Raw genomic sequence first — 57,671 nt, 5'->3', positions numbered from 1 at the left:
TTTCTGCCGAGACGGCTGGAGCCGCATCGCCGACTACGCGGCTCCAGCACCTGCCCTCTGGGTGTCGAGCGTCCGGCGAGGCGGCTCCCGCGCCTCGCCCAGCGTCCAGAGGGCCTTTCCACGCACCAGGCGAAGGCGATGACGCTTCGCTGCGCGCTCCCCGCGGCCGGGGGAGCGACCCGGGGTAGGGACAGATTCCCACCGCCCCGTGCTCCATGTCCCGCAAACGGGCCGGGGAGTTGCGTCGGTTTGACGCCGCGCGCCGCTGCGCCTGGCCAAGCACTCTCAAGGGTGTGGCCTGCGGGCTTGCAGAAGCAGGGCGGTCATCGTGGGTGGCGGCGGTTGGTGCGGGCGGCGTACCGGGAGTGCCGGTCGGCCCGGCGCTGCGCCACCACGGCACGGCTCGCCTCTATCAGGCGCTGCGCCTTCTCGCCCAGTGCCCAGGAGTGCGCCTGCGCGGCGAGCAGGCGCCCCAGACTCCTCTCCCTGGGCCCCCCTGCCTCACACCGCACTCTCCTTGGCTGTGTCGGCTTCCAGGATGGTACGGATGCGGCGCGGGTTCAGCCAGAGTCGGCAGCGCTTCGGCCAACGGGCGAGGGGTGCCCTATGCCCTTCGTCAAGCGAGGCGAGGCGGTCGGTGTTCGTAGAAGGTGCCGTCGCGGAGCGTCGCGAAGAGCACGCTGATGCGGTGTCGGGCGAGGCGGAGGAGGGCCTGAGTGTGGGTCTTTCCTCTGGCTCGGCAGCGGTCGTAGTAGGTGCGGGAGGTGTGATCGTGCAGGGCCCCGAATGCCGAGAGGAACATGGCTCTCTTGAGCTGCCGGCTGCCGCCTCGTGGGGCGTGTTCGCCGTGGATCGGCGTGCCCGACGACTTCGTGGTCGGGGCGAGGCCGGCGTAGGAGGCAAGGTGTCCTGCGGTGGCGAAGCTGGTGCCGTCGCCGACGGTGACCAGCAGAACGGCAGCGGTCCTGACCGCGACTCCCGGCATCGAGATCAGGACCTGGGAAGAAGGTGCTGTTCCAGCAGGGTGTTGATCTGGGCTTCCAGTGCTCGGCGCTGGTCGTGGACGGCCGCAAGTTAGCGGGCCAGAGACAGGACGACGATGTCGAGCGTCCCCGTTCCCGGAACCCTCACCGTCTGCTCGTTCAGCGCATCGAACACCTCGTCGATCAACCCGACGGCCATGCGCGGGACCCGCCTGCGCCACGTCGCCCTCCGCCTCACCCACTGGGCTACACCGGCGACCTGCCCGCCCCGCTGCGCACCGAGCTCTACCACCAGCCGCGCCACCCTCGTCATGTTTTCCGCGGTCCTGCAAGAGGGCAGCGCCGTATCTGCGTGGGCGGCGCCGAGGGTAGTGCGGGCACGGCTGCCTGTCCGGCCTCGCTTTGCTCTCGGCGGATGGCGGCAAGGGCGCTGGCGCTCCAGAGCGATGGCACTGATTGAGTACGCGGGGCGGGGCGGCCGATGACCGGCAGAGGCAGAGACGGCCGGGGCGGTCCGCCGGCTGTGGGGAACAGGACCTGGAGGTGAACCCGCCCCTTGACCGGCCCAGCCCGTGGTCGTCGGGCTCGATGGCGACACCACCAGGCGCCTCCTTCTGCCCCGTGCCGTCCCGCCGGGCACCGGCCGCATGCTGGTGAGCCCGGCAGATCGTGGAATCGACGCTGACCTCCCACGTGATCAGCCCGGCCGTCACCCTGTCCAGTGCCGACAGCAAGGTGACCGCCGTTCTGGAGGACTACGCGGGCAACGAGGCCGAGACCGTTCTGCGGTAGGGCACCGGTTGAGCCGCGGCAGCGGGGCGCTCCGGCGCCGCAATCTGGCCGGTCGCGCCTTGGCGGACTTCGCCCGCCGGGGTGTGGATCCGCAGCGGTGCGGTGATGGTCGGTCGTGTCACCTTCGGTCCCGCCGACCGCCGCGCCTTGGTCGCCGTACCCCTGGAGGAGCAGGAGTTCCGTCGGTGCACGCTGCAGTTTCAGTGCCGGGCGGACCGTGAACTGCCGCGTACGGCGGACCAGTTCGGGGGCGGGTCGTCGACGCGCTCGGGCAGCGGGCCGTGTGACGGTCGGGAGCAGTGCAGGGGACGCGGTCCTCGATACGGCCCGATGACCCGACGGGAAACGTATGATCACCAGATGTCCGAGATGACGACCGAGAGCGCAACCGGCTGGCTGGCGAGCGACGAGCTCGAGTCCGTGCGGGGCCGTATGCCGATCCTGTACGTAGAGGCTGTCCCGGTACGGGTTGACGATAGTGGCCAGGTCACGCACGTGGGCCTGTTGCTGCGCATCGGCCCCGACGGGACGGTGAGCCGGAGCCTGGTCTCAGGACGCGTGCTCCACCACGAGCAGCTGCGCACCGCGCTCCTGCGCCACCTGGAGAAGGACCTCGGCCCGGTGGCGCTGCCCCGTATCCCGGCCTCACTGCAGCCGGTGACGGTCGCCGAGTACTTCCCGACGCCGGGGGTCACTCCCTTCCACGATCCGCGCCAGCACGCGGTTTCGCTGGTGTACGTGGTCCCGGTCAGCGGCGACTGCGCACCTCGGCAGGACGCTCTCGACCTGGTGTGGTTCACACCCCAGGAGGCGGTGTCCGAAGCGGTGCGGAACGAGATGCAGGGCGGGCGTGGCGTGCTTCTGCGGCAGGTGCTCGCGCATGTCGGGGCCTTGATCTGATCTGGTCGGTGCGCGCCCGTGCAAGCGGGCGCCGGACTGCGGGGAGTTCCCAGATGCGGGTCGCATCATGCCGTACTCGACCAGCTGCCGGTTCAGATCGCCCAGGACGATGCCGGGCTCGACCGTGCAGCGGCGGTTCGCCACGTCTACCGACAGCAGCCGGTGGCAGTACTTTCTCCAGTCCAGTACAACGGCGATGTTGCAGCACTCCCCGCCAGGCTCGTGCCGCCCCGCGGGACAGCAGCGGGGCGCCGTGCTTGCGACTGACCGTCACCGCCTCGACCGCGGCGTTCACTGTGCGCGGGACGACCACGCCGATCGGCACCTGCCGGTAGTTGGAGCCGTCCGTGGAGTACGCGGCGCGGGTGCCCTGATCGAAGCGGACCTCGCCGTCGACCCGGTCGCGCAGATCACTTTCCAGGGCGTGGGCGTCTGTTGGATGCTACGGGCGCCTGACGACGGGAAGAGGCAGATCGACCGGGCCCCCACCGGGTGGCGGGGACTGTGGGGCGACGGCGGGTCGGAGCATGAGGCCAGGCGAACCACCACGAGCACTGCCGACTGTGCGCCGAGGCAACCCAGCAAGCAGTGCAGACCTGCAGACACACGTGCATTCTCCCGCACCCGGCCCACAGCCAGCGCCGAGGCGCGGTAGGCAAGAGCTGGCCAGGCAGAACACGTAGACCACAGCTGCCGCAGCGACCAAGCCGGTGCCAGCGGCGCAGTCGTGACTGCAGGGCATCTCTGGCGTCCAATTCGCCGAGGATGAACGGCCAGTGGCACGTACCCACGAACACCAGTAATCGCTCCGCCTCGCTGCGGCTGCCGGGAGCCGCACCGCCAGATGTCCGGGGCGCACCGGACGGTGAGTGCTTCGAGCTGCGCCTTGATGTCGACGGCGCCTTGGGTGCTGCCCGCGACCAGCAGCCACGGACTGCCTCGCTGACTCGGGTCGGCGACGATCCTAGATCAAAGCCCGCGGCCCCGACCCGCTTCACGGGCCTACCTGCCCCCTTGCGCTCACCCGGCCTGCCGCAACCCCCTACGCATCCTCAGCCTGCACCCGCTTGCCTCTTGACATGTTTTGCATAATGCAAAAGTAAGGAAGGGGAAAGAGTGAGCGACATACGAGGTACCGCGCTGGGCGCCCGTCGGGGCGCGGGCGGCTCAGGTCCGATGATGGTGCTGGCTGTGCTGGTCGGAGCAGGGGCGGGTCTCGGGTCCATCGTCTTCCGCTGGTGCATCCAGATCTTCACCCGCCTGTTCTCGGGCCACGCCGACTACGCGGCCGCACCAGGGAGCGGCAACCCACACCTTCCGTGGCTGGGCCCTTTCTTCGTGCTCCTCGTCCCGGTGGTGGGCGGGCTGCTCTACGGGCCGCTCGTCAACCGGTTCGCCAAGGAGGCGCGCGGGCACGGTGTGCCGGAGGTTATGCTGGCGGTCGCGCAGCGCGGTGGCCGGATCAGCCCTAAGGTCGCCGTCGTCAAGACGCTGGCCTCGGCGCTGACCATCGGCTCGGGTGGCTCCGTGGGGCGGGAGGGGCCGATCGTGCAGATCGGCTCCGCGCTCGGATCCACCCTCGGCCGGCTCGCCAAGCTCACCGAGGACCGGATGAAGCTCCTTGTGGCGTGCGGCGCGGCGGGCGGTATCGCGGCCACCTTCAACGCCCCGCTCGCGGGCGTCATCTTCGCCATGGAACTGATCCTGGCCGCCTTCAGCGTCGAGGCGTTCGGCGCGGCGGTCCTGGCGAGCGTCACGGCAAGCGTGATCGGTCGGGCCGCCTTCGGTGACGTGGCCTTCCTCAGCCTGCCCGCCTTCCACGTCGAGCACCTGGCGCAGTACGGCCTGTTCGCCCTGCTCGGCGTCGTCGCCGGTACGGTCGGGGTCGGTTTCTCCCGTGTCCTCTACGCGACCGAGGACGCCTGCGACTGGGTTTGGCGCGGCCCGGAGTGGCTGCGGCCCGGGGTGGGCGGCCTCGCCCTCGGCGTGGTCCTGCTGGCCCTGCCACAGATGTACGGGGTGGGCTATCCGGTCCTGGAGAACGCCACCGAGGGCAGGTACGCGATCGGCTTCCTGCTGCTGCTCCTGGTCGGCAAGATGGTCGCCACGAGTCTGACCATCGGCATCGGCGGCTCCGGCGGCGTGTTCGCGCCGAGCCTGTTCATCGGGGCGATGCTGGGCGCCGCCTTCGGGGCCGGCGCACACGACCTGCTGCCCGGCACGGCCGGAGCCGTGGGCGCCTACGCGCTGGTCGGTATGGGCGCCGTCTTCGCCGGGGCATCGCGCGCACCGATCACCGCCGTGGTCATCCTTTTCGAGCTGACTGGCGAGTACTCGATCATCCTGCCGTTGATGCTGGCGATCGTGCTGGCCACTGTCGTCAGCCGGGCGCTGACCCGCGACACCATCTACACCCTCAAGCTGCGCCGCCGCGGCATCGATCTGGAGGGCCCGGCGCCGGGCGCCCGCATCGGCGCCGAGACCGTTGCCTCCGTCATGGAACCGCTCCCCGCTCCCCTGCCCGCCTCGCTCCGCCTGACCGCCGCCGCGGACCGGTTGAGCCAGTCCGGGCACGGCGCACTGCCCGTCCACGACCCCTCCGGCGCCTACCTCGGTGTCATCACCGCCCGCGCGGTGGCCGAGGCCCTCGCCGAACAGCCCGACGGCGCGCCGACCGTCGTGGGTGACCTCGCCGAGACGCCTACCCGTGTCACCACCGACCAGCAACTCGCGACCGCTCTGCACGCCTTACTGTCGGCGACGGGCACGGGCCTGCCGGTGCTGGCCGCTGACCGGGGCGAACCAGTCGGGTGGCTCAGCCATCAAGGGGCGCTGCGGGCCCTGCACTCGCCCGAGCCCAACCACGCGCCCGAACCGCTCGTCTCGTAGCCGCGTCGACACAGCGCGGGGCGGCCGCCCGTCGTGTGCGCCAACCACTCCACCTTGAGTGGGAGGACGGTCTCCCCGCGCGCTCGCTCGTTTTTGCGCGCAAGGCATCCCCCGCCGGCCTGGTCAGCACCTGGTGACGACGTCCGATCCGGACGGTCCTCCGGCACAGTCCGGCTGGACGCCCGCATGGCGCCATTTCTTCGCAAGTTCGAGGGCGTAGTCCGCAACCGGAACGAGCGCACCACAGCCAGCGCACAACCGCCCACGAACACGAAGGCGAGAGCGGCCAACCGAAGTTCAGCGGTGCGCGGTTCGTCGGGCGCGGCGACGAGCCGCGCGGGCGCCCGGCCCCGCGGGTCGTAGACCACGGGCAGGGTGGGCCCCGGCAGGGTCGAGGCGGCGCAACCGCGCCATACCTGGACACCCGCCAGTGCCGCCTCAACCTCGGTGAGCGAGCAGACGGCGCGCCTACGACCAGGTGTCGCCTCGATCGAGGCCACCCGCGCCGACTCCACCAGGCCGCGCTGTGGCAGCCTCACCCCGGCCGCGACATCGGTGGCCGCGAGGACCAGACACGCTCCTACCGCGGCGACCAAGGCGATCAGCACCAGGGCAGCGACCGCCAGCACGCCGACTTCGCCGGTGACCAGTCCCCGGAGGCCGCCCCACCTCCCGGCGAGGGGTGCCCCGATGAGCGCGACCGCCGCTGCGGTGTCCGTCGCGAGTCCTTTGGCCGACCACCCCCGAGGGATCCCCACCAATTCGGCGGGGCCCCACAGGACGCTCCGCCGATGTTCTGCGAGGTTCTGCTCGGTCCGAGCTGACACGTGTCGACGCCGTGCCCGCAGTGCGCGCTCCCCTCTGGCTGCTCCCCTGCTTTCCGCTTCTCCCGACTCCGGCGCCCTGATTCTTCTTCAGACGCCGACCGGCACGCAGTGGCCCCGGTCGGACGCCTCGGCCACATTGTCACTGCCGGGAACCGGCAGAGCGAACCCGGCGCTTCGTCACCTCGGGAAAATCCCGTCTCTCACGGCGACCACCACAGAACGGGGCCGCCGCCTCGCCAGCCGATCAGCGGCGAGGAGGTCGCCTCCTCCGCGTTCAGATCCACGTCGGCCAGACGCAAGAACTCGATCACGTCGGCCAGGCACTGGGCGAGCCCGGCCTGTTTGCCGCGCAAGGTGACCCTGCGGCCGTAGCCGTCCGATGCAGCGTGCACCACGCCGGGCGCCGGCGCTTCCCGGCCACCCGGCGGTAACGACCCCAACCCTCCGCAGCCGAGCAAAGGCTGACGAGGCGAAACCCGGAGCGGCACGGGACGCCTTTCGGACACGACACAGTCGTCGCCGACCAGACTTCCCGGCACACCCTCCTGTCCGGGCGGAAGGGATTGGCCGTAAGGGCACGTACTTCTTCCGTCCCGCGCCGCACAGGCCCAGGCACCGCACCCGTCATGAGCATCCTGGCGGGCCAAAACCGACCATGCCGTGCAGCTTCCCGACTACCCCTGCTCACAACCACTCAGGAATGAGAAGCCCCGGTGAGGGTGCGCAGAAGTTGCCGCGCTACCTCGCTCGGGTCGAGACCCGCGGCGAGAACGTAATGGTCGGGGCGTTCGGCGACGGCAGTGGCGCCGAGCTCGTCGAACCAGCGTCGATAGGTGCCGTCCACGTCGGCCACGACTCCACACCCCGGGGACTCACCGATCCCGACCACTGTGATTCCAGAGCTTTGCAGGGTGGCGACGTCCAAGGCGAGCAGGTCGTTCTCCAAAACCAGGAGACGGAATCCACCGCCGACGATGTCATCGAGCAGCCCGACGTGCCGGCCGTCGTCGGCGCGCCCCTGCGGGGCGAGCATACCGCCGTCCGGGCCGTGCAGGCCGGGTCCCAGGCCGGGCAGACGCACGCGGAGCGGCGACTCCAGCGCGTCGCGACGGTCGCGCAATGTCCGGTCCCGCTCATGGGCGAGTTTGTGGTCGGTCAGAGTGTGTTGGCGCCCCAGTTCGATGCTCATGGTGGTCACGGCGCGTACGTGTGGTTCGCGTTCGCTCTGGTAGGTGTCCAGCACGTCGGGGGCGAGCCTGTTGGCCAGTACAAGATCCAGCTTGAATGCGAGGTTCGCCGCGTCGCGTATCCCTGAGCACATGCCCTGGCCCAGGAACGGCGGCATCTGGTGGGCAGCGTCACCGGCCAGCAGAACACGGTTCTCGCGCCAGCGTCGGGCGACCAGGGAGCGGAACGTGTAGGTAGTGATGCGTACGATGTCGGCGTCAGCGGGGGTCAGGTAGGGCGCGACGCGCCGCCATGTCTCCTCCTCGGAGATTTCCCGCTCAAGGTCGGTGCTGTCGAGCGTGAAACAGAACCGTTGGTGTCCCGCTCCCGCGGTGATGATCGTGGTCGGTCCGGCGGGGTCGCCTACCTGCAGAGCCGAAGGCAGACCGAGTTCCTCGGCGGGGCGGTACAGGAGGAAGTCGCACACCAGCCATGGTGCGGTGAAACCGAGGTCGTCCTGTCCGACCCCGAGAGCGTCCCGGACGAAGCTGTTTCCACCGTCGCAGCCCACGACGTAGCGCGCGTGCACCGTGCCGTTCTCGGCCGTGGTGAGGCGGACTCCCGCATCGTTCTGGTCGAGGCCGGTCACCGTGGTGCCGGTCCGAACCTCGACTGCGGGCAGCGCTGCGCAGCATGCGTGCAGCTCTTGCTCGAGGACCGGCTGGTGGAAGGTGAGCAGATCCGGCCAGCCGCTGTCACCGGTGGGCCGGCTCTCCATACTGAGCAGGATCTCGCCGGCGGCATTGCTCCATTGCAACGCCTTCTGTACGTGCAGTGTCGGCCACAGTTTCTCGGCCAGACCGAGACCGGCGAACAGTCGGAGGGTCTCGCCGTCGAAGCTGGCGGCGCGGGGCAAGCCGTAGAGGCCGGGATAGCGTTCCAGCACCGTTACGGAGTGCCCTGCCTGTCCGAGCAGTGCCGCTGTGGTCAGGCCGACCGGTCCGGCGCCCACCACAGCGACGTCGACGAGGGCGTCAGCCGCCGTGTTGCCGGTGAGAGCTGATCCGTCGCCCGATTCGCGTCTGTTCACTCTTTTCTCTTTCGTCGCGAGGAGCGTGCCCGGTCAGGGGACGAGCACGAGCCTGCCGGGTGCATGCCCCGCGAGCCCGGCTTCGTGAGCCTTGGCGGCTTGGGCGAGGGGGAATGTGGCGTCGATGAGGACCCGCAGCGTGCCTGATGCGGCGCGGCGGACAAGATCGTGGCGGGCGGCTTCTCGGATTTCGGTGCCGGCGTCCTGTCCTGGGCCGTAGCCGAGTTCCTTGATTCCGGCCGCGGCGCGGCGCGGAGAGCCGGTGATCGAGGCGATCCGGGAGCGGTCGGCTACGAGCTCCAGTGAAACGTCGAGTGCTTCGTCGGTACCGGCGAAGTCGACGGCTGCGCTGACACCTTGCGGTGCGGCGACTCGGACGCGGCCGGCGAGTCCGGGACCATAGACAACGGGGGTGGCGCCGAGTTCGCGCAGCAGTTCGTGGTTGCGCTCGGCGGCGGTGGCGATCACTGTCGCTCCCCGCGCGGCCGCGAGTTGCACGCCCATCAGGCCGACGCCGCCGGCCGCGCCGTGGACAAGTACGGTGTCGCCGACGGCCACCCCGGCCGCGTACAACGCGTGTGCAGCGGTGGTCCCGGTCAGCATCAGCGATCCCGCCTGTGCCCACCCGAGGCTGGCTGGCTTGGCCAGGAGCGAGGTGGCCGGGGCCGTGACGTAGTCGGCGTAGGCCGCGGTCACGGGGTACACGATGACCTCGTCACCGACGCGCACACCGGTCACCTCTGCGCCGACCTCGGTGACGACACCGGCGCATTCGAGTCCGATTGCCGGCATCGAGGCGGCGATTCCGGCGGCGTCCTTGTGGTCGTCGTCCACCATGTGGAACGCACCGCTGTATAGCTTCCAGTCGATCGGATTGACCCCGGCGGCCCGTACTTCGACGACCACCTCGCCACCGGTCGCCCGGGGGACGGGTGTCTGGGTCACGGTGAGCACCTCGGGTGTCCCATAGGCGGTCGGGCGCACAGTTCTGGGCATGACTTGGACTCCTGATCCTGGCGGGGTGATCGGGCCCGGCCCCATGCGAGGAGGGCCGGCGCGACCGGTTGTCTTCCCGGGAGACCCACGTGGTCCCTGGAACAGTCTCAACTGCCCGGCACGTGATGCCCAGTGCATTATTGGTCAGCAATACTTGCACCAGACGCACGAGCGAGGATGGCTGTGGCGGACGACCTGGATCTCAACCTGCTGCGGGTGTTCGACGCGCTGATGGACACCGGCAGCGTCACTGAGGCCGCTGTGCGACTGCATCTGTCCGCACCGGCGACCAGCAGAGCGCTGGGGCGGCTGCGACGGGCGATGAACGACCCCATCCTTGTCCGTGCCGGGCAAAGCCTTGTCCCGACCCCTTTCGCGCAGCGGTCGGCGTCCCGCGTCAAGGCTCTGCTCGTAGCCGCAGCGGAACTGCAGGCTGACCCCGTCGGCCGTGAACCGCGGTCCTGGCAGCGCACGTTCTCCATCCGGCTCAACGACGCCCTCGTCCCAGTCCTCGCGCCCCGCCTGACCCACCAGGCCACCGCGAAGGCTCCCGGGGTCCGCCTGAGGTTCGTGGCTCAGGAGTCCAAGGAGCCCGACCTCCTGCGCGACGGCTCGATCGATCTCGACATAGGCGTGGCAGGCCCACCGCCCCCGGACATCCACACCTCGATGCTGTTCACCGACTCATTCGTCGCCGTGGTCGCAGCCGACTCCGAGCTGGGGCGCTCGGCGGCCCGGCTCACCCTCGACGAATTGTGCGCCCGTCCGCACATTTCGGCCTCGCGACGTGGTCTCGCCCGGGGACCGCTCGATGACGCCTTGGATCGGCTTGGACGCTCGCGTCACGTTGCGGCGGTCGTCCCCTCCTACGCCGTCGGCGCCCTCATGGTCCTCGAGGACGACTCCATCTGCCTCGTCCCGCACATCACGGCTGCCCACCTGTTGCAACGAGGCGTTCCCCTGCGCTGTCACGCAGTGCCCGTGAGCCTTCCGGCTGCTGACGTCGAAGTCCGCTGGCACCGCCGCGTCAACGAGGATCCCGCCTCGCTGTGGCTCCGCCAGCAGGTGCACGACGCCGTCCACTCAGCTCTTCCGCTGACCTCCCGGCCGTTGTGAACCGAAGCCACCATCCCGTCAAGGCAGCGAGAGGTGGTGACTTCACGTGCCTGATCGCAGGGCTGCACCGAATCCGGCGAGCCGCGCCCGGACACGAACGTAACGGAGCTGACCGATCTCACCATGACGGCGATCCAGGGCGGCATTCGCGTGGCCGTGGTCCGCCGTACACCAAGCCGGGCGCGCCAGCTCGATCAGTCGCCCGGGGACGCCCGACGAAGCCGCGCGACCGCCTGCCCGAGTTCTTTGAACGCCCGCTCCTCGTCCCGCCCGGTGCGTCGTGAGACGTCCAGCACGTGGTTGCGTGCCGCACGGATACGCGTGTAGGCGTCGAAACAGGTCACAACGTCAGCAACCGCCTCGTCCAGCTGTCGAGACTCAGCATGAGACATAGCCCGATTCTCTCTCACCCGGTCCACGGCCAGCACCCAGGGGTGCTCCCTGTATCGGAGCGCCACATGGAACGCGTAGACCATAGCTGCCGCAGTGGCCGGTGAGCCTCGCGTCGCTTCCAGAGTCGGCCTACTGCAGGGACCACCGCTCTCCACCGTCTCCCGACAGGTCAGTGAAACCAATCCGGGGCGGCGGCGGCTCGTCGCCGGTCTCGCGTGTAATGAGTGCTGCGTCACAACGGTACGGGCGGCCTGCACGGTCGCACGGGCCTTCTTGGCCAAACCAGTAAGACACCGTTTCTTTTGGCGGTTCGCGGTCGAGCTGTGCAGGGATACTGCTGTGGTGCTGTTGACGTGGATTGCTGAGGTGGCGGACGAGCCTCTGGTGCTGGAGCCGACTGACCGGCGGGTGGAGTGGGGCCCCAACTCCTGGTCGTTGGGTGCGGCTGACGAGGACAGGAGTTCGTTGTCCGTTGCCGAGGTGGTGGCTGCCTTCGAGCGGACTGCTGCTGCTATCCGGGAACGCATTCGCGATCTGAGTTTTTCCGGGGTGGCGACGTTCTACGTGTGGCACGACAGGCAGGCAGGACAGCTCCGGTGCTCGACCGGTTCTGTGCCCCCGGATGCGTTGCCGTTCAGCGGTACCTATGTGGCTTCCGACGACCTCGGTCCGGTCGTCGAGGGATTTCTGGCCGACAGTGAGCCCAGCTTCATCGCCTGGTCGGACTTGGACGACGCACAGAACCTCTCGGAGCAGACCGCGACCGAGCCAGAGATCAGGCCCTTCGTTGTCTGGGTCAGCAGTGTCGGAGCCTCACGCTGACTGGTGATGCCCGTCCACACGGACGAGTCGGCGGTGACAGATGAGGGCTGCGGCTATGCCGACGAAGGCGAGGAAGTGTTCGGCCTTGCGCTCGTAACGGCGGTGGAGGCGACGGCAGCCGGCGAGCCAGGACACGGTTCTCTCGACGCCCCAGCGGTGTCGGCCGAGCCGCTTCGAGGACTCGATGCCCTTGCGTGCGATGCGGTGGCGGATGCCGCGTTTGCGGAGCCATCGGCGCAGGTGGTTGTAGTCGTAGCCCTTGTCCGCGTGTAGCTTCGCCGGCCTTCGTCGGCGTGGGCCGCGGCGGGAGCGGATCGGCGGGATCCCGCGCACGAGCGGTTCAAGACCAAGGCTGTCGTGCATGTTGGCGCCCGAGATCCCCAGCGAGATCAGCAGTCCGTTCCGGTCGCAGAGCAGGTGGATTTTCGATCCTGGCTTGCCGCGGTCGGTCGGATTCGGTCCGGTCAGTGGCCCCCTTTTGCGGCCCTCAAGCTGACCGAGTCGATGGCGCACCGCGACCAGTCCAGCTCGCCCCGAGCGCCGAGTTCGTCGAGGATGACGCGGTGGAGCCGGGCCCAGACCCGGTCCCGACTCCACTGGGCGAGGCGCCGGTAGACGGTGGGCCAGGCCGGCCCGAACACCGGTGGAAGCTGCCGCCAGGTGCAGCCCGAGGTGGCCACGAAGATGATCGCTGCCAGACATTCACGGTCACCGGCCCGCCGTCTCCCGCCGCCCTGCGGGCGTATGACCTGCGTCGACGGGACCACCCGCCGGAACAGTGAGCCTTTTCCAACCTCACGCTGACGCATGGTGAAGGACAAGGACGGCCTGGACGATCGCTGTGATGCGGTTGGTGCTGCAGCGGAGCTTCCGCAGGAGACGCCAGCCCTGCAGGATGGCCATGGCCTGCTCGCCGAGGCAGCGGACCTTGGCGTGGGTGGTGTTGTGGCGGCGCTTCCACCGCTTCAGGCGCCGGCCTCGAAACGGTACACGGACGGGTCCGCCGGCGCCTTGGTACGCCTTGTCCGCCCAACAGCTGAGCCCGGCTTTGGCGAGGGCTTCGACGATGCCGTGCTGCCTGGCGGCGGTCAGGTCGTGAGTCGAACCGGGCAGAGCCGGAGAGGCCCACAGCAGTCGTCCGAGCGGATCGGTGAGGACCTGCACGTTCATGCCGTGGCGCTTGTGTTTCCCGGAGTAGTAGGGGGTGTCGGCGGCAATGCGATCGATCGGCAGGAGGGTGCCGTCGAGGATGACGAACGCCTTCTCCCGGATCGTCCGCATCGCCTCGGCCAGGGACGGGGCAAGGGCGGCAAGGGCCTCGACGGCTTCCCGTATGTAGCGGTAGGCGGTCGCGATCCCGATACGGAACCCGGCGGCCAGCTGGGCGTAGGTGTCACCGCACCGCAGGTGGGCCAGGGCGAGCAGGGCCTGTCGCGAGGCGGGAAGACGCCGCCACCGCGTCCCGATCTCCCGCCGCCTGGCCGTCAGTCGCTCAGTCAGGAACCGCAAGGTGCGGCTGGACAGATCGATCGAGGACGGGTAGACAAGCACGCGAAGCTCCTGGCAGACACGGGTGATCTTGGTCGAGAACCCGTCTACCAGGAGCTTCGTCGTTGCGCAGGACTGTCCAACTCGCGGTCAGCACCCCCAGCTTGGAAAAGGCTCACTGTCGGCCCCTCGCGCTCCTGCTGACTCCGGTCCACTACGGTGACGGCCCTCAACTCGAGCCCGTGCTGCGGCAGATAGCGGTGCCCCGCATCGGCGTCGGACGACCCCGCTCCAGGTCCGACCACGTCCTAGCCGACAAAACCTACACGTCCCGCAACAACCGCCACTACCTGCGACGACGCGGGACCGCCCATACCACCCCGGAGCGACGTGAACAGCGCAGACACCGGCTCAACCGCGGCTCCCGCGGCGGCCGGCCCACCGGCTTCGACAGCGAGCACTACAAGAAACGCAACACCGTCGAACGTGCCATCAACCGCCTGAAAGGCTTCCGCGCCGTGGCCACCCGCTACGAGAAGCGGGCTTACGTCTACCTCAGCACCGTCACTGTCGCAGCACTCATCATCTGGCTCCGCACATGATCCGAGAAACAGCACCTAGATGTCCCCGGGCGCCCGGCAAGAAGGTTTCCGACGCCGCATGGCCGAGCACAGACGGAGGTTCCACGACAGGTTCTGACCGAGGAAGCGAAGTTCTCCTCCGTCGGCCCCGAGAGGGGCGTGCGAGTTCCGCATCCGACGACGAAGCCGGTACCGAAGAGGTGGCAGGGCGGGCACAGCGGGCAAGGAGACTCAGCGTGGATGAGCGGTGCGAGGAGCAGCTGCGGGCGGACATCTGGGATCTGGTGGACGCTCTGGATGCGTTCGCGGACGAGGTGAAGGACCTGCCGGGCGCAGAACGGTTGGTCCGCGCCGCCGATTTGTACGCGCGGCTGGACCGGCTGCAGGCCCGGGTCATCGATCAGGCCGTCGCTGGGGTTTCGGTGCCCGATTTTCCGCCCGCCCCCGACCCGTGTTGACCCCCTGGCGTGTCCTGACCTGCCATTGAAGCGCAGCATCGCCCCCGACTGGGGCTGCACCCGGCCCGATCCGAGGCTTCCTTCGGGGCGGTCGATGTCGCGGCCGCGGGGCGGCGCGGGAGGAGAAGCATCGCGTGTGCGTGCCGACCTCTGTCTCATGGGGTGGCTGGTCAGGTAGGGTTGACCGGCCATTTCGGTGAAGGAGGACGTGACGTATGCGACGCCTGGAACGCATTGATGACGTCAATGGGCGGAAATGCCCGTCCTGCGCAGCCGTGCTGACAGCACTTGCGGCACGACACGATGTGCTTATGCGCCGCGACCCCGTCTACCTGCAGCAGCCGGGATCCCTGGAGTGCCCAGGCGGTCACGAACTGCCGCGCGAGTGGAAATAGCGGGCACGCCGAAGTGGGCTGGTGCCGCTCTGGTGTTGGGAGGGGCCGTCGGGTCATGTCTGGTGCCGCCCTCGCACGTCAGGGCATGCCGTAGCGGCTCGCCGAGAGGTCGTAGGGGTACGGCAATTACCCATCCGGCGATGTTTCGGCTGTCCGCCCAGTGATGGGGCTTGCGACGCACGGACGCGGTGATCCGGTGACCCTGGTGATGAACCGACGGGCCGGACCGAGCACGACGAGCGGGCTCACTCTCGTGCTCGGTCCGGGTGTCAGATGCACCTGCCGTTCAGCCAGGATTTCAGTTCCTTGGGCCAGGTGGTGGCCATCGGCACCGAGGTGGTCGGCAGGCCGTACCGGTTCAGCCGGTTCAGCCAGGTCGCGTAGTTGCCGAAGGCGGCCGGGGCGGGCTCCTCCCAGCCGATCCCGTCGACCCAGCGCGGGTGATTGTCGAGCGCGACGCCCAGGCCCGCCGCCTCGATGCGCTTGTCGAGTTCGGCCTTCAGATCTGTGTTCTCGCTCTTCGTGTAGATCATGATCCGCTGTGCGGCGATCCGCTCCTTGATGGGGGCGATGACCTCGTTCCACGCGCTCTCACGGATGGAGGCGTCTTTGTTAAGCAGTGACTGCCCGGCTTCCTTCTTAAGTTCAACGAAGGCGGCCATCTTCTGGCTGCGGGCGCTGTCGAGCCACTCCCGGAAGGTATACACCGTCCCGCCCTTGTACGGGCCTCGGTCGATGGTCCGGCCCTTGAGCTGGTCGGCTCCGGTGGCCCACCAGAGCGTGTTCGCGTTGGCGGCATACGGCCCCGTCAGGCCCCTGGTCGACGTGTTGTGCCACATCACGCCCTTGGTGCCGTCCCGGGTGAGCTGAAGGTCGCCCTCCACCCCGTCCGCTCCCCAGCTCCTGTGCTGAGCCAGTCCCTTGGGGTGGTTCGGCTGGCGGATCTGGTCCCGCTCATACCCGTTCGCCTCGGTCGGATAGCCGCCGTGGCCGAAGATGGTCGGGCAGATCGGCAGCCCTTGCGAGTGGCGCTCGATCACTCGCATCCGGTCGAAGGTCCAGCCGGTCTCGGTCTCCCAGCCGTGCAGGTCACCGGTGAGGGTACCGTCCGCCTGGGCGGTGAAGGTGATGGTCTTCACCGTGCCCGAACGAAGGTCGGTGTAGCCGTAGACCGTGGCGAGGTCGTCGCGGCCGTCACCGTTGTAGTCGCCGGTGACGATCTTCATGCGGGAGCGTTCGTACCAGCCCGCCGGCCTGTTCAGGATTTCGCGGCGATTGCCGAACTTGCCTTCGGCGTCGAGGTCGAAGCCGATCAGGGCGTCGTGCCCGTCGGCGTAGTCGTACCAGGCGGCGAGGGAGTCGCGGCCATCACCGTCGAAGTCACCCGAGTGCACGGTCGTCCGGCTGAACGTCCAGCCGGTGGTGGACTCCCAGCCGCGGACCGGCTCGGCGAATCCGCCACCGGGCGCGCCCGCGAAGGACATCAGCGTCACGGTGCCGGAGGCGTAGCCGTACAGCACGCCCAGGTCGTCGCGGCCGTCGCCGTCGTAGTCGCCGGTAACGAACTTCATGCGCCCAACCTCCCACCCGTCGGCCGCAGTGCGTGCAAAGGAGGAGAAGGGGCTGGCGAAGCCACCGTCGTTTTGGGCGAGGAAGGTGAACAGCTTGTCGTCGCCGTTGCGGTAGTCGTACCAGGCGGCGATGTCATCGCGGCCATCACCGTCGAAGTCCCCGGCCTCGGCGGTGATGGCATCAAAAGTCCAGTTGCCCGGCTCCACGGTCCAGGAGGTGCGTCGGGCACCGAATTTCCCGTCCCCCGTGCCGAGCCAGGTGAACAGGGAAACCTTCCCGTCGTCGTAGCCGTAGAAGGCGGCGACGTCACCCGTCCCGTCGCCGTTGAAGTCACCGGTGGCGTACTTCATGTGCTCGGCCCAGTAGTTGCCCTTGGCCGCATCCCACCCCTTGATGGGCTCGGACAGGCTGCCGTCGGGGCCGGCCGCGAAGGTGTGCATGGCATCGCTGCCATCTGCGTAGTCGTACCAGGACACCAGGTCGCTCCGGCCGTCACGGTTGAAATCGTGACGGGGGCCCCTCTCAGAACCTGCGCCTACGGTGGCCACGCGCGCCGCACCGGCTGCCGCGTGCTCGGGGGCCACGTCGCTGACCTGAGGAAGCTCGGTGCCTGCTCCGGCGGCGGTGGCGGCCGTCACCGGCTCGCCGCGCACCTGGGCGCTCGCGCCGCCGGTGCTCGCCTGCAGACCGAGCAACACACACACGACAGCGGCACAGACCATGCCCGTGGGTCTCTTCATTCTGCTGTTCATCCCCCTTGTTCAGTTTGCTGCTTTTCACCATCCGACGACGCGCCTGCACTTCCCCTCGGCCACCCACCGCGGGGCACCCGCCCCCCAGAAGTGCACGCATGTTCGACGAGGCGGATCCGGCGCCGATTCGACCATCACTCCGGCGTCAAGTGCCAGCCGGTATCGGGCCGTTCGAATCAAGCCATGGCCGAAGAGCGACCGCACCCGACAACGGCAGCACCGGTGCGAAACCTCCGCCCGCACCACCGGCTCCCAGCCGCACACCGAGCTTGCGTGCTCCCCGGTAATCCGGTGGCCGCAGCGCGCACAGGCGTGCCGAGCTCCTGGCAGCGAGGGACCACGACGAACGCCGGACGGGGGTAGCAGGGGGCGTCGTCGACCCCCGTATAGGCGCAGTCGGGCAGGTCGAGGAGCTTGATCACGGCGGGTGCAGGCGTGGGCGGGTGCTGCTCGTCGGAGCTGAGTCCTTCGGCCGGGCGGACGGGCAGAACGGTGCGGGCGGGGAGCTGGGTGGTCAGGGCGGGGTCGTCGGCGTCGGCTATGTCGTAGCCGAGAGCGGTGTAGCCGGGGCAGGTGGCGGGGCGGGCATCGTGGACGGTCATGAAGATGCCCGTGGTCACGGCGACTTCGTCGCCCGGGCTTGCGGTGGGCCGCGTAGCGGCAGGTCGCGCCTTCGAGTGGTGGTCGGGGCGTGCGTGATCACAGAGTGCCGACAGGGCTGCGCCTTTCAGGGTGGGGGTCCTGGCGCGGCACGCAAGGCCGCAAGGTGGCGCGGGGCTTGCGGGGCGCCGGAGGCGGCCCTACCGGAGCGCGGAGCGTCTCCGCCGCCGGAGGGCGGCCCCGGGCGCCGTGTGGCACCGTGACGCCGCGCCAGGGCCCCCACCCTGACAGCCCGCGGTGGACACCCGGCGTAGGTGCGCGGGTAGACGAACGCCGCCCGGTAGCGCACCGCGTCACTCTCCGCCAGGTTCTCCCCGAGCCCGTTGGACCCGTCGTCCGCGTCGACGATCAGCCACCACGCGCTGGTGTCGCGGTCTCTCCTGTACGTGCTCCGCCGGCTGGCCGGCCAGCCGTGTCAACTCGCCGGATGCATCCCTGGCCGGGCGAACTCCGGCCGCGCCACCTGGCTATTGCACAGCGCGCAGGCGACATGCAGCAGGAACACGGAACGACGGCGCCATCGCGGGCGGCGCTCGCCGACGGCCACCGGAGAGTTCGTAGTGCCTCGATCCCTCGCCAAGGCGGCGTACTTCTGCTTCAGAGCGCCTTCGGGGTGAAGGGACCGACGGTGAAGATGTTCCCGCACACCTCGAGTTCGCCCGGAGCGCCGGCACTCAGCGGCGCGGTGTTGTTCGGTGGATAGACCTTGACGCGTGCGGGTTTGGCCCAGCACTTTCCGTCCGTCACGTCCCGGTTGGGGGTCTGTACCACCGCGTGGGCCGCCTGTCCCGGTGCGAGCCTGACGTCCTGCACGCTGCCGTTGTGGGATCGCGTGGCGGGTTCGCCGATGCGCGCCCCCGCGCTGTCGGTGAGCGAGAGGCCGGGGTAGCCCTTGAGTTCGCAGGTCCGGTGCGTGGTATTGGTCAGGGTCAGGTCGAAGTACTTGCTGTTCATTTCCTGCCCTGTCGGTTTCAGTGCGCCCCTCAGATCGTCTGTGGTGCAGTCGCTGCGCGTCTCGGCCTGCGCGCTGGTCGAGTCGGTGGTGCCCGTTGCCGTGGTGCTCGTTGCGGTGATGGAGGGGGTTGTTGTGGTGGTGGCGGTGTTGCTGTGCACCGACGGCGGCTCGGTATGCTCCGTGGCCCTGGTGGCACCGGCCGACGTGTGCGGCGTTGTCGCCCGTGCCTGGCCGTCACCGCCATCTGCTCCGCACGCGGTCGCGGCGGCCACCCCGAAGCTCACCAGCGCTGCCGCGCACAGGCGCCTTTTGTTCGATCGTGCCGACGCAGATGTCTTCGCCATATCCGTCTTCGCTGTGTCCGTCTTCGCTGTGTCTTTCCCTGTCGCGTCCATGAACGACGCCTGTCCATGACAGCCGGGAATATCCGTGCGTACCGCGGTCCGGTGCCTGAGTCCCACGACTTGTCCGCCCTCCTCCCACGGTTCTCCAACCCTGGTGCGCCAAGGTCGGAGGCTGAGAAGGCGATCAGTCACACCGCCCGGGAGGCAAACCATGGTCATCACCACAGGCGTTCGCGGGCGAGTCTGGTTGTGGCTCGCCACCGCCGCACTCGCGGCCGGTCTGGTCTCGTGTGACAAGGGAAGCAGTGAGGAGGCGGACCAGGACACCGAAAGCGCCGGGGTCCAGAACGGCGCGTCGACGTCTTCCCACCCCAACATCGTGTGGGTACTGACGGACGACCTGTCGTCGGACCTGGTGGACCACATGCCGCACGTGAAGGCCATGCGGAAGAACGGCATGTCCTTCTCCAACTACACCGTGACGGACTCGCTGTGCTGTCCGTCGCGCTCGTCCATCTTCACGGGCAAGTTCCCGCACAACACCGGCGTGTACACCAACACACCACCGGACGGCGGTTTCCAGACCTTCCACGAGAAGGGCAACGAGAGCACGACCTTCGCCACGGCCCTGCAGAAGCAGGGCTACCGCACCGCCATGTTGGGCAAATACCTCAACGGCTACGAGCCGGACATGACCGTGGACGGCGAGAAGAACTACGTGCCGCCGGGCTGGGACGAGTGGGACGTGGCCGGTAATGGCTACAAGGAGTACGACTACAGCCTCAACGAAAACGGGAAGACGGTCGACTACGAGCACGATGCCGAGGACTACCTGACGGATGTCGTGAGCGGAAAGGGCCAGGAGTTCATCGAGAAGTCCGTTCAGGAGAAGAAGCCCTTCGCCCTCGACATTTCCACGTTCGCGCCACACGGCCCGGCTACACCGGCGCCGCGGGACCAGGGCACGTACAAAGAGCTGAAACTGCCGCGGCCGCCCGCCTTCGGCAAGACGCCGGTCAACGCACCGAAGTGGCTGCGGGACAAGGAGTCCTTCACTCCTGAGCAGATCAGGAAGATGACGCAGACGTACCGCAAGCGTGTGCGCGCAGTGCAGGCCGTCGACCGCATGATCGGTGACCTTCAGGAGAAGCTGGAGAAGGAAGGTGTGTACGACAACACCGTCTTCGCCTTCGCTTCGGACAACGGGTTCCACATGGGCCCGTACGGTCTGCTGCCTGGGAAGCAGACCGCGTTCGACACGGACGTGAACGTCCCTCTCGTCGTCACCGGTCCAGGGGTGAAACGGGGCGCGACCAGCGACGCCGTCGCGTCCAACATCGACATCTGCCCCACCTTCACGGACCTGGGCGGCGGCGAGCCCGATCCGCAGGCCGACGGTCGCAGCCTCGTACCGCTTCTCAAGGGCGAGACACCGAAGGGGTGGCCACAGGCCGCCCTGGTGGAGCACCACGGCCCGGACAACTCACGCACGGACCCGGACAAACCCCGCAAGGGCGGCGGCAATCCGCCGTCCTACGAGGCGCTGCGCACCGACCGGTACACGTACGTCGCGTACCGGAACGGGTCGCACGAGTACTACGACCGCCACAAGGACCCGGACATGCTGCACAACGTCTACGCACAGCTGCCCTCGGACACGAAGACGCGACTGGCCTCGACGCTCAAGAAGATGCGGGGCTGCCGCGGGGCGGCGGAATGCGGCACCGCCGCCGGCGCGGGCTGATCCGGCCGACGGCGCGGGCTGACCGGGGGCGGGGTCAGAGTTTCGCGGCGGGCAACCGGACGGCGACCTCGGCCCCCTCCCCCGACGCACCGGCGACGGCCACGGAGCCGCCGTGCGCCTGCGCCACCGCCGCGACGATGGCGAGCCCCAGGCCGCTGCCGTCGCCGCTGTGCGCCGGGTCGCCGCGGTAGAAGCGATCGAAGACGCGCGACAGCGCCTCCTCGGGGAAACCGGGACCGTCGTCGGCCACGGTGAGTGTCACCTGCGACGCGGGCCCGGAGTCGACGATGACCCACGCCCTTGTTCCGGGCGGGGTGTGGCTGCGTACGTTGGACAGCAGGTTGTCCATGACGCGCCGCAGCTGCTCGGCGTCGCCCAGCACCGTCGTACCGTCCTCTGCCTGCACGGACACGTACCGGCGGGGGTCGACCACCTGGGCGGCCGACACCGCGTCGCGCACCAGCGCCGTCAGGTCCACGGCGGACCGGCAGCGGGCCGGCGCGCTGTCGAGCCGGGCGAGCAGCAGCAGGTCGTTGACGAGCCCTCGCATGCGCAGGGCTTCGGTGGTGATGCCCTGCATCATGCGCTCCCGCTGGTCGGCGGTGGCGACGGCGCCCTGGTGATGCAGGTCCGCGTAGCCGAGGACCGCAGTGACCGGGGTGCGCAGCTCGTGCGAGGCGTCCGCCACGAAGCGGCGCAGACGGTCCTGCGTGGCGCGTTCGCCAGCCAGCATCGCGTTCAGGGCCAGGCCGAGCCGTCCCACCTCGGTGGCGTCGTCGGCCGGGGCGACCCGTCCGCCCCGGTCGCCGGAGGCGATGGTGTCCGCTTCCCGCGCCATGGTCTCCAGCGGGCGCAGACCGCGGCGCAGCACCCATAGTCCCGCTGCCGCGAGCAGCACCAGCACCCCGCCGGTCGCCGCCACCTCGACGACGAGCAGTCGTCGCAGGGTCGCCTGCACCTGGTCCAGCGGTGTGGCCGCGATCAGGGTGCCGTGTCCCTGCACGCGCTGTACGAGCAGCCGGTAGTCGGGGCCGCCGGAGGCGGCGGAGGCCACCGTGAGCACACCGTCGCCGCGGATCGCTGAGAGGGGGTCGGGGAGGCGGGGCGCGGCGTTCTCCGGGTCCCGAAGCTGGGGTACGAGGTCTCGTACGGTACCGTCAGGCCTGCGCAGTTGGAGGTAGAACTCGGAGGCGCCGAGCAGCCGGACGTCGTTGCCGAGCTTTCCCTCAGGTGCCGCCTGCCGCACCTGTTGCGCCACGCGTTGGCGTACCGCGCGCAAGGTGACATCGGTACGGTGCATGAGGTCTGCGCTCAGGGCCGTGTAGACGACGGCGTCCAGCGCGACCAAGGCCACGGCGACCAGCGCGAGCAGTGCGAGCAGGAGGCGGCCTCGCAGTGATCTGGGCCGGAGCGGCCGGCGTCGGACGAGGGGGCGGGGCAGCGCGGGCCTCATACCGCTGTCCGGTCACGCAGGATGTAGCCGACTCCGCGCCGGGTCTCGATCAGGCCGGGGCCGAGTGCGTCGAGTTTGCGGCGCAGGTACGAGATGTAGGTCTTCAGCACGCCATGGTCGCCCTCGCCGAAGTCCCAGACGTGTTCCAGGAGTTGCTCATGGGTCAGCACGCGGTTTCGGTTGAGCAGCAGGTGACGCAGGAGTTTGTACTCGGTTGGCGAGAGATCTACCAGCACCCCGGCCCTGCGCACCTCGTACGTCTCCGTATTCATCTCGACGTCCGCGCAGACGAGCAGCCCCGGCTCGGTACGGCTCTCGCCCCGGCGCAGTACGGCGCGGACCCGGGCGGCGACCTCAGCGAGTCTGAACGGTTTCGTGATGTAGTCGTCAGCTCCCAGGTCGAGGCCGCCCACGATGTCACAACCGCTCTCCCGCGCGGTCAGGAAGATCACCGGGGTCGTCGCACCGGCCTGCCGCAACCGCCGCACGACTTCGAAACCGTCGATGTCGGGCAGCATGACGTCGAGCAGGACCAGGTGCGGGGCGCGGTCGCGGACCGCCGCGAGCACGGCCAGACCCGTCGCCGCCTGGTCCACCTCGTACCCGAGGAACTCCAGTGAGGTAACCAGAACGTCGAGAATGGCAGGCTCATCGTCGACGACCAGGAGCCGGGCACCGGGCGGAACATCTGATGTGCTCATGTCTTCACCCTGGCACAGGCGCCTGAGAATGTGATGAGGCAGGAAAAGGGCGCTCACAGCGCCTTCCCGACGCCAGTACCTTGCCGTAAGAGTCGGTATGGCCAGCGGCGCGTGGTGGATCGGAGCAGGTATCAGGCGCCGCCCACGCTCCCCTGACGTGCACATGAGCCACGAACTTTCCCACTCGTCATTGACTGCGGAACCCGGCTTGGCGTTTCTGCCCCGCTTCCCCTGCCCGAACCCTGTGCGCCCTGTGCCGGCTTCTTCCTGGATGTAGGGCTGCCCACGCTCTCCCCTGCGCGGGAACCGCGCGAGTGCTTCGCGGAGGAGTCTGTAAAGCAAGCGGCTCTTCCAAGACCGGCACGACCTTGACGCGGACGCCCTTGACCGGCCATCACCGGACTGCGCTGCTCGGCCGGGCCGACGAGCTCAGCGCACGGTAGCGCGCGCACTACGCTGCAAGCGGTCACAGCGCTGCTCGCGTCCGCTCTCGCTCATTACCCAGAGACCCGGCGCCGTGCGCGCGCTCCCGCCCGCCGCGCCTTCGCCGCCGCCCACGCCCCTGCAACGATGACGACCAAGAAGACAGCGACGATCCACCACGGCGGAGAACCGGAACCTGCCCCCTTCGCCAACAGCAGCGACACCACGTCGTCTCCCGTCTCTCGTCAGCGACTGCACTCACCCGTACCCCATACCGAGCGAGCTACCCACGGGTGCGCGACGCTGCCCAGGCGCTACTTCCCGGCACAATCCGCGCGAGCCTGGTGGCCGCAGCCTACGAGGCAGGCAGGAATTCCGCGGCAGCGGTCAGCCCCACCCCCCTTGGCGAAGCACCTGCCCAGCTGTCCGGCGCCGCCCTGAGCCTAGAGTGGCTCAAACAGTGAGCTTCTTCGAGTTGGCCACCGATCGGGTGATGGGCCGTGAAGCGCAACGAGCGAGGCCCCCGGGCTGTTGATCGAGATGTCTGACGTCTCAATCACGTTGCTCGGGGGCCTCGTTGGTCATCCATCCTGCCGTACTCGACCTTCCGCATGCACTCGTGGAGTGAGTCTCAATGATGGTGTCAAGCCGAATGGATGGCTGGTGGGGTGAGGGTGAAGGGCCGTTTGTCACGGAGCATGGCCCATAGGACGTCGACTCGGCGGCGTGCGAGGGCGAGCAGCGCCTGGGTGTGGATGAGTCCTTCGGCGCGTTTCTTGAGGTAGTAGTCGCGGGAGGGGCCGGAGCGCATCATGGCGGTTTGGGCGGCCATGTAAAAGACATGTCGCAGGCGGCGATGGTAGCGCTTGGGCCGGTGGTGGTTGCCGGTCCGGCGGCCGGAGTCGCGTGGCACCGGGGCCAGTCCCGCGTGGGCGGCCAGGCGGCCGGCGTCTGCGTAGCCGGACAGGTCACCGACGATGGCGAGGAACTCGGCCCCGAGGATGGGGCCCATGCCGGGGAGCGATTCGATGACTTCGGCGCGCTCGTCAAGGCGGAAGGCTTCGCGGATCTCCCGGTCAGTGTCTTTGATCCACTCGTCGAGCATGAGGAGCTGATGGGCGAGGTCGCACACGAGTTTGGCAGCTCGCGTTTCGCCCGGCAGAGCCGTCACCTGGGACTGGGCGGCCTCGACCGCGCTGGCGGCGACATCGTCTGCACCGCGGACCGAGCGTCGTGCCAGCCAGTCCGCGAGCCGCCTGGCACCGGTTCGTCGCAGAGCAGCCGGGGTCTGATACTCAGTCAGCAGAACGACCGGTCCCTTGGCCGCCGAATAATCGAAAGCCCGCTCCAGAGCAGGGCAGATGCCCACCAGGGCATCGCGCAGGCGGTTGATCAGTCGCACCCGGTCGGCGATCAGGTCGGCCCGGTGGGCGGTGAGCAGCTGGAGATTTGCCACGGTCTCGTTCGGCAGGCGCAGGGGGGTGAAATCCCGGCGCATACGCGCGGTGTCGGCGATGACCAAGGCGTCCTTCGCGTCGGTCTTCCCCTCGCCGCGGTAGGCCCCGGACATTCGGTTGACCGTGCGTCCGGGCACATAGACCACGCTTTGGCCGTTGGCGATCAGCAGCGCGAGCAGCAGTGTTGAGGCCCGGCCGCAGATGTCCACCGCCCAGCGCACCTCGTTGGCCATCTCGCACGCTGCGAGGATCAGGTCCAGGATCTCGTCTTCACCGTTGACGACCTTCCTGGAGAACACCTTCTCTCCTGTCGCGTTGACGCCGACTGCCCAGTGATGGGCTTTGCCGGCGTCGATGCCGATCCAGACTCGCTCATGACGTTCCGTCATCGTCGTCGCTCCGTCCCTCAGGAAGCAGCACCCTGTGGGTCCGGGAACACTCCGCCACCAAGCCCTTAACCAGCGATGACCGCAGTTCTCAATCAGCAGCCGGAGCGTCCCGGAGAACCGGGCAGCCACTCACTCGGAGCCATCAATGGCAGGTCACCATCAGCTACACCCAGTCCTCCCGGACCACCACCATTCTTAAGGGGTCACCATGCTCATCGTCACCCACGAGGGTGACCGCCGTTGCAAGCTCCCGCCGCACCAGCGTGCCCTGGTCGCCCTGGTGTACCTGCGCAAACACGAGCCTGTGACCCAGATCGCCGTCGCCCTCGGGATCTCTGTCGGCACCGCGCACGCCTACACCACCGCGGTGGTCGGCCTGCTCGCCGAGCGCGCCCCGGGACTGCTGAAGGTCCTGCGTGAGGCCGGCCCGGAGTACGCCCTGCTCGACGGGACCCTCGCGGAGTGCGACCGGATCGACGACAGCCGGGCCACCTACTCCGCCAAGCACCGCCTGCACGGAGTCAACCTCCAGCTGGTTACCGACCCCGCCGGCGCACTGCTCTGCATCTCGCCCGCACTGCCGGGCCGCACGCACGACCTGACCACCGCCCGCACACACCGGATCATCCGGATCTGTGAACGCCAGGGAGTCCCGATCCTGGCGGACCGCGCCTACACCGGCGCGGGACCATAGGTGACCACCCCACGGTGACGCCCGCCCAACGGCGAGCTGCCCTTGACGCAGCGGACCGTCAACCGGGCGTTGTCCCGGGCCCGGGCAGCGGTCGAGCGCGGGCCGGCCCGACTCAAGCGATGGCGGATCTTCCGCAAGGCACGGTGCAGTCCGAATCGAATGACGTCAATGCAGCCGCCGTCCTCGCCCAAGCCGCTCAGAGGTGTTTGAGATGTGGTCACAGTGCTTGCCATATCAGGGCGAGTTGGATGCCAGCTTCGTAGCGGACAGCCAACTTGTCGTAGCGCGTTGCGATGCCGCAGGCCCGTTTCAGCAGACTGATCCGGTTCTCGACCACGTGTCTGGCCTTGTATTTCTCGCGGTCGAAGCCGGGTGGCCTGCCGCCTGCGCTGCCACCCCTACGCCGATTTCCGGCCTGGTCACGCTTCTCCGGGATGGTGTGCGGAATCTGCCCTCGGCGCAGGTACTCGCGGATCTGCCGGGAGGAGTACGCGCGGTCGGCCAGGACGTGGACGGGTGTGGTGTGCGGTCGTCCACTGCCCGGCCGGGGCACGCGGATGCGCTTCATCACCTCGGTGAACAGCGAAGCGTCGCCCCGTTGACCGGCGGTGACGACCGCGGCCAGGACGTGGAGTCGACGGCGAGGTGGATCTTTGTGGTCAGGCCGCCGCGGGAGCGGCCGCTGGCGTGGTCGTCCGCCTCGGCCGCCAGCTCTTGGTCACCCTGCCCGCCGGGATGGTGATCTCCCTTTTCCGGGCCCCGGCGGTGTACTGGTGAACCCGGCAGACCGTGGAGTCGATGGAGACATCCCACTCGGTGTGCCCGGCGATATTGGCCTTGACCTGTATCTTCTCCAAGATGCGGGCCCACGGGCCGTCGATCTGCCAGCGCCGGAAGACCGAAGACAGGGTCTCCCACGGGCCATAGCATTCCGGCACCTCCCGCCAGGGCGAGCCCGTCCGGGCCAGCCACCAGATCCCGTCGAAAACCTGTCGGCGGTCCCTCGGCTTGCGCCCCATGACCGGCAAGTTGGACAACACCATTTCCAGGCGCGCCCGCTGCTTGTCCGTCAGGTCTCCGCGAGCCATCCGAAGATCGAAGAACAACATCTCAAACACGCCTTAGCGGAGGCCGCGCCGGCGGAGCCGGTCACCTCTCGAGGGTGACCGGCCGGTCCGGCCCGCCTCGCCGGTTCACAGGTGCGCCCCAATTGCCGTCTCCTTATGGATACTCGTGAGTGAAATCGGACCACCTGTGTGCGATCGATGCACAGATCTTTAGAAGATTCCCTCGTCAACAGGTACGCACTTCGGCTTAGGATCAAGCTGCGCCACAGGGGTGACTTCTGCCCCATGCGCCTCGCCCCCACCCAGAAGGCTCCACACCCCCCATACGGCTCCACACCCCCCACGATCCGTAAACAGGTATCTTCGTGTCACCGATATTCCAGCCCGGCCCGAACGACGGAGCCGCGCGGTGAAGATCAAGCGTCGCCTCATCCTTCTCGTCGCCGCACCGCTCGCCGTGGCCGTCACCTTCTCGGTACTGGCCCTCGTGCCCGCCGCCGACCGGGCGATCCAGGCCGGACGGCTGACCTCCATGATCGAAGCCGCCGACGGAGCGGCCGACTTGGCCTATCGACTCCAACGCGAACGGGCGGCGGCCACCGCCCACGTCGCAGGACAGGAAAGCGCGGAGGAGTTCCGTTCACGAACGGACGCGACCGACCTCAGCGTCGCCCGCTTCCACGGCATGGCCAAGGGACTCACCGCCGTTCCCAACAGCGCCAGAGGCGCCCTGGACCGGATCGACCGCTTCGTCGAGGAACTACCCGGGCTGCGCGCCCAGGTGCGTTCCGGCAGCAGCACCGCCTCCGCCCTCGCCTTTGGCTATCGCATCGTGATCGCCGACCTCACCGCCTACCGGGACGGCATCGCCCAGGCCGACGGGGTGGACGCCGACATCGCGGACGGCATCCGGGCCGCAGCCGCCCTCTCCGAGGCCGCCGAGCACACCGCCCAGCAGCAGGTCACCGTCGCACGCGCCCAGGCGGCGGGCGGCTTCACCAACGCCTCACGGCGCACCTTCGACGCCGCCCGGGTGGGCTACACCGAGTCGATCGGCGTCCTGTACGACCTCGGGCCCGGCGAGTGGAGGACCTGGCTGGAGCGGACCCTGTCCGGGGCGAAGGCCCTGGAGGTCCGGCGCCTGGAGGACGCGATCGGGCGGGCGGAGGCCGGCCAGGACATCACCGTATCGCCGCAGCAGTGGCAGAAGGCCGCCGACGACCGGCAGGAGCTGCTGCGCTCGGTGGAGAAGCGGGTCGACGCGGCGGTCCTCTCCGAGGTCTCCGACGTCCGCGCCGATCTCGTCCGGACCGCCGTCGCGGAGGTCGCGCTGGTGGTACTCACCCTGATCGGCGTGGTCGTCGTGGCGATCAGGCTCGGCCGGGTCATGCTCCGGCGGCTGCGCGATCTGCGCAACGCCGCGCGCGAAGTCGCCCACTCCGGGCTGCCCGCCGTGATGAACGAGCTGTCCCGGCCCGGGGCGCTGCGCGGCGCGACGCCCGAAGAGGTGGCACGGCGGTCCGGCGACCCGGTCACGACGACGGGCCGGGACGAGATCGGAGAGGTCGGTGAGGCGTTCAACGCCGTGCACCACGAAGCCGTCCGGCTGGCCGCCCAACAGGCTCAGACACATGAGCAGTTGGCGGAGACGCTGGTCGGGGTCGCGCGCAGGGGCGCCCGGTTGACCGCCGTCATGGTGTCCGAACTGGACACGGTGCAGCGCGACGAGGCCGACCCGGTGCGCATGAAGACCCTCTTCGCCCTGGACCACCTCGCCGTCCGTATGGAGCGCAACACCAACAACCTGCTGGTGCTGGGTGGTTACGGTAACGCCCGGGTGCGCTCCGCGGATGTCGGCTGCTCCACCGTCATCGTCGCGGCGGCGCAGCAGATCGAGCGGTTCGACCGCGTCTCGCTCGGGGTGATCGATTCCGAAATCGGCATCATCGCTCGCGCCGTGCACGACGTGGCGCACATCCTGGCGGAGCTGCTCGACAACGCCACCCGGTACTCGCCGCCGGACAAGCAGGTCGGGGTCGCCGTCTGGCGTCTGTGGGACCGGGCCGTGGTGCAGGTCGTCGACGAGGGCGTGGGCATCACGCCGGAGCGCCGCGCGGTCCACAACGCGGCGCTGCGCGAGCCGCAGGCAGGTATCGGGGACGTCCGCTCCATGGGTCTGCACGTGGTGGCCCGGCTCGCGGCGCGCCATGGCATCGTTGTCGAGCTGCGCGACTCCTCGGGACCCGGCACCATTGCCGAGGTCACGCTGCCCGCGAAGGTACTGGCCGCGGGCTTCGCGGAGGCCGAGGAGCCGCCCCGGGGCGCGTACGACGCAGCCTCCGGCAACGCATCGTCCCGGCCGCTCGCCGCGCCCGGCCCCCAGGACCACCGACAGCCGGTACGTACAGGCGGACGCCCCGGCCGCGAGGACACCCCGATCGGCGCCGGCATCGGCGTGGGTTCGGGGGCCGCTGCGGGGACCGGTGCCGACGGCGGAGACCGGGCCGAACCGCCCGGACACGCCGGGCACCGTGACGGCGACCCGCACGGCGGTGCCGGAGAGCGGGGGCCCGGCACGGCGCCCGCGCCGCACCCCGTGCACGACGAGCCCGCCTCCCGCATCGCCGGGGTCAGCGCCTCGGGACTGCCCGTGCGGCAGCGCCGGGCACCGCAGCAGTGGCCCGCCGCGGGCCGCAGGGACGAGGCCGAGCAGCGCTCCGGCGGCGGCACCAAGCGACCGTCGTCGCCGCGCCGCCGCGATTCCCGGCAGGTCTCCGACGTACTGGCGGCCTACGCCCAGGGGATCAACCGGAGTACGAACCACCGGGGGCGTTCCGCCCCGGACGACACCACCGAACGGACCGAGAAATGACCACCTCCTCCGACCTGAGCTGGATCCTGAGCGATTTCGCCAGGCGTCTTCCGGAAGTCACCCAGGCGATAGCCGTGTCCGTGGACGGACTCGCGCTGGCGTACGCGGGCGTGGAACGCGACGACGCCGAGCGGCTGGCAGCCATCGCGTCCGGCGTCGTCAACCTGCTCTCCGCAGCGGCACAGCTCACCCGGACCGACCCGGTGGAGCACAGCCTCACCGCCATGGAGGGCGGCTACATGTTCTCGATGGCGGTCTCCAGCGGGGCGTCGCTGCTCGTCACCACCACCCGGGACGCGGACATCGGCGAGGTCAGCTACATGATGTCCGAACTGATCAACCAGGTCGGCGACTCGCTGTCCCCCCAGGTGCGCGACACCGGCGTCCCCTCGCCGCGCTGACCAGCGGTCCCATGGCTCCGGCGGGCCGCCGTCCCGCCCCCACCGACCCTCCCTGCGCACCCCCGTGCTCCGGGACCCGAACCCCTGATGAGAGCTTTCATGTTCCCCTTCACCGCCCCCCGCCCGCCCCGTCGCAGAGCTCTGTTCCGGCCGGCCGGCGCCGCCGCGCTCGCCCTCGGGCTGGCCGCCGCCACCGGTTGCAGCGGTGGCGGCGGGGCCTCCGACGACACCGTGAAGGTCGGCCTGGTGGCCTCCCTCTCCGGCACCTACGAGCCGGTCGGCACGGAGCTGCGGGACGGCTTCAAGCTGTATCTGGACACGCACGGCAGCAAGCTGGGCGGCCGGAAGGTCGAGCTGATCGTGGCGGACGAGGGCGATGGGCCGCCGACCGCCGTGCCCGCGGCCACCAAGCTGGTCAAGAAGGACAAGGTCGACGTGTTGACCGGGCTCGTCAGCGGCGGCTCGGTCAACGCGGTGCTGCCGCTGATCCAGCAGGCCAAGATCCCCCTGCTGGGTTCCAACGCCCGGCCGCAGGTCAAGGATATCGAGTACGTCTGGACGACCAGCTTCCTGTCCGACGAGCCGGGCCGGGCTATCGCCCCGTACATCAAGGAGAAGGTCGACGGCCCGGTCTACGCGATCGGACCGGATTACCAGGGCGGCTACGACGAACTGCGTGGCTTCACGGACGAGTTCGAGCGGATCAAGGGCAAGCTCGCCAACCCGGGCGGCAAGACCACCTGGACGCCGTTCCCGAAGACCACCAACTTCATGCCGTACTTCGCGGAGATCGCCAAGACGGACGCCAAGGCCGTGTACTGCTTCTACGCGGGCAAGGCGGCGATCGACTTCGCCAAGCAGTACGCCCAGTCGGACATCGCCGACCTTCCGCTGTACACGGCGTTCGTGACCGAAGGCAGCGTGCTCCATGCGCAGGGCCAAGCGGCGAAGGACACCTACTCGGTCCTCAACTACGCGGCGGATCTGGACAACGAGGCGAACCGCACGTTCGCCGCCGACTGGACGGCGAAGCACGACACCCAGCCGACCACGTACGCGATGGCCTCGTACGACGCGGCCGCCGTGCTGGACAAGGCGATCGCGGACGCGGCGGAGGACGGCGCCGTGACGCCGCAGACCATCAACAAGGCCATCGCGGGCCTCGGCCAGATAGACAGCCCGCGCGGGGGCTGGGAGTTCGGTGAAAAGGCGCACTCCCCGGTCCAGACGTGGTACCTGCGCCAGGTGCGTCCGGACGGCGCCCAGTTGGCGAACGTGATGGTCCAGGACCTGGCCACGCTCGGCAGCTGACGTGGACCTCCTCGATGCCCATCTCATACCGACGGTGGACGGGGTGGCCTTCGGGCTGCTGCTGTTCGTGGTCGCCGCCGGGCTGAGCCTGGCCTTCGGCACGGCCGGGGTGCTGAACCTGTCGCACGGCACGCTGTACGCAATCGGCGCCTACACGGGTGCCGAGTTGAGCGACGGCACGTGGGGCGGCCTCGCCCTCGCGCTGGCCGCCGGGACCGCCGCGGCGTGCCTCGCCGGGGCGGGCCTCTCCGCAGCGACGGCTCCGCTCGCCCGGCGCGGGCATCTCGCGCAGGCTCTGCTGACCTTCGGGCTTGCCCTGATCGGCGGCGACCTGCTCATCCAGCTCTTCGGTGCCGACGAACTCCCCGTCCGCGTACCGGAGATGCTCGATTCCTCGGTGTCGTTGCTGGGGCACCGCTACCCGGCGTACCGGCTCTGCTTCATCGTCATGGCCGTGGTGCTCGCGGCGTTCGGGACGTGGGTGCTGACCCGGACCCGGATGGGCGCTGCGGTACGGGCCGCCGCCGACGATCCACAGATGCTCGCAGCGACCGGCCACAGCCCCCGGGCGGTGCACACCGGCGTCCTCGCGGCGGCGGGCGCGCTGGCCGGGGCGGCGGGGGTGCTCGGGGCCCCGATCATCGGCCCCGGCCCCGGCACCTCCGAGAACGTGCTGATGCTCTCGCTCGTGGTGGTCGTGCTCGGCGGGCTGCGCTCGCTGTGGGCGACCTTCTTCGCGGCGATCGCGGTGGGCGAGGTGCAGACCCTGGGCGTCGCGCTGGCGCCCGCGCTTGCCCCGTACCTGCTCTTCGCGGCGATGGCGGCGGTGCTGGTGCTCCGCTCCCGTTTCGTAGAACCGGCGGCGGCGCACACTTCCGGACCGTCGTCGCCGGGCCCGGTCACGCGGCTCCGGGAGCGGCTGTCAGGCTGGGCCGCCCCGCTCTCCTCCTGGTCCCACGGGCTGCCGGGCGGGCCCGCGTGGCGTCGGGCGGCACCGCTGCTCGTGCTGCTCGCGGTCCTCGTCGCGCTGCCTGCGCTGCTGGACGCGTACAGCATCTCGCTGGCCGGTTCCGCGCTGGCGCTCGGGCTGCTCGCGGTCAGCGTCACCGTCCTCACCGGCTACGCGGGGCTGCCCACGCTCGGGCAGACCGCGCCGTTCGCCGTGGGCGCGTACGCCACCGCCAACCTCGCGGACGCCGGGCGGACCGTCGGCCCGGTCCAGATCGTCCTCTCCGCGCTCGCCGCCGCCGTGTTCGCCGCGGTGGTGGGGCCGGCGGTGATCCGGGCGCGCGGCACCACCGTCCTCATGATCACGCTCGCGATCGGGGAGCTGACCGGCGCGGTCGTCAACCAGCTCAAGTCCGTCACCGGCGGGGCCGACGGGCTCGTCGGCTTCCCGGCCACGCGGGCGTGGTGGGGCGGGCCGGAGATGGCCGAGGAGAGCGAGCTGTACACCTACGCGCTCGTCGTGGTCGTCGTCGCCGTCGTGCTGACCCTGCTCGTCCTGCGCTCCCCGGCGGGGAAGCTGCTAACTGGCACCCGGGGCGCCGAGGACCGGATGCGGGCTTCCGGCCACCCGGTGGGGCGCTACCTGCTGGTGGCCCACATCGGGGCGGGCGCGCTGGCCGGGGTGGGCGGTTCGCTGATGGTGACCGTGCAGCAGTACCTCGCCCCCGCCGACGTCGGGTTCGAGATCGCCGCGTTCGCCTTGCTGGCCGTGGTTATCGGCGGTACGACGTCGGTGGTCGGCGCGCTGCTGGGCGCGGGGCTCATCGTGGCGACCCGGGACTGGGTCGCCGGTTCCTGGCCGGGCCACGGGCCGCTGCTGCTCGGCGTGCTCTTCGTCGCGACGGTGTACCTGCTGCCGCGCGGCCTGGCGGGGCTGCGCGGGGACGGGCCGGGCGGCGGGGGCGGGCGGCGATCGGCGCCTCCGGGGAGCGAGGACCCACCACCGCGTCAGCCTCCTGTGAGCAGCGACCGGCTAGCGCCCGGGCCTCTCATGGGTAACGACCGGCCCGCATCCGGGCCACTCATACGCGAGGGTCGGCCGCCGTTCGCTCCCGCCCCGAACTCCGCTGGGAAGGTTGTCTCATGACGCCCGCTCCCACAGCGGATCCTCCGCTCCTCGTCCTCGACGGGCTCACCCGCCGGTACGGCACGCTCACCGCCGTGGACGAGGTGAACCTGCGCCTCCCCTCGGGAGCCCGGCACGCCGTCATCGGCCCCAACGGCGCGGGCAAGACCACCCTGCTGAACCTGATCGCGGGCACGGACCGGCCCGACCGCGGCACCATCGCCCTGGACGGCGCCGACGTCACCCGCAGGGGAACAGCGGCGCGGAGCCGTCTCGGCATCGCCCGGAGCTTCCAACAGCCCACGGTGATCGCCGAGTTGTCCGTGCTCGACAATGTCGTCCTGGCCGGCTGGACACACCGCCCGCGTCACCGCGGCGCCTGGCACAGGCCATCCCGCTACCGGTTGCGCCAGGAGGCGGCAGCACGCCATCTGGAGGCGGTGGGCCTCGCGGACCTCGCTCACCGGCCGGCCTCCGCCCTCTCGCACGGTCAGCGCCGCATGCTCGACCTCGCCGCCGCGCTGGCGGGCAACCCCCGGCTGCTGCTCCTGGACGAGCCGGCGGCGGGGCTCACCGACACCGACATCGGCCGGATGCTCGACATCGTCGGCGGACTGCCGCCGACGGTCGCGGTCGTCCTCGTCGAGCACCATGTCGAGGTGGTATCCCAACTCGCGACCGAAACTACGGTGTTGGCCGCCGGAAAGGTGATCGCCACCGGCCCGACTCAGGAGGTGCTGGCGCATCCCGATGTCCGCGCGGCGTACCACGGCTTCGCGTCCGCGGCAGTCCCGGAAGCTTCCGGAGGATCGGACAGCCCCGGCGCAGGGCACGTCCCGACCGTCTGCCCGCCCCCCACCGACGCGAGAGGATGACCGGGCCCAATGCTCGAGCTCACCGGCCTGACCACGGGCTACCACGGCGGCACCGTGCTCCACGGCCTCGACCTGACGGTCGCCGCCGGTTCGGTCCACGCCGTCGTCGGCCACAACGGCGCGGGCAAGACCACCCTCGTCCACACTGTCGCCGGGCTGATACGCCCGAGCGCCGGGACCGTACGCCTCGACGGCCGCGAGGTGACCGGCCGGCCGGCGCACCGGATCGCGCGCGCCGGCATCGGGCTCGTGCCGCAGGGGCGGCGGGTGTTCGCCGGGCTCACGGTGGAGGAGCACCTACGGCTGTCCCACCGCCCGCCGCGCCGGGGTGACACCCCGCGCCCCAGCGTCTGGACCCCGGCGCGGGTCCTGGAACTGCTCCCCCGGCTGGGCGAACGGCGGACGAACCGGGGTGCGGATCTCTCTGGCGGCGAGCAGCAGATGCTGGCGCTGGCCCGGGCGTTGCTCGGCTCGCCCCGGGTGCTGCTGCTCGACGAGCCGACGGAGGGCCTGGCCCCGGTCCTCGTACGGCAGGTCCACGAGCTGGTGGTGACGCTGGCGGCCGAGGGGCTCGCCGTCCTCCTGGTCTCCCCCAGCCCCGCGCAGGCCGTCGCGTGCGCCCGCACTCTCACCGTGCTCACCTCGGGGCGGATGACGCTGCGCATGGCCGGGGATAACGCCCGCGCCGACGCCACGGCGCTGCACGCGGCGCTGGAGCTGACGGCGGCGGGCACGGCTACCGGCGGCTGAGCGGCACCCCCGTAGCCGGACCGGACCCGGGGCCTGTGCGGGGGCGGCCGAGACGTCACGCCCCCGTGCTTTTCGCGCCTATCCGGCCTTCATGCTGTGGCCGCCGAACCCACTGCGCCGCTCGGAGCCGCTGTTCTGCCGCTGCCACCACGCGTCGAACCCGGCCTGGTCCATGGCGGTCCAGTCGGGGGTGTTCTCGACCTGCGCGTCGCCCATCCGGCGGGCGAGCGCGACCATCGCGGCCCCGACGGCCCCGCGCCCGGCGTCGTAGCGCTTCAGGATCTCCTCCCAGCTGCCCCCGGCCTTCCAGGCGGCTTCCAGCGCCGTGGCGTCCTGGAGCGCCTTCACGCTGCCCCCGCCTATGTGCGGCCGGGCGACGCTGGCCGCGTCTCCGACCAGCACCATCCGACCGGAGGCGTAGTGCGGCACCTTCAAGTCGTAGATGGGCTGGATGAAGGTGGCCTCGGCGGGGGTGCGGAGCACCCTGGAGGCCCAGTACGGGGGGAAGCTGTCGGCGACCAGGGCCCGAAGCCGTTCGGTGAGCTCGGAGTTGAGCTGGCCCGGCGGCAGGGAGGTGGGCGTCCGGAGGTCCGGGTGCAGGCCGCCCGCCTCGGGGGGAGCGGTGTAGAGCACCCAGTTCAGACGATGGCCGCCGTGACCGTCCGGGATGCGGTAGATCATGCAATGGCCGCCGGGGAAGACGATGTTGTGCGCGTCCTCGCCGTCCGACGGAAGGTCCGCGACGTCCGACGAGGTCCCGCGCCAGCCGATGTATCCGGCATACGCGGCGTCCGCACCCGGGAACATGGCTTCGCGGACGACGGAACGGTAACCATCGGCCCCGATAACGATGTCGAAGCGCTCCTCGTGGCCGTCCTCGAGCTGCAGCGTCACGCCGCCAGCATCCGGCTCCACCCCTGTGACCACCGCGCCGGACCGGTAGACGACCTCCTCGGGCACCCGGCGGCGCAGTTCGCTCCACAAGGATCCCCAGCTGTAGGCGCGGAACGGGAACGGCTGCTCGCCGACGACCCGGCCATGCTCGGCCTCGCCGTCGCGCACGCTCCACAGCCGCCGGGTCAACGGGGCCCAAGGCATCTCGGGCGCCACATAGCCTGCTTCCCGCAGCTCGTCGTACCGGTCGTTCTGGAGGGCAATTCCCACCCCTCTGTCGCGGAGCCGGTCATCGGCACGTTCCAGAACGGTGATCCGCTCGGCCCCGCCGCGGTGTGCGGCGAGAGCCGCCGCACATCCCGCGATGCTGCCGCCGACAACGGCGATGCTGCCTCCACGCACGACTGGCACTCCACTCACTCAGTGTTCCGGGCAGTCCGGCCGCCGCCCGGAACTCCGGCGCCGCGACAGCGCAGACAGCCGCACATCATGTCGCACTAGCGGCTGTTGGCCCGGAACCTATGGTCAGGACCCGGACTGGATCCTATCCGGGGGCTCACGTTCGGCGTCCTCGCACCCGACCACACGCGCCGCCGACGGAGCCCCCTCCGTCAACCGCCCAGAATCCACCTTGCGACCCCGGGCCCGGAGTCCGGCAGGGCGCCGTAGGCGCCGTGGTGCTCGGCATGGATCTGCCGGATCTCAGCGACCGCGGCGGCCTGCTCGGCCTGACGCGTGGCGCGTGCCCGCCCTCAGCAACCGCTGGTTTTCGGCCCGCACCCGGTCCAGCTCCTCGGCCGGGCTGAGCGCGGTGCCACCCGGCGGCCCGGGCGCAGGCATTCCGGCGTCCTTGCGGACCCACGTGCGCAGCGTCTCCCCGGTGATCCCGAGATCCGCGGCCACCGCCGCGTACGCCCGCTTAACCCCCGACGCGCTTGAGGGGGCGCGGGCGGCGGCACCTTGCGGGCGCCAGCGGCGTGCTGGTGAGCCCGCACCGCGGTGGAGTCCACGACACGTCCCAGTTGACCCGACCTGCCGCATCCTCGACGGCCTGGATCTTCGACGCAGCATCTTCCAGGTGCCATCCGCCGACCAGCGGCGATGACCCTTGTAGACGGTCTCCCAGGGCCCGAACCGCTCGGGCAGGTCCCGCCACTGCACGCCCGTCCGCACTCGGTACAACACCCCGTTGATCACAGGCCGGTGGTCACTCCACCGGCCTCCGCGCGTACCGCCCCGCGGCGGAAACGACTCCAGCCGATCCCACTCCGCATTCGTTACTGAGTTTGTGGGCGTGATGTCGGGAGGGCTGACAGAGGAAGTCAGTCGCGGTAGGCCGGAACCATGAGGTATCCGCAAGGTGGTGGCCTGACGGCCGAGCGGCGGGCCTTTCGCGAGGGAGTCCGCCTGCAAGCAGCCGCGATGTTCGCCGCAGGTGACGGCAACACGGTGGTGGCGAAACAGCTGCGAGTCAGCGTTCGTTCAGTGCAGCGCTGGCGCCGCGCCTGGCAGGCTGGCGGGGACGGCTTCCTGTTTTCCAGGGGCTCGGCGGCCCGGCCCAAGCTGAGCGAGAAGCTGTTCGCGGTGCTGGAGGAGGAACTTGCCAAGGGGCCTGTTGCGCACGGCTGGCAGGACCAGACATGGACCCTGGAGCGGATCAAGGTGCTGATCGGGCGCCGGTTCCATAAGACCATCACCCTGTCGACCATCGCGCAGATGCTGCGGCGCCACGGCTGGAGCCACCAAGTCCCGGCCAAGCGGGCCCTGGAGCGCGACGAGGACAAGGTGACCGGCTGGGTGAAGGACACATGGCCACAGGTGGAAGCACCGCGGCGGCGCTCGACGCCTTCATCGTCTTCGAAGACGAGGCCGGATTCTCGATGACGCCGCCCACTTCCCGCACCTGGTCCAGGCGGGGGCACACGCCCGTGGTCCGGGTGCGAGGCCGTTCCCAGCGCCGCTTCTCCATCGCCGCCCTGGCCTGCTACAAGCCCGGCGAACGAACACGTCTAATCTTCCGGCCCAAACAGCATCTCGATCACAAGCGAGGCGGCCGGCGCAGCTTCACCTGGCGCGACTATCGCGACCTGCTGGTCGCCGCCCATCAACAGCTCGGCGCCCCGCTGATACTGGTCTGGGACAATTTGAATGTGCATCTGGACGCCCGACTGCGGGCCTTCATCGACGCCCACGACTGGATCACCTCCTTCCAACTCCCCTCGTATGCACCCGATCTGAATCCCGTGGAAGGTGTCTGGTCACTGGTCCGGCGCTCGGCGCAGTGCAACACCGCGTTCAGCGACCCGGACCACCTGATCCGGTCACTCCGCCGCACACTCCGCGAGATTCAGTACCGCCCCGATCTCATCGACGCATGCCTCACCGCAACCGGCCTCACCCTCACGACATCACGCCCACAAACTCAGTAATCCCCACGCCCCATGACTCCAGCCTGACCACAACAAGGCAGTCATGTCAGGAGATCCGGGAAACAGCGCCTAGGCCTGGCCTAGGGTCTGTCGTCAAATGATCTTGAGTGGTGGATCATGGCGGGGTGATTGGTCGTCATGAACTGTCCGATGCAGTGTGGGAGTTCGTCTGTCCGTTGCTGCCACTAGCGTTGTGGGGCCGGAAGCGGGTGGACGACCGGAGGGTCCTTAACGGAATCGTGTGGAAGTTCCGGACGGGTTCGGCTTGGCGGGACGTGCCCGATCGGTACGGGCCGTGGGCAACGCTGCACACCCGTTTCCGCCGATGGGCGAAGGACGGCACGTTCGCGAGGATGCTCCAGGCCGCGCAAGCCAGGGCGGACGCAGCCGGGGGCATCGACTGGCTGGTGTCGGTCGACTCCACGGTCGTGAGGGCTCACCAGCACGCCGCCGGAGCCCGAAAAGGGGGGCCCTCGACCCGGCGCTCGGACGGTCCAGGGGTGGTCTGACCACCAAGATCCACCTTGCGTGCGACAGTCTTGGCCGGCCGCTGGGCTTCGTCCTGACCGGCGGGAACGTCAACGACTGCACGCGTTTCACCGAGGTGATGGAGACGATACGGGTGCCCCGCCTCGGCTCCGGGCGACCCCGCACCAGGCCGGTTCACGTCCTTGGTGACAAGGGCTACAGCTCCCGCGCGATCCGCACCTGGCTGCGGCGTCGGGGCATCACCCATACCATCCCCGAGCGGGCTGACCAGGTCCGAAACCGGGCCCGGCGCGGTAGCCGCGGTGGCCGGCCACCGGCCTTCGGCCGTGAGCTCTACAAACGGCGCAACGTGGTGGAACGCTGCTTCAACCGGTTGAAGCAGTGGCGGGGCGTCGCCACCCGACACGACAAGACCGCCGAGTCCTACCAGGCGGCTGTCACCCTCGCATCGCTTTTGATGTGGGTGTGACGTCCTGCGAGGACCGCCCGCTCGTTCACGGGCCGTGGAGTTCCGTCTCCCATGCCTGGAACGGCGGGTCGACCTCGTAAGTCGGGTCGCAGAAACGGCGAATCCACTGGGCGGCACGGTACTGCGCGTCCCCGTCGTTCAGCACTTCGCCGTCTGCGTCGACTTCCAGCACATTGCCATAGATCGCGAAGACCTGCTCCAACGACGAACCGAACGCGAAGAGAGCCGGTCGGTAGTCAAAACCGTCGAGCAGGTCAACGTCGATGGTGCCATTGGCCAAGTAAAAGGCGAAGAACCGAAGCGAAGCACGCACGTCGACAGGTAGATGTCCCACCAGCACATCATGCCTGCTGTCCACATCCCTCGGGCAAGATCTTTTGACGACAGTGCCTAGGCGACTTGGCGGCCCAGCTTTGCCGACTTCCGGTTGTGCCCCTTCGTATCCCACCACTCTTCGAGGTGGGCATGGACCAGATGCACGAGCTGGTGCAGTCGGTCGGGAGGGGGCGCGGGTGAGGTGAGCACATCGGCCCAGGACTTGTCGTCCCAGGGCAGAGCGAGAACCCAGTGTTCATCCGGGTGGCCATGGCGTTTCACGCCGAGCTGGTAGGCCAGTGTCGCGCTACGGTCCGCATGCTGCTCGACCGACAGCTGTTCGACATCGAACCGCACCCCGTCAGCAGTCACGTATGAACTGCTCAGTGCTTTTTCGGCTGGTGTTTGTTCTGCCATGGTCGAAACACCCTTCCTATCTCGTCCCGCGTCCCCTCACCTGTTTCTAGCAGCGAGGCGCGCTGGCGGCGACCGTCTGGTTGACCTTGTAGGCGGTCAGAAGGTCGTTGGTCCCGGCCGGGGTGCCGATGATGGTGCGGAACTTCTCCACGCGCGGGCACTGGTTGAGGTACGTGGAGTAGCCGCCGCGGCCGTTGGCGTCGCCGGACCATATGGCCGCGTTTATCTTGCGGTCCATCGTGCTGTTCCAGCCGTGCCGAGCCTTGATGTGCTTCCAGCCCCATGTGCTCGTGCCGCAGCGGAGCGTGATCACCTTGGGGCCTCGGTAGTACTTCTTCAGGACGTAGGTACGGCTGTGGCTTCTGCACTTGGCGTCAAAGCTGGTGGCTGCCGCCGCGACGGCCCCATCCGCAGGCCCCTGCGACGCGGCGGACGCCGGGCCGACTGCTGGAACGAGCAGGACTGACATGGCCGCAGTAGCAGTCAGTGCTGCCTTGATCGGGACGGTGACAGGCATGTGTTCCCCCTTTGTTCCCCGTGGTCAGCGGGGAGTTGTTGGATGGAGCGCCTCTGTGAGACGCGGGAGCACCGTGTCATCACTGTCTGAACCCTGTCAATCACTTACGGGTGCGGCTCGTGGCTCATACAAGATTTTCGTGGGCGTTGATCGTCCACAGGTCTTCGGTGATGTCCCGGGGTGGTGTGCGTCGGGAGTGTGCGACGAACAGGACGCGCTTGCGCAGGAGGCTGATGCCGGCGCGGCCTGCCATCTGGCTTTTGATCAGTTTCAGGTCCGTGATCCTTCCCTCCGCGACGCCCGAGCTGTAGGGCAGAGGCGCGGCCGCGGTGATCGCGTCAAGGTCGTCGAACAACCCGGCGGCGTAGCCGCGCAGTTGGGGAATGCCGCAGGTGTGGGGCCCGGCGGATCCAGTCGTGCAGCGGGGCGGGGCGCTGTTGGTCGAAGAGGGGCGCGAGGGAGCGGATGAGCTGGTGGCTGGTGTGCAGTTCCGGCCAGCGGTGGAGGAGGTCCTTGACGAAGACACGCTGGTCATCGGTCAGGTGGTCGGGGCGGCGCATCAGCAGCCGGGAGGTCTCGAACGCGCTGTGGTCCGGGGCCGGCGGCGGCAGGCCGGTGTCGAGGGCTTCGCGGTGTTCGGTGACGTAGAGGGGGACGGTTGCCTGGCTGCCGCCGAACCCCGCGCGGCCAGCTCACGGAACAAGACGGCGCGCGACCTGCCCATCACTTCACGAGGCTCCTCACGTCAGTCAGCCGTCCCTGCCCGCAGACCCGCACGCCTCAGCGTGGCCGCGCTGACTACTTCGTCGGGAAACCAAACACCGCGCCCCGGCCGCCGACAAGAAAGCCACGCCACGGCCATTGGTGCCACCACAGCGTGGAGATACCGGATCTACTTACGGAGTGGTGTGAAGTTCACCAAACGGGCAACACGTGCCGCACGGCCCACCGGTCCCTTCGGACAAGCAGGGGACTGTCGGCCCGGGCCGGGACCGTCGCCCTTGGCCGGCCCGGGCGGCGGATTCCTGCCCGACCGGCACCTCACACGGACAGGAACCCGCCGCCCACCACCGCGCCAGCACAGCCTGTGACCAGGCCGCACCTGCTACCACCCGACACCCGCCGGGCTTGGGCCTTCGACAGCCGCAGACCGCGATCACGAAAAATACGGGGCCCAGCCCAGTTCAGCTTCGCACGGCGGCAGCGGTGCGGAGCGTGTCGTGGAAAGTGAAGACCGAGGCAGTACCAGTGGCCTTCAGCAACCGCCGCGTCTGCGGCGTGACCCCCACCAGCAGCACAGGACGCTCACGGCGCGCGTGCAGGAGACAGTTCAGCAGCGAGGAGTCGCAGAACGACACCCGGCCCAGGTCGAAGGCGAGCGGCCCCGTCGTGCAGCGGAGCGCCTCGGCGACGGTGTCGGTGAGCTCGTTGGTCTGCGTGCAGTCGACCTCCCCGCCCACCTCGATCACCCACAGACCCTCTGCACACACCAAAGACGCCACCCCAGCCACAACCGCCTCCACACCATCGCCCGAACCATCCCTGCACCCCCTCCCCCACGCTCCGCCAGGAACACGCCCTCTCACCCACCACACCCCGATACCGGTCAAAAGTTCGAGGGAAACCGCCGTACGCCCCACCCCAACCGGTGACACAACACCCGCCACCACGGCCCGGAACCCACACACATGACCGGTGCTTCACCTAAACGTGTAGCCACAAAGTGCTGTGACGGGGGCATGCGTAGACCACCTGAAGATGCGGCGTGACGATGAGAATCGACCCGCTCATCGTCAGCCGGTCGGGCGACGCCACTGGAGAAGGCACAGGGGAAGCCGGAGGGAACGGCGCCGCCCGACCAACCACCCCCAACGAAGTCATCGACCCACGGGCGGCCTCTGGAATGGCGCCCGTTATGCGGCCCCAGCTCCGGTGACAGAACGGGAAGCGGTAGCCGGGCGCCGCACACCGGGCCCAACCAGAGCGGCGTACGACACCCGGCGCCTGCCAGGCGAGCGGTTCAACGCGACGACAGGGTCCAGGTCACGAGCAGCACGTGCCGGGCTCATAGCGGCGGCTCGCCACCCTCCGGGTACATGCTCCTTTCACGCCGCCTCGTAGTCGTGCGCGTGGCCGCCCCGCCAATTCACCAACGCCGGATCGTCGAGCAGGGCGAGGGCAGCGGCACCGCTGTCTGGCAGTGCAGATCAGGGCTGGCCCAGACTGCCGGTGTCGCACACCAGGCGGGCGACCTCTCGGAGTTTGATGTTCTTCTTCTGCGAGTAGCGGCGCAGGACGTCGAAGGCCTGGTCCTCGGTGACGTGGTGGCGCGCCATGAGGATCCCCATGGCTTCGCCGATGTGGTGGCGGGTGGTGATGGCCTGTTCCATCTGGGCGTGGGTGCGGGCGCTGGCGAGGGCGACCGCGGCGTGAGAGGCCAGGAGCCAGCCGGCGGCCTCGCCGACGTCGGTGAAGGCGCCCGGCCGGCGGGAGTAAAAGTTCAGGGCGCCGTAGTCCTCGTCGTCGGTGTACAGCAGGAAGCCCATCATGCTGCCGATCCCCAGGCGGTGGGCCTGAGGGACGAAGTGCGGCCAGCGCGGCTCTTCACCGAGGTCGCGGATGCGGTAGACGCGCTCGCCATCGGTTCGCCGGGCCGCGTCGAAGCAGGGGCCCTCGCCGAGCTGGGCCTGGAGCCGGTCGCACTCCACCACGCGCGCTTCGGTGGGGGCCAGGGTGCGGGCCCGCTTGTTCTCCAGAAGGAGGATGCCGGCCGCATCGCAGCCCCCGACCAGATCGTGGGCGGACTCGGTGATCTGTTTCAGGGTGGCATCCACCGTCGGCTGAGCCAGCAGCGTGCGAGCCACCGACGCCATCTGCACGGCAAACCCCTGCCAGTCCATCTCGCTCCTCCCAGCAGACCCCCCTGCTACTGGTCAGCTACGGGCGGACCAGACGGGGCAGTCCCCCGCGTGCAGGGTGGTGACCACGACAGTACTGCCGAAGAATCCGCGAACCTGCTCGACGGTGCAGCACGTGTGCGGCCGCGGCAGCGCGGGGCGCGACCGCACCACCTCAGGCACCACCTCGGCAACGGCCAAGGACGGCTCCGCGGGATGCGGCCGGCGCCCGCGGCGCCGCCGTCGCGCCCGGCCGACCGCCACTCTCGTGTACTGAGCCACATCCACAAGGCCTCCCCACTCGCCGAGGACCACGTGCGGGTCCACACAGCAGAGCCCACACCATGGCACACCAGCTATCCCCAAAGGTGACAACCGCGTGGTTCCGGGTAGTTTTCGATTGTGGATCGCATCCGGCGCCGACACTGGAACGGTCCACCCGCTCCCAGAGCACCCGCCGCCCTCCCGCTGGCCGGGCGCTCGTGGTCGAGGCGGGCAGGCCGCGCCATCCTGGGGATAACGGACGGCGCGGCCAGCCTGCCGCTCCTTGCACCCAGGGAAGCCGGGATGCCGTCTTAACCGGCAGTGAACCTCGGAGCGCCGGCTCACGCGCAGATCAGGACCAGGCGCAGGGTGGGGATCTGGTCCCATCCCTGGCTGGCGCACCGTTCAGCGAGGGCGAGGTCCGGTGCGGCCTTGAGGTACAGAGTTTGTGGCGGGCGGAGGCCGCCGGCCAGGGCGACGAGGGTGTGCAGGATGCCGTCGGAGAGAGAGGCGAGGCGGCGGCAGTCGATGGTGACCTCGTCGGCGGCGCGCATGCAGGCGTTCACCGCCTCAGTGAGCGGTTCGTGGTGAGCGAGGCGTGGCTCACCCTCCAGGCGCAGACGTACCCCGCCGGTGTCGCGGAGCGGGGTGATCGTTAAGTGGTCGTCGATGAAGAAGCCGGGCAGCACAACAGCCTCCAAGCAGAGCCGGAACGGTGCGGTGCACCGTCGCATGCCAAGTGGGTGCGGGAGGCGGAGGGTGGGGCGGGGGTTCCTGCTGCCTCCCGCGACAGCAGGAACCCCCGCCAGGTCACGCCTCGTGCAGGCGCAGGGAGGGCAGTTGGTCCCAGCCGCGCTCCCGCAGGCGCTCGGGCAGACGCAGTTCGGGTCCGGCCTGCAGGCACAGGAATTGGGGCGGGCGCAGGGCGCGGGCCAGACCGACCAGGGTGGCCAGAGCACTGTTGGACAGGTAAGTCACCTGGACGAGGTCGACCGTGACCTCCGCGGCCTGCTTCGCGCAGTCGGCCACCGCGGTGGCCAGCGGCACTTGGTGCGCCCCGACCACCTCACCGAACAGGCGCACCCCCTGCTCGTGCCGCAGGGGTGTGATCAGGCACAGGTCGTCGACGAAGAAGGTGGCGCGCACGGCCGGATCCCCGCTCTCGCGGACAGGGCACCACTGCGCGGGCGAGTGACGGGAGGCCTGCAGACACGCGGGAAGGGCGACTGCGGGTTCACGGCAGACGGGCGATGCGGTGCGTATGAAGCGGGCGACAGGGTCCCGCACGGCAGCCGCTGGCGCAGGGGACCCGTCCACGGGCCCGAGAGATCGCCGAAAAAGCCTGCGCCGCGCTAACGGCGAGGCATATTCACGGACTGCTCAGCACGCTACTCCCCCACGCGTACGGCCCGAAAGGCCGCCCGGGGGTGCAGAACCAGCCCTTCGCCAAGCACCAGACGGCACCGCTGCCGCTAGCCCCTGCAACGAGCACGGCACCGTGGACGAGCCGAAAAACGACCGCGTTTTCCGGATAAGGCGCCCTGGTGATCTCCGGACCGTTTTAGGTAGAAAGAACGCTGCAACACCGCAGAGACCACACAACCCTGCACGTTGTCCACGCCGCCCCACCCGCACCGGTGCCGCGGAAGGGACGCCGAGCCCAGCCCCCGCCCCGGCGTGCCGCCCCCGCCCACGTCCCTCCCGCCGTTCGAGTACGTCCAGGAGGGCCGCGCCGCTCGGCATACGGGCGATCGCAGGTCCCTGCCCGCAACGGCAGAGCATCGAACGCGGCATACGCGGCGGTGTAGCGGCGCATCAAGTCGGCCAGCCGCAGGCCGCAGCGCACACTTACCGCGCCGAAGTCAGTTGCGCAGTCACGCCAGGTGACCAGTTCGCCATCGAGGACAGTGTCGGACGGGAGCTCCATCGCGGCCAGTCAGCTTCGCGCGCGTGCGCCGCGCCTCGGCCAGGGGCGGCACAGAAGGACCATCGCCTTCCTGGCCGAAGCCATCCCTCTCCCAGGACCGCGTGGGCTCACTTGCCCTTGGCGGCCTCCTTGAGCTTCGAGCCGGCGGAGACCTTGACGCTGTAACCGGCCGGAATCGTCATGGCCTCGCCCGAGGCAGGGTTGCGGCCTTCCCGGGCGGCGCGGTGCGTGCGCTCGAACGACAGGAAACCGGGGATGGTCACCTTCTCCTCCCCCTTGCCGACAACCTCACCCACCGTTTCGGCGAAGGCCGCCAGAACAGCATCGGCATCCTTACGGCTCACCTGGGCTCGCTCAGCCAGAGCAGCAACCAATTCAGTACGGGTCATCTCAAAACTCCACAGCGCGCAGGGGTGCCCGGTCTCGACTGAGGGCGGGCGGGATCAAAGGACCCATACTGCCAGCCCTCACTGACAACCCGCCGCTCAGCACTCCTGCGCACTAGGCCGTGTTTCAGGTGCGGGTTCCGTTCCATGCCTCAGGCCGTGATGATCACCGTGTGGGGCGTGGGGATCTTTCTGATGAACAGTGGTCAGTGCTGGAGTCGTTGCTGCCGGCGGCGGGGTAAGTCGCAGGTGGCCGGGGCGGCGACGGTTGGTGGATGGTGTGCGTTGGCGGGTACGGACGGGTGTTCCGTGGCGTGACCTGCCGCCGGAGTACGGGCCCTGGCAGACCGTGTACAGGCTGTTCCGGCGATGGCAGCGGCAGGGGGTGTGGGCCCGGCTGCTGACGCTGTTACAGGCGCGGGCCGATAAGGCCGGGCTGATCACGTGGGAGGTCAGCGTCGATTCCACGATCTGCCGGGCTCACCAGCATGCGGCCGGTGCCCGGCGGGACGGCACCGGGCAGAAGGAGGCGCCTGGTGGTGTCGCCATCGAGCCCGACGACCACGGGCTGGGCCGGTCAAGGGGCGGGTTCACCACGAAGATCCACCTGGCCTGTGAGCAGGGTCAAAGGCTGTTGTCGCTGCTCGTCACCGCCGGGCACCGGCACGACAGCCCGCAGTTCCAGCCGGTTCTGGAGGCCATCCGGGTGCCTCGGAGCGGTCCTGGCCGACCGCGGTCCCGGCCGGACAAGGTGCGGGCGGACAAGGCCTACGGCTCCCGCGCGAACCGCGCCTACCTGCGCAGACGCGCCATCGGGTGCACGATCCCGGAGAAGGCCGATCAAGTCCGCAATCGCAAGAAGCGTGGTTCGCAAGGCGGCCGACCGCCGACGTTCGACAAGATCGATTATCGCGAGCGCTATGCGGTCGAGTGCGGGATCAGCCGTCTCAAGCAGCACCGGGCAGTGGCCACTCGGTTCGACAAGCTCGCGGTGCGCTACGAGGCGACGGTGCACGTCGCGGCGATCCGCCAGTGGTTGTGAGCCGTCGGGCGGCCCTGCGGCCGTGTCATGCTGGCCACCGGCACTTCGAGCAGCACACGCATGGGGAGGTCTCGTGGCCGCTGATTACTACTGCGCGGACAGCGAGAACGGCGACCACGTTGACGACCCGTCCGAAGACGCCCTGTTCGAGCTGGTCAGCGACCTGAACGGCATAGACAACACCTTCGTCGTCATCCAGCCCGACGAGGACGATCCCGCCTGGTTCGCGTCCGTCGCCGTCTCGGAGACGGGCGGCTACGAGATCGTCCGGCGTGACACCAGCCGCCGCGAGCACGCCGTCGCCGTCGAGACAGGCATCGATCAGATCGCGGGCGACCTCATCAAGTGGTTGGCCTCCCGGGCTACTTAAAACACGGCCTAGGTCCAATGCCGTTGTTCTAGCTGCTCGGCGTAGGCTTCTGTGTACTGCTCCCGGGGGTGGTGCCGGTGTCTGCGCATGTGTCTGACTTATCGGGTCTGGGGCTGTTGACCTGGGTATATCCGCCGGGTCTGGTGGATCGGGTGGTGGCTGCCTGCGGGCGAGTGGAGCAACGCAGACGCCTGCTGCCGGCCCGGCTGGTGGTGTACTTCGTCCTGGGCCTGGCGCTGTTCTCGCCCGCTCCCTATCTGGACGTCATGCGGCACCTGGTCGAGGGCCTGCGGGGCCTGGGGCTGCTGGGTGACTGGCGCATTCCGGCGAAGTCCTCGCTGTTCAGGGCCCGGCAGCGACTGGGGAGCGAGCCGCTGCGGGTGCTGTTCACCGCGACGGCGAAACCGCTGGGCACCCTGGCCACGCCCGGAGTGTTCTGGCGGGGCCTGCGGCTGCTGGCGGTGGACGGCACCTGCTGGGACGTCGCCGACACGCCAGCCAACGAGGCCGCCTTCGGCCGCCCGGGCAACGCCCGCGGTGCAGACAAGAGCTCCTTCCCGCAGGTGCGGATGGCCTGCCTGGTGGAGACCGGCACGCACCTGGTAGTGGACGCGGAGCTGGCCGGCTGCCGCACCGGGGAGGTCACCCTGGTCCGCCGCCTGCCCCGCTCCTGCGGACCCGGCCAGCTTGTCCTGGCCGACCGCGAGTTCCTCGGCGTGCCGTTGTGGCGGGCCTTCACCGTCACCGGCGCCGACCTGTTGTGGCGCGTGCCCGCCAATCGTGTCCTGCCCGCCGACCGGGTGCTGCGGGACGGCTCCTGGCTCTCCCGCATCCACGCCACCACCGACCCCGCAAAGCAAGACCCGGTCACCGTGAGGGTCCTGGCCTACCGGCTCGATTACGCCGGTCCGGCGGCGGACGACTACCGGCTGGTGACCAGCCTGCTCGATGCCCGCCGCTTCCCGGCCCGGCAACTGGCCGCGCTCTACCAGGAGCGCTGAGAGGTCGAGTCGGTCCTCGCCGAACTCAAGACCCGCCAGCGCGGCGCCCACACCGTACTCAGCAGCAAGACCCCGGACGGGGTGCTGCAGCAGATCTGGGCCCACCTGCTGGTCCACCGGGCCCTGCGCGAGCTGATGTTTCGAACCGCCACCTCCGGCGGCCTGGATCCAGACCGGCTCTCCTTCACCGAGACCCTGCGCTCGGCCCGGCGCAGCGTGACCGTCACGCCGGGCCGTTTTTCCCCCTGACCTCCTGGTCCAGGCGCTGGTCCTGCTCGAGCACGACCTGCTGGAGCGGCTCCTGCCGGCCAGACGCCTGCGCAGCCAGCCCCGCGTAGTCAAACGCAAGATGTCCAACTACCGGCTCAAACGGGCCGAACACCGCGCTTGGCCCCAGCCCACCCGCACCGGCGTCCGGGCCGTCCGCATCCAACGACCTCAGCCCACGAGGACGTAAGGCAACGGCATTGGGCCTAGGTCTGCTCGCCGCTGCGGGCGGTGCGATAGGCGCGGTGCAGTGTCTGTCCCGCGCGACACCGGCCAGCCAGCCTGGCGCACTCCGCGCAGGCCATCAGGTGCTCCAGGTAGGTGCAGTACGCGCGCTGTCCCTGCTGAGGGGGTGTCCATAGCCCCAGGGCCGATCCCTGCTGGCATCCTGCTGTGCCGTCGCCCCTCATGCGAGGGCATCCGTCGTGTGTCGAGCGGTTCCCGGTCGGCTGCAAGTGATGGTTATCGGGGCAGCCCCACCGTGCCGTGTGTAGGCGTGGTGGCGTGTGCCCACCCGCCGCGTGGCCGCCCGTCGCCTGCTCTCGGGCGTTCGTCCTGTCCGGGGCGGCGCGGCGGCAGGTGTGCTTGGGCCGTGGGAGCTCATGGCTGCCTTCTTTGTGGGTTTATATCGGGCGCCATGGTGAGGTGGTGTGCGGCGCCGCGGAGCGGACGGGCCGGTTGCCGGTCAGCGAGGGCTGATCAGTTCCGCCCAGATGACTTTGCCTTCGACGCGGGTGGAGGGCGCGGTGCCCCAGCGGTCGGCGAGTTCTTGGACGAGAAACAGGCCGCGGCCGCCTTCTTGGCAGGGACCGCCGGGCGCCTGGGGCGGCCGGAGCGCGGCCGTACCGCTGTCGTGGAGTTCGATACGCAGGCGGGCTTGGCCGCCCGCCAGCGTGAGGCCGCACAGGAAACTTCCGCTATCGGTGTGCTGGAAGGCGTTGGTGGCCAGTTCGGAGATGAGCAGGACCGCGTCGCAGCAGGTGTCGTCGGGCACCTGCCAGGTGCGGAGCCTCTCGCGGGCGGTGTCGCGGGCCGCTCTTGCGCTGGTGGGCCGGGCGGGCAGGGCGAACCAGTGCTCGAAGAGGGAGACAGGTAAGGCGATGGATACGGCCGGGGGCTGGGGCGCGGGGCGGATCACAGTAAGGGCCTTCCAGGTCTGTCGCGGGGCAGGCCGGGTCAGGGGGCGCGAGCGCGAGGGTCCGCGGGCTGGGCGGGTGCCCGACCGACCGGACATGCCGTTGGCGTCAGGCGCCATCCGGCCGCCTGGGGCTGGGGAGCCGGAGGCCGCGTGGGGGCAGTGAGCGTGGCCGCGCATATGCCGACTATGCGCGTGATCACCTCATGCTGCAACCTCCTCTCTGATAATTTCAGCAGACCGTGTATCGCTCTGGTATTGCCGTCAAGTCCAGGCGACAATCAGCTTGTTGATGAGCGCTCAGGAGGTGGGATGTGAGCGAAGCCCGGTCCGGCACCAGCGCGCCGACCGTCCTGCGCATGATCCTGGGCCGTCGGCTGCAGGAGCGGCGCCTCGCGGCCGGCGCCACGCTGGAGGATGCGGCGAAGACGCTGCGGGTGAAGACCCTGACGATCCGCCGTCTGGAGAAGGCCGAGGTCGCCCTCAAGCCGCTGTATGTGGAAAAACTGCTCGAGACCTACGGTGCGCCGCGCCCTGAGATCGAGCAGTTCATCGACCTGGCCGAGCAGGCCAACGAGCCAGGCTGGTGGCACTCCTATCGCGATGCGGTGCCCGGCTGGTTCACCGCCTACGTCAGCCTGGAGACCGGCGCCCGCACCTTGCGCACTTATGAACCCCATTACGTCACCGGCCTGTTGCAGACGCCCGACTACGCCCGAGCCGTACTACGGGGTGGGCTGCCCAACGGCAGTGATGAGGAGATCGAGCGCCGCGTGGACTTGCGGCTGCACCGCCAGCTGCTACTGAAGGGTGCGGACGCCCCGACGCTGTGGGTGGTGATGGAGGAAGCCGTTCTGCACCGAGAGGTCGGCGGACCCGAGGTGATGCGCGACCAGATCGACCGGCTACTGGAGGTCTTCGAGTTCCCGCACGTCAGCGTGGACATCGTGCCCTTCGCCGCAGGAGCGCACGTGGGGGCGTGCGCCCCGTTCACGTACTTCCGCTTCGCCGAGCCAGAACTGCCCGACATCGTCTACAGCGAACTGCTGTCGGCCGCCGTATACCTGGACCAGCGCCCCGACGTCGTCGCCCATCTCGAGGCGCATTCCCGGCTGGCGCTGCTCACCTCCTCCGAGGTCAGCAGAAAGCTTCTGCTACGCATGCGCAAGGAGTACGCGTGACATCCACCGGCCAGGTGATCTACAACGGGATGCCCGCCCTGCAGCTCGGCGAGAGAGGCTGGCTGCGGCCCTGGAGCGGGCCCAACGGCGGCCAGTGCGTGGAGACCAAGCAGCTTGCCGACGGCCGGGTGGCCCTGCGCCAGTCCACCGACCCGGCCGGCCCGGCACTGATCTGTACGCCCGAGGAGATCGCCGCGTTCGTCCGCGGCGTCAAAGCCGGCCTGGCCGACTACCTCATGACGGGATAGCTCAGCGCACACACGGGCACGCAAGGCGGCGCGTGCCTCTCCCCTGAACCGCAAAGTGGCCACCAGCCACGTGAGAGGGCACACATGAACAGGCAGGACGGCCGGGATCTCGACACCAGCAGGGCGCACTCGGCGCGCATGTACGACTACTTCCTTGGCGGTAAGGACCACTTCGACGTCGACCGGGAAGCCGCCCTGCTCGCCGCCAAGGCCCACCCCGGCCTGCCGGTGACCGCCCGGGAGAACCGTGCGTTCATGCACCGGGCCACCCGGGTGCTGGCGCAGGAACACGACATCCGCCAGTGGCTCGACATCGGCACCGGTATCCCCACCGAGCCGAATCTGCACCAGATCGCCCAGTCCGTCGCCCCCGATGCGCGCGTCGTGTACGCCGACAACGACCCCCTCGTCCTCAAGTACGCCGAACGCCTCATGCGCAGCACCGCCCAGGGACAGACCGCCTACATCGAGGCCGACGTCACCGACCCCGGCACTCTGATCGACGCCGTGAGAGATGCCGACGTTCTGGACTTCGAACTTCCCATCGCGCTGACCCTGAACGCGCTCATGCACTTCGTGACCGCCCCGCACGACCCCTACGCCATCGTGAAGCAGCTTCTCGATGCGCTGCCGGCCGGCAGCGCCCTGGCCATGAATCACTGCACCCCCGACTTCGACCCCGAGACCTGGAACAACGTCGCCAAGGCCTACACCGAGGCAGGAACACCAGTCCATTTCCGCTCCCGCAGCGAGGTGGCCCGCTTCTTCGACGGCCTGGAACTGATCACTCCCGGGATCCGCTGCTGCCACCGCTGGCGCCCCACCACACCCCCCGACGGCACCGAACCCACAGACGCCGACATCAGCCTGCTGGCCGGTGTCGGCATCAAACCCTGACCCGCACCGCACGCCAGAGCGGCGAACACGCCGCATCCCTGCCGCTGTCCGGCCCACATGCACGTGCGTTGTTCAAGGCGCCCTCACCACTGCCACAGGGTGCGCGCGTGAAACGGCTTGGTTGGACCCGGGCGGCGGCGCCCCGCGCCGCTGCGTCTGCCTCAGCCGAGCCACAACGTCGGCCGGCCTCCCCCGTCCACACGGGACTCCACTCTCAGCCAAGCGCGCTACACAACAACGACGGCAGACCGCCTCGTCGCTGGCCGGCAAGGAAAACGACTGGCCGCTGCTGGAGCGGTTCATCGAGGTGGAGGCCGAGCCCGAACGGTCCGCCTTCAGTCGGGCCTCGCGAGGGACATCAACGCCTAGTTCCTCACGACCCAAAACACCATGAGGAGGATATGGGTCGCGGCGCGGCTCATCCGCGTCCAGTTCCCCCTGCCCGTGCACGATCGCGCGCACTCTGCCTCGATCTCAACCGGGCGGTGTGGGAAAGCTGCCCATTGGCGAAAGAGTGCACGACCTATTGGAGGACGACCGGCTGGCGTTCCTGGAGGCGGCCCGCCCCGTGGTCGCGACCTGTTGCCGGGGACGCTTCACTCCCACCGCTCACACCGTGCCTGCCCGTTCGGCGGGGCCAGCCCGCCCCAGCTTGACTTCGAGTGCGCTCCAACTCCTAGGTTCCAAAGCGTTCATCCGTGCTCAAGGTATGCCGGCTCCGCCGGGCAAAAGGGAGTGGCCGCACATGATCAGCCGAACAACGCTCGCCTCGACCGGTCTCACAGTCAGCGCTATGGGCCTGGGGTGCATGGGGATGAGCGAGAGCTATGGCGCCGCCGACTGGGACGGCGGCCTGGCCACCATCGACCGGGCCCTGGAGCTGGGCATCACGTTCCTGGATACCGCCGATGCGTACGGCACCGGACACAACGAGGTGCTGGTGGGCCGGGCCATCCACGGCCGCCGGGACCAGGTGCAGCTGGCCACCAAGTTCGGTATCGACCGCAGTGCTGGTGACCGGGCACGCCGCATCCGTGGCGCCCGGGACTACGTACTGCGCTCCTGCGACGCCTCGCTGCTGCGGCTGGGCGTCGAGGTCATCGACCTGTACTACGCCCACCGCCCACCCCAGGATGTGGAGATCGAGGAGACCGTCGGGGCGATGGCGGAACTGGTCGAAGCCGGCAAGGTCCGCCACGTGGGCCTGTCCGAGGTTGACGGCGAACTGCTGCGCCGGGCGCACGCGGTGCACCCGATCACCGCGGTGCAAAGCGAGTACTCACTGTGGACCCGCGACGTCGAGGCAATCACCCCGATGATGGCCGAGCTCGGGGTCGGGCTGGTGTCCTACTCACCGCTGGGACGAGGGTTCCTGACCGGGACTCTGGACCGCGCCACATTGGACGAGAAGGACTTCCGACGCACAAACCCCCGCTTCGCGGGCGAGGCGGGTGAGGCGAACGAGAAGATCGCGCAGACCGTGCGTGAGGTGGCCGACCGGCTAGGTGCCACACCCGCCCAGGTGGCGCTGGCCTGGGTGCACGCACAGGCCGAGCGGCTCGGGGTGGCGGTGTCCGCTATTCCGGGCACGCGCAGCCCGGCCCGGCTGGAGCAGAACGCTGCCGCGCTGGACCTCACCCTGAATGCCGAGGCGCTGGCCGCGCTGGACCCGCTGAGCGATCAGGTGATGGGCGAGCGCTACACGCCTGCGCACACCGCTGAGGTCGCTCGGGGCTAGACAGGCCCCGCGTGGTCAAGGAAGCCTGCGACACGCCCTACATCCGCGGCGCGAAGGCGGTACCGGCACGAGAGACTCGGCGGCAAGTCGCTTGCAGTCTGTATCGATGCATTCGAAGCAGACAATTCAACCGGACTCTCCAGCGTCGGCACCGAGGCCGCCCGCACCTCCAAACGCACTGGCCAGGGCACCGGCAAGGTGGGTTACAGCTACCTGCACTCGGCTCTCGACGACCACTCGCGGCTCGCCTACACCGAAGCCCTGGACGACGAGAAGGCCATCACCGCGGTTGCTTTCTGGCACCGCGCCGTCGCCTTCTTCACCGCGCACGGCATCACCCCGATTCGCCACTGTCTCACCGACAACGGTTCCTGCTACCGATCTACAACCTGAGCCAGCGCCCTCGCCGCCTGCGGCACACAACACAAGCCGACCCGGCCCTACACCCCGCGCACAAACGGCCGGGTCGAACGCCACAACGGAACGCTAGCCCGCGAATGGGCCTATCGCGGACGCAGCGGCGGCACTGGAAGATCTAAACAGCGTGCGCTCCACTATCCACCTGCGCGGAAGCACGACGAAACCGGCCATGTCGTCGCTGCGTCTGACGATCTGCAGCACGCATCCGAGCTGCACCGCGGCCCAGTCCACCAGCTTGCCTGCCAGCGGCCTGGGCATCTTCCGCTGCGTCGTCAAGCGCATCATCGCCTGAGGCTATGGCTTCCACCGCCTGTGTATTTACTGGGAGAGATGCGACGACATCAAGAGACAGCCAACGTGTCAGAGAACAACATCGGCGACGCGCAGGATCTCGTCGACGTCGTCGCTGGTCGGATTGAGGATCAGCTCGTCGGCTCCGATCTCCTCGAACTCCCTGACGGTCTTTTTGATCTCTTCGCCTCCTCCGCTCACTGCGGAAGCGATGAAGCCGGCGGTGTCCGCTCCTGCTGTGGAGTAGTAGTCATAGACGTTCGCCCGGCCGCCCTCGGTATCCGCAACGGCGAAGTAGGCGATGGCGACGAGGTACGGAGAGCCCTCCCGTCCAGCTTCCTTCCAGGCGGTGCGTACGCCGTCGAAGGCTCCGGCGATCATGTGTGCCGGTACGGACGCACCGATATAACCACGGCCGGAGCGCGCCACGCGGTTGAACGAAGCCTGGACCATACCGCCGAAGAGCAGAGGCACCTCACGGCTGCCCTTGGGCACCAGCGGGTTGTCGCAGCCTGCGGGCGTCTCGCCGCGCCACACGCTCTTGTACGTCTCGACGTCACGGTCGAGACGCTTACCCGTGCCACGCGGGCCAAGGCCCTCCACGACGAAATCGTCGGGCCGCCCACCGAGACCGATTCCGAGGGTGAGACGGCCGCCCGAAACACCGTCGATGCTCTGTGCCTCCTTGGCCAGCATATGAGCAGGCCAGACCGGGCCGAGCAGGACGTTACTGATGAGCCCGATACTGCGCGTGGCACCTGCCGCCGCCGCCAGCGCGACTGTGTCCATCACCCCCGGGTAAGCAACACGGCCCACACTGCCCAGGGAGGCGAATCCCGCGTCCTCGGCGCGCCGTGCCCACTCGGGAATGACGTCCGCTCTCACATCACGTATTTGATTGGGAATTCCGATACCAATCTTCACGAGCGTTCTCCTTCTGTGAAAGTTGTTTTCCTCAGCGAGTTACTTTCACCGCATGAATTTCCCATGCGGAGCATGCAGTTCTTCGACATTTCCGGGGTGTTGAGCGGTATAGGACGCATGGTCAACCTGGGATTGACGAGAAACAGTGGTGCGCCGCGTCCGGACTTATAGATGTCCGCCGTCGACGGCCAGGTCGATGCCGTTGGCCAATCGGTTCTCCAACAGGAACCGGCAGGCATCGACGATGTCAGCCATGCTGCCGAGCTCGCCGGTCAGCGTCTCCGCCCGAAACTTGGCCAGGGTTTCGGCCAGCTCCGCCCTGCCCTGCCAGAAGGGACTGTTCTCGATCGGCCCGGGGTGGATGGCGTTCACCCGCACGGGAGCCAGTTCGATACTCAGCGTCCGCACCATCCCGGTCACAGCGGCGTTGACGGCTGTCAAAGTTGTCGAGCCGGGATACGGATAGTCTTTGGCGCCACCGCCGAACAGCAGCACCGCGGCGTTCGGCGTGAGGCGTTCGGCCAGAGCGGCTATGACGGCCGTGTACCCGACGATCTTCGTCACAGCCAACTGGCTGGCGGCCGCTACGTCGAAGCTGGCCAGAGTGTTGCGATCGCGGACCATGCCGACCAGGACGAGCCGGTCGACCTGCTCGACAGAAGCGAGCGCTGCGGCGACCGTTTCCGGGCGGCTGAGGTCGAGGGCCAGGCCGGTGACCGCGCCGACAGAGGGCGAGCCCTCGCCGGTGGTGGCCGGTAGCTGTCCGGCCACCGTCGCCGTGGACTCCGCTGCCTCGGCCGTGAGTTCAGCGGCTACGGTCGCGGCCCGCGCACCCTCGCGCCCCGTGATCATTACGTTCGCACCGTCGCGCAGATAGGCGGCGGCTAGTTCTCGCCCGGTGCCCTGTGTGGCGCCGATGATGAGGACGTTAGGCAACTCGTATTCTGCCTTCCATCAGACTTCCATCAACTTGGATGGTGGCGCAGTCCGTTCGGGGCAATCACGCGGCTGCTCACCGTAGGAGTGCGATTTAGCGGCGGTACGGCAGCGGGTTCTGCTCATGTGCTGCCCCCAGTTGGTGGCAATCCGGTGAGCACATGACTGCTGTCTCCGTAACGCCCGTATCCTGCAGCGCCGTCAGGCCGCGGCAGCGAGCTCTCGGCGGTGCCGGGCATATTCCTGCGGGCCGCTGACCGCAAGCTCCGCGAACAGGTCCGGAGGCAGGGTGGCCTCAAGCACCTTGTACAGATCCGGATCCAGATTGTGCAGCAGCATGCCGAAGAACAAGGGGAACTCCTCCGGCTGCAGGTGGGCGATGCCATGCATCCCCACCTCACCCCACTCCGGCGCGCTCAGGTGGGCGTCGATGAGGACGAGCGCGTCGGCTTCCTCGGCTGCCAGGTGCGAGCTCACGACGGGCGTCAGCTCACGCAGCGCGTCCACGACGGCCTCCCGACGCGCCACATCGGGGTTCGCCCGCCAGGACGCGGCTGCATCGGTCAGCGCGGTCAGCCCGCGATCGATCCCCGCATGCTCAGCCCGCATGACGTCCAGCACAGCCGCGGTGTCTGCCGGGGCACGCTCGGCCAGCTTCGGCCAGACAAGCAGGTCCTCACCTTCGTGGTGTACGTGCAGAATTCGGGCGACGAAGTCGATGTGCCGAGCGACGATCTCGACATGCCGACCATCCCCCTCCTCCACGTTCATCACGTACTCGGGAAGCTCGGCCAACTCGCGGCGGAGCATGGCGTGGACGGCGTAC

48 protein-coding genes and 9 pseudogenes (1 of these 57 running past the window's edge) are annotated in these 57,671 nt (G+C 69.2%); 27 read left to right on the top strand and 30 right to left on the bottom strand.

From position 1 onward, the window contains the following. Positions 1-616 precede the first annotated feature (616 nt). A pseudogene (locus C1N81_RS05010) lies at positions 617-1,200 on the bottom strand (transposase); the annotation flags it as partial. 452 nt (positions 1,201-1,652) lie between these two features. Between C1N81_RS05010 and C1N81_RS05005 the strand changes: the two are divergent. Together C1N81_RS05005 and C1N81_RS05000 are read left to right on the top strand one after the other, a co-directional pair. Beyond that, positions 1,653-1,775 (top strand): hypothetical protein, encoded by a 123-nt coding sequence (locus C1N81_RS05005; RefSeq protein WP_394427178.1) that lies wholly within the window; start codon positions 1,653-1,655, stop codon positions 1,773-1,775. A 360-nt stretch (positions 1,776-2,135) separates the two neighbouring features. After that, complete coding sequence (locus C1N81_RS05000) at positions 2,136-2,675, top strand: NUDIX hydrolase family protein (protein WP_394427176.1); 540 nt, start codon at positions 2,136-2,138, stop codon at positions 2,673-2,675. A gap of 21 nt (positions 2,676-2,696) precedes the next feature. On the opposite strand, the pseudogene C1N81_RS04995 reads toward C1N81_RS05000, so the two are convergent. Beyond that, positions 2,697-3,096: pseudogene (locus C1N81_RS04995) on the bottom strand (FAD-binding oxidoreductase); the annotation flags it as partial. Between the two features lie 758 nt (positions 3,097-3,854). On the opposite strand from C1N81_RS04995, the gene C1N81_RS04990 reads away from it, so the two are divergent. After that, the gene (locus C1N81_RS04990) at positions 3,855-5,564 is read left to right on the top strand and encodes a chloride channel protein (RefSeq protein WP_394427450.1); all 1,710 of its coding nucleotides are present in this window, start codon (positions 3,855-3,857) and stop codon (positions 5,562-5,564) included. 1,027 nt (positions 5,565-6,591) lie between these two features. Here C1N81_RS04990 and C1N81_RS04985 read toward each other — a convergent pair. The 3 genes from C1N81_RS04985 to C1N81_RS04975 form a co-directional block, all read right to left on the bottom strand. Next, positions 6,592-6,786 (bottom strand): hypothetical protein, encoded by a 195-nt coding sequence (locus C1N81_RS04985; protein ID WP_394427174.1) that lies wholly within the window; start codon positions 6,784-6,786, stop codon positions 6,592-6,594. 299 nt (positions 6,787-7,085) lie between these two features. After that, positions 7,086-8,648, bottom strand: coding sequence for a bifunctional 3-(3-hydroxy-phenyl)propionate/3-hydroxycinnamic acid hydroxylase (locus C1N81_RS04980; protein WP_394427173.1), 1,563 nt, complete (start codon positions 8,646-8,648; stop codon positions 7,086-7,088). A 33-nt stretch (positions 8,649-8,681) separates the two neighbouring features. Further along, positions 8,682-9,644, bottom strand: a complete 963-nt coding sequence (locus tag C1N81_RS04975; protein ID WP_394427171.1) for an NADP-dependent oxidoreductase — start codon at positions 9,642-9,644, stop codon at positions 8,682-8,684. Between the two features lie 177 nt (positions 9,645-9,821). Between C1N81_RS04975 and C1N81_RS04970 the strand changes: the two genes are divergently transcribed. Continuing rightward, positions 9,822-10,760, top strand: coding sequence for a LysR substrate-binding domain-containing protein (locus C1N81_RS04970; protein ID WP_394427169.1), 939 nt, complete (start codon positions 9,822-9,824; stop codon positions 10,758-10,760). Between the two features lie 732 nt (positions 10,761-11,492). Next, positions 11,493-11,975, top strand: coding sequence for a hypothetical protein (locus C1N81_RS04965; RefSeq protein ID WP_394427167.1), 483 nt, complete (start codon positions 11,493-11,495; stop codon positions 11,973-11,975). On the opposite strand, the gene C1N81_RS04960 is transcribed toward C1N81_RS04965, so the two are convergent. Further along, positions 11,967-12,784, bottom strand: a protein-coding gene (locus tag C1N81_RS04960) for an IS5 family transposase (protein WP_394427448.1) whose coding sequence is annotated in 2 segments (ribosomal slippage) — positions 11,967-12,442 and positions 12,442-12,784 — 819 coding nt in all. Because the reading frame shifts where the segments join, the coding sequence is not laid out codon by codon here. The genes C1N81_RS04965 and C1N81_RS04960 overlap by 9 nt on opposite strands. Next, on the bottom strand, positions 12,771-13,526 hold the full coding sequence (locus C1N81_RS04955; protein ID WP_394427165.1) for a transposase family protein: 756 nt from the start codon (positions 13,524-13,526) through the stop codon (positions 12,771-12,773). The genes C1N81_RS04960 and C1N81_RS04955 overlap by 14 nt, the downstream gene beginning before the upstream one ends. A gap of 116 nt (positions 13,527-13,642) precedes the next feature. Between C1N81_RS04955 and C1N81_RS04950 the strand changes: the two are divergent. Beyond that, a pseudogene (locus tag C1N81_RS04950) lies at positions 13,643-14,065 on the top strand (transposase); the annotation flags it as partial. A 215-nt stretch (positions 14,066-14,280) separates the two neighbouring features. After that, complete coding sequence (locus C1N81_RS04945) at positions 14,281-14,502, top strand: hypothetical protein (RefSeq protein WP_394427163.1); 222 nt, start codon at positions 14,281-14,283, stop codon at positions 14,500-14,502. A 664-nt stretch (positions 14,503-15,166) separates the two neighbouring features. On the opposite strand, the gene C1N81_RS04940 is transcribed toward C1N81_RS04945, so the two are convergent. Together C1N81_RS04940 and C1N81_RS04935 are read right to left on the bottom strand one after the other, a co-directional pair. Beyond that, positions 15,167-17,209 (bottom strand): FG-GAP-like repeat-containing protein, encoded by a 2,043-nt coding sequence (locus C1N81_RS04940; RefSeq protein WP_394427162.1) that lies wholly within the window; start codon positions 17,207-17,209, stop codon positions 15,167-15,169. Between the two features lie 1,269 nt (positions 17,210-18,478). Next, positions 18,479-19,231, bottom strand: a complete 753-nt coding sequence (locus C1N81_RS04935) for a DUF4232 domain-containing protein (protein WP_394427160.1) — start codon at positions 19,229-19,231, stop codon at positions 18,479-18,481. A gap of 160 nt (positions 19,232-19,391) precedes the next feature. On the opposite strand from C1N81_RS04935, the gene C1N81_RS04930 reads away from it, so the two are divergent. After that, complete coding sequence (locus C1N81_RS04930) at positions 19,392-20,924, top strand: sulfatase family protein (protein ID WP_394427158.1); 1,533 nt, start codon at positions 19,392-19,394, stop codon at positions 20,922-20,924. A 34-nt stretch (positions 20,925-20,958) separates the two neighbouring features. On the opposite strand, the gene C1N81_RS04925 is transcribed toward C1N81_RS04930, so the two are convergent. The 3 genes from C1N81_RS04925 to C1N81_RS04915 form a co-directional block, all read right to left on the bottom strand. Next, complete coding sequence (locus C1N81_RS04925) at positions 20,959-22,377, bottom strand: sensor histidine kinase (RefSeq protein ID WP_394427156.1); 1,419 nt, start codon at positions 22,375-22,377, stop codon at positions 20,959-20,961. Then, positions 22,374-23,078, bottom strand: a complete 705-nt coding sequence (locus C1N81_RS04920) for a response regulator transcription factor (RefSeq protein ID WP_394427154.1) — start codon at positions 23,076-23,078, stop codon at positions 22,374-22,376. Before C1N81_RS04920 ends, C1N81_RS04925 begins: the two co-directional genes overlap by 4 nt. A 1,066-nt stretch (positions 23,079-24,144) precedes the next feature. Beyond that, positions 24,145-25,347 carry an IS110 family RNA-guided transposase gene (locus C1N81_RS04915; protein ID WP_394427152.1) on the bottom strand — a complete coding sequence of 401 codons (1,203 nt, stop codon included), beginning with the start codon at positions 25,345-25,347 and terminating at the stop codon, positions 24,145-24,147. 208 nt (positions 25,348-25,555) lie between these two features. On the opposite strand from C1N81_RS04915, the pseudogene C1N81_RS04910 reads away from it, so the two are divergent. Further along, positions 25,556-26,304, top strand: a pseudogene (locus C1N81_RS04910) (transposase family protein). Here the strand turns inward: C1N81_RS04910 and C1N81_RS04905 are convergent. Continuing rightward, positions 26,259-27,129 (bottom strand): annotated as a pseudogene (locus C1N81_RS04905) (IS5 family transposase). The pseudogenes C1N81_RS04910 and C1N81_RS04905 overlap by 46 nt on opposite strands. A gap of 388 nt (positions 27,130-27,517) precedes the next feature. Here C1N81_RS04905 and C1N81_RS04900 point away from each other — a divergent pair. The 6 genes from C1N81_RS04900 to C1N81_RS04875 all read left to right on the top strand — a co-directional run bounded on the left by C1N81_RS04900 (position 27,518) and on the right by C1N81_RS04875 (position 35,391). Further along, complete coding sequence (locus C1N81_RS04900; protein WP_394427149.1) at positions 27,518-29,980, top strand: sensor histidine kinase; 2,463 nt, start codon at positions 27,518-27,520, stop codon at positions 29,978-29,980. After that, positions 29,977-30,381 (top strand): roadblock/LC7 domain-containing protein, encoded by a 405-nt coding sequence (locus tag C1N81_RS04895; RefSeq protein WP_394427147.1) that lies wholly within the window; start codon positions 29,977-29,979, stop codon positions 30,379-30,381. The genes C1N81_RS04900 and C1N81_RS04895 overlap by 4 nt, the downstream gene beginning before the upstream one ends. Positions 30,382-30,480: 99 nt before the next feature. Further along, the gene (locus C1N81_RS04890) at positions 30,481-31,692 is read left to right on the top strand and encodes an ABC transporter substrate-binding protein (protein WP_394427144.1); all 1,212 of its coding nucleotides are present in this window, start codon (positions 30,481-30,483) and stop codon (positions 31,690-31,692) included. Between the two features lies 1 nt (position 31,693). Next, positions 31,694-33,787, top strand: a complete 2,094-nt coding sequence (locus tag C1N81_RS04885) for a branched-chain amino acid ABC transporter permease (protein ID WP_394427143.1) — start codon at positions 31,694-31,696, stop codon at positions 33,785-33,787. Then, positions 33,784-34,641: an ABC transporter ATP-binding protein gene (locus tag C1N81_RS04880; RefSeq protein WP_394427140.1), complete on the top strand. Its 858-nt coding sequence runs from the start codon at positions 33,784-33,786 to the stop codon at positions 34,639-34,641. The genes C1N81_RS04885 and C1N81_RS04880 overlap by 4 nt, the downstream gene beginning before the upstream one ends. Positions 34,642-34,650: 9 nt before the next feature. Further along, positions 34,651-35,391, top strand: coding sequence for an ABC transporter ATP-binding protein (locus tag C1N81_RS04875; RefSeq protein ID WP_394427139.1), 741 nt, complete (start codon positions 34,651-34,653; stop codon positions 35,389-35,391). A gap of 78 nt (positions 35,392-35,469) precedes the next feature. Here the strand turns inward: C1N81_RS04875 and C1N81_RS04870 are convergent, their stop codons facing one another. The 3 genes and pseudogenes from C1N81_RS04870 to C1N81_RS04860 all read right to left on the bottom strand — a co-directional run. Continuing rightward, on the bottom strand, positions 35,470-36,687 hold the full coding sequence (locus C1N81_RS04870; RefSeq protein WP_394427137.1) for an FAD-dependent monooxygenase: 1,218 nt from the start codon (positions 36,685-36,687) through the stop codon (positions 35,470-35,472). A gap of 207 nt (positions 36,688-36,894) precedes the next feature. Further along, a pseudogene (locus C1N81_RS04865) lies at positions 36,895-37,218 on the bottom strand (hypothetical protein); the annotation flags it as partial. A gap of 8 nt (positions 37,219-37,226) precedes the next feature. Beyond that, positions 37,227-37,584: pseudogene (locus C1N81_RS04860) on the bottom strand (IS5 family transposase); the annotation flags it as partial. Positions 37,585-37,629: 45 nt separating this feature from the next. Here C1N81_RS04860 and C1N81_RS04855 point away from each other — a divergent pair. The 3 genes and pseudogenes from C1N81_RS04855 (at position 37,630) to C1N81_RS04845 (ending at position 39,672) form a co-directional block, all read left to right on the top strand. After that, complete coding sequence (locus C1N81_RS04855) at positions 37,630-38,169, top strand: winged helix-turn-helix domain-containing protein (protein WP_394425771.1); 540 nt, start codon at positions 37,630-37,632, stop codon at positions 38,167-38,169. Beyond that, positions 38,166-38,714, top strand: coding sequence for a transposase (locus tag C1N81_RS04850; RefSeq protein ID WP_394426219.1), 549 nt, complete (start codon positions 38,166-38,168; stop codon positions 38,712-38,714). Before C1N81_RS04855 ends, C1N81_RS04850 begins: the two co-directional genes overlap by 4 nt. A gap of 128 nt (positions 38,715-38,842) precedes the next feature. Then, positions 38,843-39,672: pseudogene (locus C1N81_RS04845) on the top strand (IS5 family transposase). A gap of 25 nt (positions 39,673-39,697) precedes the next feature. Here the strand turns inward: C1N81_RS04845 and C1N81_RS04840 are convergent. The 9 genes from C1N81_RS04840 to C1N81_RS04800 form a co-directional block, all read right to left on the bottom strand. Continuing rightward, the gene (locus C1N81_RS04840) at positions 39,698-40,030 is read right to left on the bottom strand and encodes a DUF7677 family protein (protein ID WP_394427136.1); all 333 of its coding nucleotides are present in this window, start codon (positions 40,028-40,030) and stop codon (positions 39,698-39,700) included. 32 nt (positions 40,031-40,062) lie between these two features. Further along, a complete protein-coding gene (locus C1N81_RS04835) occupies positions 40,063-40,404 on the bottom strand; it encodes a hypothetical protein (protein WP_394426190.1) in 342 nt (113 codons plus the stop codon). 46 nt (positions 40,405-40,450) lie between these two features. Further along, entirely contained in the window at positions 40,451-40,921 is a 471-nt protein-coding gene (locus C1N81_RS04830; RefSeq protein ID WP_394427134.1) for a hypothetical protein, read from the bottom strand. Positions 40,922-41,045: 124 nt separating this feature from the next. After that, complete coding sequence (locus C1N81_RS04825) at positions 41,046-41,276, bottom strand: hypothetical protein (RefSeq protein ID WP_394427132.1); 231 nt, start codon at positions 41,274-41,276, stop codon at positions 41,046-41,048. Between the two features lie 829 nt (positions 41,277-42,105). Continuing rightward, a complete protein-coding gene (locus C1N81_RS04820; protein ID WP_394427131.1) occupies positions 42,106-42,411 on the bottom strand; it encodes an STAS domain-containing protein in 306 nt (101 codons plus the stop codon). A gap of 717 nt (positions 42,412-43,128) precedes the next feature. Continuing rightward, positions 43,129-43,821, bottom strand: a complete 693-nt coding sequence (locus C1N81_RS04815; protein WP_394427129.1) for a GAF and ANTAR domain-containing protein — start codon at positions 43,819-43,821, stop codon at positions 43,129-43,131. A 602-nt stretch (positions 43,822-44,423) separates the two neighbouring features. Further along, a complete protein-coding gene (locus C1N81_RS04810) occupies positions 44,424-44,816 on the bottom strand; it encodes a hypothetical protein (protein ID WP_394427127.1) in 393 nt (130 codons plus the stop codon). Between the two features lie 76 nt (positions 44,817-44,892). Beyond that, positions 44,893-45,228, bottom strand: a complete 336-nt coding sequence (locus tag C1N81_RS04805) for a hypothetical protein (RefSeq protein ID WP_394427125.1) — start codon at positions 45,226-45,228, stop codon at positions 44,893-44,895. Positions 45,229-46,116: 888 nt separating this feature from the next. Then, entirely contained in the window at positions 46,117-46,398 is a 282-nt protein-coding gene (locus C1N81_RS04800; RefSeq protein ID WP_394427053.1) for an HU family DNA-binding protein, read from the bottom strand. 170 nt (positions 46,399-46,568) lie between these two features. Between C1N81_RS04800 and C1N81_RS04795 the strand changes: the two genes are divergently transcribed. From C1N81_RS04795 to C1N81_RS04780, 4 genes are all read left to right on the top strand, one after another. Further along, positions 46,569-47,437, top strand: a protein-coding gene (locus tag C1N81_RS04795; protein WP_394427123.1) for an IS5 family transposase whose coding sequence is annotated in 2 segments (ribosomal slippage) — positions 46,569-46,632 and positions 46,632-47,437 — 870 coding nt in all. Because the reading frame shifts where the segments join, the coding sequence is not laid out codon by codon here. Positions 47,438-47,510: 73 nt separating this feature from the next. Continuing rightward, positions 47,511-47,807, top strand: a complete 297-nt coding sequence (locus C1N81_RS04790; protein ID WP_394427121.1) for a hypothetical protein — start codon at positions 47,511-47,513, stop codon at positions 47,805-47,807. Between the two features lie 68 nt (positions 47,808-47,875). Continuing rightward, positions 47,876-48,808 (top strand): IS4 family transposase, encoded by a 933-nt coding sequence (locus tag C1N81_RS04785; protein ID WP_394427120.1) that lies wholly within the window; start codon positions 47,876-47,878, stop codon positions 48,806-48,808. An 81-nt stretch (positions 48,809-48,889) separates the two neighbouring features. Further along, a complete protein-coding gene (locus C1N81_RS04780; protein ID WP_394427118.1) occupies positions 48,890-49,057 on the top strand; it encodes a hypothetical protein in 168 nt (55 codons plus the stop codon). A 703-nt stretch (positions 49,058-49,760) separates the two neighbouring features. Here C1N81_RS04780 and C1N81_RS04775 read toward each other — a convergent pair. Next, entirely contained in the window at positions 49,761-50,213 is a 453-nt protein-coding gene (locus C1N81_RS04775; protein WP_394427117.1) for an ATP-binding protein, read from the bottom strand. A 311-nt stretch (positions 50,214-50,524) separates the two neighbouring features. Here C1N81_RS04775 and C1N81_RS04770 point away from each other — a divergent pair, with 311 nt between their 5' ends. From C1N81_RS04770 to C1N81_RS04750, 5 genes are all read left to right on the top strand, one after another. Further along, on the top strand, positions 50,525-51,391 hold the full coding sequence (locus C1N81_RS04770; protein WP_394427115.1) for a helix-turn-helix domain-containing protein: 867 nt from the start codon (positions 50,525-50,527) through the stop codon (positions 51,389-51,391). A 29-nt stretch (positions 51,392-51,420) separates the two neighbouring features. Then, a complete protein-coding gene (locus C1N81_RS04765) occupies positions 51,421-51,639 on the top strand; it encodes a DUF397 domain-containing protein (protein WP_394427447.1) in 219 nt (72 codons plus the stop codon). 84 nt (positions 51,640-51,723) lie between these two features. After that, positions 51,724-52,536, top strand: a complete 813-nt coding sequence (locus C1N81_RS04760) for an SAM-dependent methyltransferase (protein WP_394427113.1) — start codon at positions 51,724-51,726, stop codon at positions 52,534-52,536. Between the two features lie 745 nt (positions 52,537-53,281). Next, positions 53,282-54,274: an aldo/keto reductase gene (locus tag C1N81_RS04755; protein WP_394427112.1), complete on the top strand. Its 993-nt coding sequence runs from the start codon at positions 53,282-53,284 to the stop codon at positions 54,272-54,274. Between the two features lie 198 nt (positions 54,275-54,472). Beyond that, positions 54,473-54,667 carry a DDE-type integrase/transposase/recombinase gene (locus tag C1N81_RS04750; protein WP_394427111.1) on the top strand — a complete coding sequence of 65 codons (195 nt, stop codon included), beginning with the start codon at positions 54,473-54,475 and terminating at the stop codon, positions 54,665-54,667. 150 nt (positions 54,668-54,817) lie between these two features. Here the strand turns inward: C1N81_RS04750 and C1N81_RS04745 are convergent. The 4 genes and pseudogenes from C1N81_RS04745 to C1N81_RS04730 all read right to left on the bottom strand — a co-directional run. Further along, a pseudogene (locus C1N81_RS04745) lies at positions 54,818-54,937 on the bottom strand (IS5/IS1182 family transposase); the annotation flags it as partial. Between the two features lie 117 nt (positions 54,938-55,054). Next, positions 55,055-55,909 (bottom strand): LLM class flavin-dependent oxidoreductase, encoded by an 855-nt coding sequence (locus C1N81_RS04740; RefSeq protein WP_394427109.1) that lies wholly within the window; start codon positions 55,907-55,909, stop codon positions 55,055-55,057. 165 nt (positions 55,910-56,074) lie between these two features. Then, entirely contained in the window at positions 56,075-56,845 is a 771-nt protein-coding gene (locus C1N81_RS04735) for an SDR family NAD(P)-dependent oxidoreductase (RefSeq protein ID WP_394427107.1), read from the bottom strand. 201 nt (positions 56,846-57,046) lie between these two features. Then, positions 57,047-57,671 carry the 3' portion of a hemerythrin domain-containing protein gene (locus C1N81_RS04730; RefSeq protein ID WP_394427105.1) on the bottom strand. Its footprint extends 77 nt past the window's final position, so only the last 625 of its 702 coding nucleotides appear in the window; its start codon lies beyond the right edge, outside the window; it ends in the stop codon at positions 57,047-57,049.

Source organism: Streptomyces sp. SGAir0957 (assembly GCF_043523415.1).
This window is presented reverse-complemented; position numbering and strand designations above follow the sequence as displayed.

Coding starts and splice junctions, on each gene's coding strand:
- C1N81_RS04800 (WP_394427053.1), bottom strand. CDS start 46,398: ATGACCCGTACTGAATTGGTTGCTGCTCTGGCTGAGCGAGCCCAGGTG.
- C1N81_RS04990 (WP_394427450.1), top strand. CDS start 3,855: ATGGTGCTGGCTGTGCTGGTCGGAGCAGGGGCGGGTCTCGGGTCCATC.
- C1N81_RS04890 (WP_394427144.1), top strand. CDS start 30,481: ATGTTCCCCTTCACCGCCCCCCGCCCGCCCCGTCGCAGAGCTCTGTTC.
- C1N81_RS04915 (WP_394427152.1), bottom strand. CDS start 25,347: ATGACGGAACGTCATGAGCGAGTCTGGATCGGCATCGACGCCGGCAAA.
- C1N81_RS04815 (WP_394427129.1), bottom strand. CDS start 43,821: ATGGACTGGCAGGGGTTTGCCGTGCAGATGGCGTCGGTGGCTCGCACG.
- C1N81_RS04875 (WP_394427139.1), top strand. CDS start 34,651: ATGCTCGAGCTCACCGGCCTGACCACGGGCTACCACGGCGGCACCGTG.
- C1N81_RS04850 (WP_394426219.1), top strand. CDS start 38,166: ATGACGCCGCCCACTTCCCGCACCTGGTCCAGGCGGGGGCACACGCCC.
- C1N81_RS04895 (WP_394427147.1), top strand. CDS start 29,977: ATGACCACCTCCTCCGACCTGAGCTGGATCCTGAGCGATTTCGCCAGG.
- C1N81_RS04920 (WP_394427154.1), bottom strand. CDS start 23,078: ATGAGCACATCAGATGTTCCGCCCGGTGCCCGGCTCCTGGTCGTCGAC.
- C1N81_RS04935 (WP_394427160.1), bottom strand. CDS start 19,231: ATGGACGCGACAGGGAAAGACACAGCGAAGACGGACACAGCGAAGACG.
- C1N81_RS04765 (WP_394427447.1), top strand. CDS start 51,421: ATGCCCGCCCTGCAGCTCGGCGAGAGAGGCTGGCTGCGGCCCTGGAGC.
- C1N81_RS04830 (WP_394427134.1), bottom strand. CDS start 40,921: ATGCCTGTCACCGTCCCGATCAAGGCAGCACTGACTGCTACTGCGGCC.
- C1N81_RS04835 (WP_394426190.1), bottom strand. CDS start 40,404: ATGGCAGAACAAACACCAGCCGAAAAAGCACTGAGCAGTTCATACGTG.
- C1N81_RS04970 (WP_394427169.1), top strand. CDS start 9,822: ATGGCTGTGGCGGACGACCTGGATCTCAACCTGCTGCGGGTGTTCGAC.
- C1N81_RS04855 (WP_394425771.1), top strand. CDS start 37,630: ATGAGGTATCCGCAAGGTGGTGGCCTGACGGCCGAGCGGCGGGCCTTT.
- C1N81_RS04760 (WP_394427113.1), top strand. CDS start 51,724: ATGAACAGGCAGGACGGCCGGGATCTCGACACCAGCAGGGCGCACTCG.
- C1N81_RS04940 (WP_394427162.1), bottom strand. CDS start 17,209: ATGAAGAGACCCACGGGCATGGTCTGTGCCGCTGTCGTGTGTGTGTTG.
- C1N81_RS04810 (WP_394427127.1), bottom strand. CDS start 44,816: ATGCGACGGTGCACCGCACCGTTCCGGCTCTGCTTGGAGGCTGTTGTG.
- C1N81_RS04755 (WP_394427112.1), top strand. CDS start 53,282: ATGATCAGCCGAACAACGCTCGCCTCGACCGGTCTCACAGTCAGCGCT.
- C1N81_RS04880 (WP_394427140.1), top strand. CDS start 33,784: ATGACGCCCGCTCCCACAGCGGATCCTCCGCTCCTCGTCCTCGACGGG.
- C1N81_RS05000 (WP_394427176.1), top strand. CDS start 2,136: ATGTCCGAGATGACGACCGAGAGCGCAACCGGCTGGCTGGCGAGCGAC.
- C1N81_RS04925 (WP_394427156.1), bottom strand. CDS start 22,377: ATGAGGCCCGCGCTGCCCCGCCCCCTCGTCCGACGCCGGCCGCTCCGG.
- C1N81_RS04975 (WP_394427171.1), bottom strand. CDS start 9,644: ATGCCCAGAACTGTGCGCCCGACCGCCTATGGGACACCCGAGGTGCTC.
- C1N81_RS04930 (WP_394427158.1), top strand. CDS start 19,392: ATGGTCATCACCACAGGCGTTCGCGGGCGAGTCTGGTTGTGGCTCGCC.